The 41,016-nt window shown below is 42.0% G+C and carries 33 protein-coding genes; 23 read left to right on the forward strand and 10 right to left on the reverse strand.

The genetic code is table 11. From position 1 onward, the window contains the following. Nucleotides 1–262: 262 nt before the first annotated feature. Nucleotides 263–994, forward strand: a complete 732-nt coding sequence (locus ADF75_RS04775) for a cyclase family protein (protein ID WP_048789337.1) — start codon at nucleotides 263–265, stop codon at nucleotides 992–994. Between the two features lie 211 nt (nucleotides 995–1,205). On the opposite strand, the gene gorA is transcribed toward ADF75_RS04775, so the two are convergent. Continuing rightward, a complete protein-coding gene (gene gorA, locus ADF75_RS04780) occupies nucleotides 1,206–2,555 on the reverse strand; it encodes a glutathione-disulfide reductase (protein ID WP_048789338.1) in 1,350 nt (449 codons plus the stop codon). Nucleotides 2,556–2,755: 200 nt separating this feature from the next. On the opposite strand from gorA, the gene ADF75_RS04785 reads away from it, so the two are divergent. The 4 genes from ADF75_RS04785 to lysS all read left to right on the forward strand — a co-directional run bounded on the left by ADF75_RS04785 (nucleotide 2,756) and on the right by lysS (nucleotide 7,606). Then, nucleotides 2,756–3,913 (forward strand): efflux RND transporter periplasmic adaptor subunit, encoded by a 1,158-nt coding sequence (locus ADF75_RS04785; protein WP_048689469.1) that lies wholly within the window; start codon nucleotides 2,756–2,758, stop codon nucleotides 3,911–3,913. Next, a complete protein-coding gene (locus tag ADF75_RS04790; protein ID WP_006595919.1) occupies nucleotides 3,897–4,592 on the forward strand; it encodes an ABC transporter ATP-binding protein in 696 nt (231 codons plus the stop codon). Before ADF75_RS04785 ends, ADF75_RS04790 begins: the two co-directional genes overlap by 17 nt. Then, the gene (locus tag ADF75_RS04795; protein ID WP_048689466.1) at nucleotides 4,592–5,932 is read left to right on the forward strand and encodes an ABC transporter permease; all 1,341 of its coding nucleotides are present in this window, start codon (nucleotides 4,592–4,594) and stop codon (nucleotides 5,930–5,932) included. Before ADF75_RS04790 ends, ADF75_RS04795 begins: the two co-directional genes overlap by 1 nt. A gap of 183 nt (nucleotides 5,933–6,115) precedes the next feature. Then, the gene (gene lysS, locus ADF75_RS04800; RefSeq protein WP_048689463.1) at nucleotides 6,116–7,606 is read left to right on the forward strand and encodes a lysine--tRNA ligase; all 1,491 of its coding nucleotides are present in this window, start codon (nucleotides 6,116–6,118) and stop codon (nucleotides 7,604–7,606) included. Nucleotides 7,607–7,642: 36 nt separating this feature from the next. Here lysS and ADF75_RS04805 read toward each other — a convergent pair whose 3' ends face one another. The 3 genes from ADF75_RS04805 to ADF75_RS04815 all read right to left on the reverse strand — a co-directional run bounded on the left by ADF75_RS04805 (nucleotide 7,643) and on the right by ADF75_RS04815 (nucleotide 9,704). Beyond that, entirely contained in the window at nucleotides 7,643–8,266 is a 624-nt protein-coding gene (locus ADF75_RS04805; RefSeq protein ID WP_048789339.1) for a histidine phosphatase family protein, read from the reverse strand. 14 nt (nucleotides 8,267–8,280) lie between these two features. Then, the gene (locus ADF75_RS04810) at nucleotides 8,281–8,754 is read right to left on the reverse strand and encodes an aminoacyl-tRNA deacylase (protein WP_048789340.1); all 474 of its coding nucleotides are present in this window, start codon (nucleotides 8,752–8,754) and stop codon (nucleotides 8,281–8,283) included. Between the two features lie 86 nt (nucleotides 8,755–8,840). Beyond that, on the reverse strand, nucleotides 8,841–9,704 hold the full coding sequence (locus ADF75_RS04815) for a GH25 family lysozyme (protein WP_048789341.1): 864 nt from the start codon (nucleotides 9,702–9,704) through the stop codon (nucleotides 8,841–8,843). A gap of 256 nt (nucleotides 9,705–9,960) precedes the next feature. Between ADF75_RS04815 and ftsW the strand changes: the two genes are divergently transcribed. From ftsW to tpiA, 4 genes are all read left to right on the forward strand, one after another. Next, complete coding sequence (gene ftsW, locus ADF75_RS04820; RefSeq protein ID WP_048689453.1) at nucleotides 9,961–11,199, forward strand: cell division peptidoglycan polymerase FtsW; 1,239 nt, start codon at nucleotides 9,961–9,963, stop codon at nucleotides 11,197–11,199. Between the two features lie 28 nt (nucleotides 11,200–11,227). Beyond that, the gene (ppc, locus tag ADF75_RS04825; RefSeq protein ID WP_048789342.1) at nucleotides 11,228–14,053 is read left to right on the forward strand and encodes a phosphoenolpyruvate carboxylase; all 2,826 of its coding nucleotides are present in this window, start codon (nucleotides 11,228–11,230) and stop codon (nucleotides 14,051–14,053) included. A gap of 311 nt (nucleotides 14,054–14,364) precedes the next feature. Then, nucleotides 14,365–15,561: an elongation factor Tu gene (tuf, locus tag ADF75_RS04830; RefSeq protein ID WP_048789343.1), complete on the forward strand. Its 1,197-nt coding sequence runs from the start codon at nucleotides 14,365–14,367 to the stop codon at nucleotides 15,559–15,561. Nucleotides 15,562–15,724: 163 nt separating this feature from the next. Then, entirely contained in the window at nucleotides 15,725–16,483 is a 759-nt protein-coding gene (tpiA, locus tag ADF75_RS04835) for a triose-phosphate isomerase (RefSeq protein WP_048789344.1), read from the forward strand. A gap of 77 nt (nucleotides 16,484–16,560) precedes the next feature. Here tpiA and ADF75_RS04840 read toward each other — a convergent pair whose 3' ends face one another. Genes ADF75_RS04840 through ADF75_RS04855 form a run of 4 tightly spaced genes read right to left on the reverse strand, consistent with a single transcriptional unit; the run spans nucleotide 16,561 to nucleotide 21,068 of the window. After that, nucleotides 16,561–17,736 carry an aminoacyltransferase gene (locus tag ADF75_RS04840; protein WP_048789345.1) on the reverse strand — a complete coding sequence of 392 codons (1,176 nt, stop codon included), beginning with the start codon at nucleotides 17,734–17,736 and terminating at the stop codon, nucleotides 16,561–16,563. 8 nt (nucleotides 17,737–17,744) lie between these two features. After that, complete coding sequence (locus ADF75_RS04845) at nucleotides 17,745–18,959, reverse strand: aminoacyltransferase (protein WP_048789346.1); 1,215 nt, start codon at nucleotides 18,957–18,959, stop codon at nucleotides 17,745–17,747. Further along, the gene (gene yidA / locus ADF75_RS04850) at nucleotides 18,959–19,768 is read right to left on the reverse strand and encodes a sugar-phosphatase (RefSeq protein ID WP_048789347.1); all 810 of its coding nucleotides are present in this window, start codon (nucleotides 19,766–19,768) and stop codon (nucleotides 18,959–18,961) included. Before yidA ends, ADF75_RS04845 begins: the two co-directional genes overlap by 1 nt. Then, nucleotides 19,758–21,068 (reverse strand): HD domain-containing protein, encoded by a 1,311-nt coding sequence (locus tag ADF75_RS04855; RefSeq protein WP_048789348.1) that lies wholly within the window; start codon nucleotides 21,066–21,068, stop codon nucleotides 19,758–19,760. The genes yidA and ADF75_RS04855 overlap by 11 nt, the downstream gene beginning before the upstream one ends. Before the next feature lie 110 nt (nucleotides 21,069–21,178). Between ADF75_RS04855 and ADF75_RS04860 the strand changes: the two genes are divergently transcribed. From ADF75_RS04860 to ADF75_RS04870, 3 genes are all read left to right on the forward strand, one after another. Continuing rightward, nucleotides 21,179–21,562 (forward strand): DUF1934 domain-containing protein, encoded by a 384-nt coding sequence (locus tag ADF75_RS04860; protein ID WP_048789349.1) that lies wholly within the window; start codon nucleotides 21,179–21,181, stop codon nucleotides 21,560–21,562. Between the two features lie 193 nt (nucleotides 21,563–21,755). Next, nucleotides 21,756–24,440: a cation-translocating P-type ATPase gene (locus tag ADF75_RS04865; protein ID WP_048789350.1), complete on the forward strand. Its 2,685-nt coding sequence runs from the start codon at nucleotides 21,756–21,758 to the stop codon at nucleotides 24,438–24,440. A gap of 123 nt (nucleotides 24,441–24,563) precedes the next feature. Next, nucleotides 24,564–25,232: an MIP/aquaporin family protein gene (locus ADF75_RS04870; RefSeq protein WP_048688708.1), complete on the forward strand. Its 669-nt coding sequence runs from the start codon at nucleotides 24,564–24,566 to the stop codon at nucleotides 25,230–25,232. Between the two features lie 56 nt (nucleotides 25,233–25,288). Here the strand turns inward: ADF75_RS04870 and ADF75_RS04875 are convergent, their stop codons facing one another. Continuing rightward, nucleotides 25,289–26,146, reverse strand: coding sequence for a metallophosphoesterase (locus tag ADF75_RS04875; RefSeq protein WP_048789351.1), 858 nt, complete (start codon nucleotides 26,144–26,146; stop codon nucleotides 25,289–25,291). A gap of 197 nt (nucleotides 26,147–26,343) precedes the next feature. Here ADF75_RS04875 and prfB point away from each other — a divergent pair. The 3 genes from prfB (at nucleotide 26,344) to ftsX (ending at nucleotide 29,093) form a co-directional block, all read left to right on the forward strand. Continuing rightward, nucleotides 26,344–27,439, forward strand: a protein-coding gene (gene prfB, locus ADF75_RS04880) for a peptide chain release factor 2 (protein ID WP_125335983.1) whose coding sequence is annotated in 2 segments (ribosomal slippage) — nucleotides 26,344–26,415 and nucleotides 26,417–27,439 — 1,095 coding nt in all. Because the reading frame shifts where the segments join, the coding sequence is not laid out codon by codon here. Nucleotides 27,440–27,481: 42 nt separating this feature from the next. Continuing rightward, on the forward strand, nucleotides 27,482–28,174 hold the full coding sequence (ftsE, locus tag ADF75_RS04885; protein ID WP_006595938.1) for a cell division ATP-binding protein FtsE: 693 nt from the start codon (nucleotides 27,482–27,484) through the stop codon (nucleotides 28,172–28,174). Then, nucleotides 28,167–29,093, forward strand: coding sequence for a permease-like cell division protein FtsX (ftsX, locus tag ADF75_RS04890; protein ID WP_048789353.1), 927 nt, complete (start codon nucleotides 28,167–28,169; stop codon nucleotides 29,091–29,093). Before ftsE ends, ftsX begins: the two co-directional genes overlap by 8 nt. A gap of 38 nt (nucleotides 29,094–29,131) precedes the next feature. On the opposite strand, the gene ADF75_RS04895 is transcribed toward ftsX, so the two are convergent. Next, complete coding sequence (locus tag ADF75_RS04895; protein ID WP_048789354.1) at nucleotides 29,132–29,773, reverse strand: MBL fold metallo-hydrolase; 642 nt, start codon at nucleotides 29,771–29,773, stop codon at nucleotides 29,132–29,134. A gap of 158 nt (nucleotides 29,774–29,931) precedes the next feature. On the opposite strand from ADF75_RS04895, the gene ADF75_RS04900 reads away from it, so the two are divergent. From ADF75_RS04900 to ADF75_RS04935, 8 genes are all read left to right on the forward strand, one after another. Then, nucleotides 29,932–32,391 carry a bifunctional DnaQ family exonuclease/ATP-dependent helicase gene (locus ADF75_RS04900; protein WP_048789355.1) on the forward strand — a complete coding sequence of 820 codons (2,460 nt, stop codon included), beginning with the start codon at nucleotides 29,932–29,934 and terminating at the stop codon, nucleotides 32,389–32,391. A gap of 1 nt (nucleotide 32,392) precedes the next feature. Further along, the gene (locus tag ADF75_RS04905) at nucleotides 32,393–33,400 is read left to right on the forward strand and encodes a YeiH family protein (protein WP_048789356.1); all 1,008 of its coding nucleotides are present in this window, start codon (nucleotides 32,393–32,395) and stop codon (nucleotides 33,398–33,400) included. A 16-nt stretch (nucleotides 33,401–33,416) separates the two neighbouring features. Then, on the forward strand, nucleotides 33,417–34,661 hold the full coding sequence (locus ADF75_RS04910; protein WP_048789357.1) for an FtsW/RodA/SpoVE family cell cycle protein: 1,245 nt from the start codon (nucleotides 33,417–33,419) through the stop codon (nucleotides 34,659–34,661). Nucleotide 34,662: 1 nt separating this feature from the next. Further along, nucleotides 34,663–35,220, forward strand: coding sequence for a DJ-1 family glyoxalase III (locus ADF75_RS04915; protein ID WP_048789358.1), 558 nt, complete (start codon nucleotides 34,663–34,665; stop codon nucleotides 35,218–35,220). Between the two features lie 179 nt (nucleotides 35,221–35,399). Further along, nucleotides 35,400–35,963, forward strand: a complete 564-nt coding sequence (locus tag ADF75_RS04920) for an HAD-IA family hydrolase (RefSeq protein ID WP_006595945.1) — start codon at nucleotides 35,400–35,402, stop codon at nucleotides 35,961–35,963. 12 nt (nucleotides 35,964–35,975) lie between these two features. After that, the gene (gene gyrB, locus ADF75_RS04925) at nucleotides 35,976–37,925 is read left to right on the forward strand and encodes a DNA topoisomerase (ATP-hydrolyzing) subunit B (RefSeq protein ID WP_048789359.1); all 1,950 of its coding nucleotides are present in this window, start codon (nucleotides 35,976–35,978) and stop codon (nucleotides 37,923–37,925) included. Between the two features lie 86 nt (nucleotides 37,926–38,011). Further along, nucleotides 38,012–39,736: a septation ring formation regulator EzrA gene (gene ezrA, locus ADF75_RS04930; RefSeq protein WP_048789360.1), complete on the forward strand. Its 1,725-nt coding sequence runs from the start codon at nucleotides 38,012–38,014 to the stop codon at nucleotides 39,734–39,736. Between the two features lie 92 nt (nucleotides 39,737–39,828). After that, nucleotides 39,829–40,947, forward strand: a complete 1,119-nt coding sequence (locus tag ADF75_RS04935; RefSeq protein ID WP_048789361.1) for a glycerate kinase — start codon at nucleotides 39,829–39,831, stop codon at nucleotides 40,945–40,947. The last annotated feature ends 69 nt before the right edge of the window (nucleotides 40,948–41,016 follow it).

A 41,016-nucleotide genomic window follows, 5' to 3' on the forward strand; every position in this document is an offset into this window, starting at 1 on the left:
AGTTGAGTAGGGCTGTAAAAGCTGATGAAATCAGCGTGGTAGAGCCCCCTCAACCACTGCGTCTTGCTCGATAATCCAAAGACAATTGAGAGGCTAGGACTTTTGTCCCAGCCTCTTTTTTGCTGTTTTTAATAATTATAGCTTGAAACTATATCCCATTCAAGAAAACAAGATTAACGCAAATCATTGTGGATGATGGGATGGACTGTTATAATAACCTTATTCGTTTATCTCATGTAGCACTTATAGGAAAGGAATCCATATGTCAGATTTACTAAGTATTTATAAAGAATTGCAAGCTAAAAAATGGGTGGACTTGAGTCACCAAATCAATGCAGAAAGTCCACACTTCCCAGCCCTTCCTGCTTTGCAACAAGAAGACCTTTTCACATTAAAAGATGGTTTTCATGTTCAAAAATTTACAGTGGTTGGTCAATACGGAACGCATATTGATGCACCAATTCACTTTGTAGAAGGGGGCCGTTGGTTGGATGAGATTGACCTCAAAGATCTCCTCTTGCCACTCTATGTTATCGACAAGTCTAAAGAAGTTGCCGCGAATCCAAACTTTATCTTGAGCAAACAAGATATCATAGACTTTGAGGCAGAGCATGGACAAATTGCTGAGGGTGCTTTTGTTGCCTTCCGTAGTGATTGGTCAAAACGTTGGCCAGATCAAGATGCTATGCGTAATCTGGATGAAAATGGGGTTCAACAAAGTCCAGGATGGAGCCGTGAAGCCTTGGAATTCTTGATTCATGAACGCCATGTCAAGGCTGTGGGCCATGAAACCTTCGACACAGATGCTGGTATTCCAGCAGCAGAGCATGGCTTGGTCAATGAATACTACCTTTTGGAGCAAAATATCTACCAAGTAGAAGTCTTGAACCACTTGGATCAAGTGCCAGCCGTAGGTGCCTTGATTTCAATTGCCTTCCCTCACTGGGACAAGGCAACTGGTTCACCTGTCCGTGCCATTGCTATCTTGCCTTAAAAAAACAGAGCCTGAAGCGAATCTTCAGGCTCTTTTATATGGATGTTGAAATCTATTTTTGAATCTGATGGTTATCTTATCAAACCTTGTTATCTTACAAAAATGTAAGGAAAGAGAGTTAAAATGAAAGATTAGACTATGGTAGCTCTAATGATGATTCATTAAAATTTAAACATAAGAAAAAGGCTTGTCAAACAAACCTTTTCTGATATTAGCGCATGGTAACGAATTCTTCGGATCCAGTTGGATGAATAGCGACGGTCGCATCGAAATCGGCTTTTGTGGCTCCCATCTTGATAGCAACAGCAAATCCTTGGATCATTTCGTCCACCCCATACCCAAGACCATGGAGACCGACAACGGTTTCTTCCGGTCCTACAGTGATGAGTTTAAATTTAGCCAACTGACGATGCTGGGTCACTGCTGAATACATCGAGGCGAAACTTGAAGTATAGACCTTGATAGCGTCTTTTCCATATTGTTTTTCGGCTTCTTCTTGAGTGAGACCGACTGTACCAATCGCTGGATGAGAAAAGACAACGGTCGGAATGGTTGCGTAGTCCATTTTAGCATCGGTTTTTCCATTAAAGAGACGTTCGGATAGGGTACGCCCTGCCTTGATAGCGACAGGAGTTAATTCTTTTTCGCCCGTGACATCTCCAAGAGCATAGATGCCAGGAACAACCGTATTCTGGTATTCATCCACTGCAATGAATCCTTTTTCATTTAAGGTGACACCTGCAGCTTCTAGATGGAGGTCTTGGACGTTTGGTTTTCGGCCGGTCGCCCAGATCACATGATCAGCGACAAAAGATGTTTGATCTTCGAAATAGACTCGGATTTGACCATTTTCTTCCTTTGTGAGTCGGACAGGAACCTTGTGAGGATGGAGAGGCAATCCTTGTTTATCCATCTCCTCCATTAAGCCATCGACAATGTAAGAATCAAACTTTCTTAAAGGACGATCACCTCGAACGAAGAGGTCTGTCTTAACACCAAGGGCATGTAGCACACCGGCTAGTTCTACCGCAATGTAGCCAGCGCCAATAATGGCAACTGATTTTGGTAGTTCTTCCCAAGCAAAGACATCGTCAGAGGTTTCTCCTAGGTCTGCTCCAGGTAGATCTGGGATGTAAGCATGAGCCCCTGTAGCGATCACAATGTGTTTAGCCTTGATGGTTTCCCCGTTGACTTCGACTGTATGGGCGTCGACAAAGCGAGCGCGACCTTGGATATACTCCACACCATTTCGTTTAAAACTGCCATCATAAGAAGAACGAGCCCGATCAATATAAGCTTCGCGATTTTTTCTTAAGGTCGCAAAATCAAAATTGGTCTGTTCAGAAGTAAACCCATAATCTGGACCGTAATCACGAATGGCTTCAGCAATTTGGGCGCCATACCACATAATTTTTTTAGGGACACATCCTTTGTTGACACAGGTCCCACCTAGTTGCTTTTCTTCAATAACAGCAGCTCGGGCTCCATGTTCTCCAGCTCGGTTCATGGTAGCAATCCCTCCGCTACCTCCACCTATGGAGATAATATCAAATTCTTTCATGGTTAGTACTCCTTTGTTGATTTACACTTTCATTGTAACAACAAAGGTTACAAAAATCAAGAAATTGCCATCGTTGAATAGGAGGAGAAAACAAGATAGCAAAAAAAACGTGCAAAACAGATGATTCTGAATTGAAAAATGAGGAAATATGATATACTAAACTTATAATTTGAAACGCTTTCGAATATTGGAGGAAAGAAATGAAAAAATTTAAAAAATGGCAAATTATTACAGCGACTGGTGCTGCTATAGCAGTTGTAGGAATGGGGAGCTGGCTTGCTTTTGGAAAATCAGGTAGTGGCCCTGAAGAAATGGTCGATATGACACCTATGGTACAAACTGTGAAAGAAGGTTCGATTGCTTCCTCTGTTTTATTGACAGGTAAGGTCACAGCCAATCAAGAACAATATATTTATTTTGACGGAACCAAAGGAGATTTGCAATCCATCCTAGTGAATGTCGGGGATCAAGTAACCGCTGGCCAAGCTATTGTTCAATATAGTAGTACAGAAGCGCAAACTGCCTATGACGCGGCAGTACGTGCGGTCAATAAGGCAGATCGTCAATTGAACGATCTCATGACCAATGGAGTTACCATTGATACAACAGGGGATGAGGAAGCAGATAGCAAATCAGCCTCTCAAGCCCAACGTTCTTTGGACACACAAGTGGGTGATTTGCGCGATGCCCGTGCGGATGCTGTAGCCAATATGGAAAAAGCTAAAGCTTTGTTGGATGCTACAACCGTAAAAAGTAGTACAGATGGAACGGTTGTAGAAGTCAATAAAGATGTCTCCAAATCAACAACCGGAACCAACCAAACCCTTGTTCATATTGTCAGCAACGGTAACCTTCAAGTAAAAGGTGAGTTGTCTGAGTACAATCTAGCCAACATTTCAGTTGGTCAGGAAGTGACCTTAACCTCTAAGGTCTATCCTGGGAAAAAATGGACTGGAAAGATTAGCTACGTTGCCAATTATCCGACAGAAGCTGGTCAGGCTGGTGCAAATGCCGCAGGTTCTGGACAAGGAACAGGGGGAGCTAAATATCCGTTTACGGTAGAGATTACCAGTGAGATTGGTGATTTGAAACAAGGTTTCTCTGTCAATATTGAAGTAAAAAGTTCAACCATCCATCCTTTGGTTCCTGTGACAAGTGTCTTATCAGACGGCGATCAAAGCTATGTTTGGACGATTGAAGCTGGCAAGGCTAAAAAAGTCAATGTTACCTTAGGAAATGCAGATGCAGAAAATCAAGAAATCTTATCTGGTTTGAACAAGGATGCTCAAGTCATCACCAACCCTTCTGGTGATTTGGAAGATGGGAAAGAGGTCGGAAAATATGACAAAATTGATTGAGCTGAAAAACATCAATAAAAGTTATCAAAATGGCGATCAAACCCTACAGGTATTAAAGGATATCCATTTAGATGTGGAAGAAGGGGAATTTCTAGCTATCATGGGACCTTCCGGGTCTGGGAAATCTACCCTAATGAACATCATTGGTCTTCTGGATCGTCCGACCAGCGGTGAGTATAGGCTAGAGGGGGAAGAAGTAGGAAATCTTAGTGAGAAGAAATTAGCCCAGGTTCGCAATGAGCAAATAGGCTTTGTCTTCCAACAATTCTTTCTTCTATCGAAACTCAATGCTTTTCAAAATGTCGAGCTTCCCTTGATTTATGCAGGAGTGAATCCTTCTAAACGAAAGGAATTAGCTGAACAATTTTTAAAGAAAGTTGAGCTAGATACGCGGATGCACCACCTTCCTTCGGAACTGTCCGGAGGGCAAAAACAACGGGTGGCCATCGCGCGTGCTTTGGTCAATCATCCTTCTATTATCTTAGCGGATGAACCAACAGGAGCTCTCGACTCCAAGACCGGCGATCAGATTATGGAGCTTTTGACAGCCCTCAATCAAGAAGGCAAAACCATTATCATGGTGACCCACGAAACGGAGATTGCTGCCTATGCCAAACGACAGATTGTCATTCGAGATGGAGTGATTTCTTCGGATAGCCGCAACGAAAGGAGGGCCTGATGCAGAACTGGAAATTCGCTATTAGTTCCATTATGGGACATAAAATGAGATCGTTCTTAACCATGGTAGGGATTATCATCGGGGTTGCCTCAGTCGTTGTCATCATGGCTCTCGGAGATGGGATGAAAGCGGGAGTGACTAAGACCTTTACCAAGGATCAACAATATGTTCAGATTTCTTATTCCGCCCGAAAGAGTGGCTACATGACTGGTTTTAATCTTGGACCAGAACCTGTCTCAGAAGAAGGTGGTGGTGAAGGCGGTGTTGCTAGTGAAGGAGACCAAGGAATGTCACCGCCAGCTGGCTATGGAGAGGAAAGTAGCGAGGACGTTGACAATCCAATCCTTGAAACACCACCCGTTGTTCAAGAAGAATGGGTCAAAGAATTGACCAAGATTCCTGGTATTGATGGCTACTATGTTGGTAATACAGCTAATGCCACTATCTCCTATCAAAAGAAAAAATCTGAAGGGGTCAATATCATGGGAGTCAATGATACTTATTTCTCAGTAAGAAAATTTGAATTGGTTTCAGGAAGAAAACTAAATCCTTCAGATTATCAGAGTTTCTCACGGGTCATCATGTTGGATGAAGGCTTAGCTTCGACCTTGTTTGGAACGGAAAGTGCCCTCAACCAAGTGGTTGCTGTCGGAGACAACAACTATCGGGTGGTAGGGATCTTCAAGGATCCAAATGCTGGATCTGCATTATATGGGGTTTCTTCTGGAGGAAGTGCCTTGATGGCCAATACCCAAGTAGCTTCAGAATTTGGAACAGAAGAAATTTCTACTATTGTGGTGCATATCCCGGATGTCAAACAGATTAAACCAACTGGGATCGAAGCGGCGAAAAAGTTAACCGAGTTGTCGGGAGTTCGCCAAGGAGAGTTCCAAATCTTTAACATGGATAGTATCTTGGAGCAGACCAATCAAATGCTCAGTATTATGACAACAGTCATTGGTGCGATTGCAGGAATTTCCCTTCTCGTTGGTGGGATTGGGGTCATGAATATCATGTTGGTATCTGTGACTGAGCGGACACGTGAAATCGGTCTGAGAAAAGCTCTTGGAGCTACTCGTGGAAAAATCTTGATTCAATTCCTCATCGAATCCATGGTCTTGACCATGATGGGAGGAATTCTCGGTCTGGGATTGGCCTATGGTGTCAATGCCCTCATCGCCACAGCTGCCGCAGGTTCTCTAGAAGGACCACCAGTCGTCTCCATGTCGGTGGCTATCGGAAGTATCATCTTCTCAGCTTGCGTTGGAATTGTCTTCGGTATCCTACCAGCAAGCAAGGCATCAAAACTCGATCCGATTGAAGCTCTTCGCTATGAATAAGGATGGATGCCCTACATGCTTGACTCGGATGAAGTAGAATTTGATTATGAATGAATGGAATGTGATGGAAAAGGGAGAAGGAACCCTTTCCTTCCATTCCTTTTTTCATTTTTCCTGCTCAAGAATAGTGTATTTCCCCGTCAAATATGATAAAATAGGGGAGAATAACTTAGGAGGTTCCAAATGACTACTGAACATATGGAAGAATTAAATGACCAGCAGATTGTCCGTCGCGAAAAGATGGCGGCCCTTCGTGAACAAGGAATCGACCCATTTGGAAAGCGATTCGAACGAACTGCAGATTCTGGTCAATTGAAAGAAAAATATTCAGAATTAGATAAAGAACAACTTCATGATTTGAACGAAACGGCCATTATTGCGGGTCGTCTTGTAACCAAACGTGGGAAAGGGAAGGTTGGCTTTGCCCACCTTCAAGACCGTGAAGGTCAAATCCAAATTTACGTTCGGAAAGATGCGGTCGGTGAAGAAAATTATGAAATTTTTAAAAAGGCTGACCTTGGAGATTTCCTTGGGGTAGAAGGTGAAGTGATGCGGACAGACATGGGTGAACTTTCCATCAAAGCTACTCACATCACCCATTTGTCTAAAGCCCTTCGTCCCTTGCCTGAAAAATTCCATGGCTTGTCTGATGTGGAAACCATCTACCGCAAACGCTACTTGGATTTGATTTCGAACCGTGAAAGCTTTAACCGCTTTGTAACCCGTTCGAAAATCATCTCAGAAATCCGTCGTTACTTAGATGGTCAAGGCTTCCTTGAAGTAGAAACACCTGTTCTTCACAATGAAGCTGGTGGAGCATCTGCGCGTCCGTTTATCACTCACCACAATGCCCAAAACATTGACATGGTCCTTCGTATCGCGACCGAGCTTCACTTGAAACGTTTGATCGTTGGTGGAATGGAGCGCGTCTATGAAATCGGACGTATCTTCCGTAACGAAGGAATGGATGCTACTCATAACCCTGAATTCACCTCCATCGAAGTCTACCAAGCCTATGCTGACTACCAAGATATTATGGACTTGACGGAAGGGATTATCCAACACGCTGCGAAAGCCATTCATGGGGATGGTCCTGTTAACTACCAAGGAACTGAAATCAAGATCAATGAACCATTCAAGCGTGTCCACATGGTGGATGCAATCAAGGAAATTGCTGGTGTTGACTTCTGGCAGGAAATGAGCTTTGAAGAAGCAGTAGCCCTTGCTAAAGAAAAACATGTGCCAGTTGAAAAACACTACACTGAAGTGGGGCATATTATCAATGCCTTCTTCGAGGAATATGTAGAAGAAACCTTGACACAACCAACCTTTGTCTATGGACACCCTGTAGCTGTATCTCCATTGGCTAAGAAGAATGACGAGGATCCTCGTTTCACGGACCGTTTTGAGCTCTTCATCATGACCAAGGAATATGCTAATGCCTTTACAGAATTGAACGATCCAATCGACCAATTGGAACGTTTCGAAGCGCAGGCACGTGCCAAAGAATTGGGAGACGACGAAGCAACTGGAATTGACTACGATTATGTAGAAGCTCTTGAATATGGTATGCCACCAACAGGAGGACTTGGAATCGGTATCGACCGTCTCTGCATGCTCCTTACTGATACGACTACTATCCGTGACGTATTGCTCTTCCCAACTATGAAATAAAATAAAAGAAAACACTGATCGCAAGATCAGTGTTTTTTAGTCTTTTAAATAAGAAGTATCATTCCAAGTATCTAAGTGATAGTGCTCAAAATCATCTGTTGTTAGAATCGTCACACTAGCATTATTGAGTCCGCCATTTTTACGGAGTTCCTCTGGTTTATAGCCTAGAAGAGTCCGAATAGAAGCGGTTAAATTAGCGCCATGGCCAACGATTAGAATGGCCTCGCCAGACTTGTCTTTTAAACTTTTGATAAAATTTTCGGTCCGTTGGGTGGTTTCTTCAACGGATTCTGCTCCGAAAATATCGTGGTGAAACTCAGCTAAATTATGACGAAAGGCCTTCATTTCCTCCGGATAGAGAGCCTTCAACTCCACAATTTTTCTACCTTCTAAGCTACCAAGCCGCCATTCCCGTAGAGCAGGAGTCTCTTGGAGGGAGATAGGATGTTGATTTTGCTCGAGAATGATTTGAGCAGTATGGACAGCTCTAGGCAAGTCACTTGAATAAGCTGCATCAAAGTATGTTTGAGATAAATGCTGGCCCAAGGCTTTTAACTGTTGGATGGAAGATTCTAAAAGCGGAGAGTCACCATTTGCCCCTTGGATACGTCCCTCTTCATTCCACTCGGTACGTCCGTGACGGACAAAATATAATTTCATATTGGTTTTATCCTTTACTCGACTAAGTCTTCGAAGCTAGCCTTGACAAAATCAGCTAAATCTTGCGCCTTGATTTGAATGCTATGACCAACTTCACCTGCAGAGACAATCATCTGATCGAGTTCCAGGACAGACTGGTCAATAAAAATAGGGTAGTTGTGTTTTTGTCGGATACCAACAGGATTATTGGCCCCATGAACATAGCCCGTCGTCTTTTCCAAGTCTTTTTGCGGAATCATACTAACTTTTTTATTGCCAGATAGTTTAGCCAATTTTTTTTCGGATAAGTGGGCAGAGATGGGAACAATCCCAATGACGGGACCAGTTTTATCACCTGTTAGAGCCAGTGTCTTATAGATTTGATCAGTCGTAATTCCTTCTGGGATGATTCCCTCAAGAGCATTGATTTGCAATCCTGTATGGTCGATTTTTGCTTTCTGCAGTATTTGTTCAACCAATGTTTTTTTTACTTTTTGTTTTTTTGCCATCTCACTCTTCTCTTTCTCTTAATTTCCTAACATTATATCATACTATTTGAGTTTCCGTTCAAGAGAAAAAGAGGCAGTTGCCTCTTTTAATTCTTTTCTACAGTAAATAGTTTTCGGTAGATTTTTTCTCGATTTTGTGTAGGAGCAATCTGGTTCAAGTCCAAGTAGTGGGTGAAACCATTCAATTGTCCCTGAGAGGTGTACTGATGAAGATCATACTCGTCATCAGTAGATGGTGCTGCATTGTAGTAGCCGTCATCATGACCATAAGTTGGAATCCAGAGGGCGGTAAATTTATCAGTGGAGATACTATGTTCTTCCATGAAATAGGTCCCGATATAGATTCCGATATTTTTGGCTCCCAATGATTCTAGCTTGGCACGGAAGGCCTCCACGCCAGCGTTCATATCACCCATCGTTTTTTCTTCTACATCCAGCCAATAATAGGTTGGTTTGTATTTTTTGGATGCCTGATAGAACTCTTCTGCTTCCTTTTCCATTTCTTTTTTGTCCTTGGCAGCTACGTAAGCATATACCGCAACTGGAATATTTCGTTTTTGAAACTCTTTAATATGAGTTTCGTATGATTTGTCTATTCCATTTAAATAAGTCGCGGCATTTTCTTTTTTAGCTTGAGCTCCACTATGAACTCGAACAATGACTCCGGAAACATTTTGTGCTAAGAGATCATAATCAATCTCGCTTGGCAATTGCCAACCAGAGATATCGATAATTGGTCGATTCAAAAATTCTTGATCTAATTCTTCAACTGAGTCAGAAGAAGAGGAAGATGGGATTTTTGTTTGATTGGTGTTCTTTGCCTCTTGTAGGGTCTTGTTTTTAGCAAGTTGATTTCTTTGGATATCTGCTACTGTTTTAGAAATTACCAAAAAGGAAAAGATACTTGCGAAAAAGACAAAGAGGACAATTGGTTTAATCCTTTTTCTCATACAGAATCATTTTACCGTAAAAGACGGAAAAAGGCAAAACAAAGGACCCGGAAACAGGAAAAACAAGATGATATGATAGTGAATCAGAGGATCGATTTTCTTTGCTTCCTCACAATAGTTGGAGTAGAAATAAGAGTCAGACTGGTTTGTTTGATCATCTTTTGAAAGTGAAAACCGAATCTTATTTGGTCTTTCCTTTTTTTTACTATTGAAAGGTGATATAATGAAATTTGAAAATTAGAAGTATGGGTGTTACATGAAATTAGAAAAACGTCATTTTTTAAACTATTCGATCCTGATCCCTTACCTCCTTTTGTCAGTATTGGGATTGATAGTAGTCTACTCGACAACGAGTGCCTTAGCCATCCAAAAAGGGCTTAGTCCTTTCGGGATGATCAGAAGCCAGGGGATCTTTTTTGTTCTAAGTTTGATCACTATTCTGATTACCTATAAGGTGAAATTAAATGTCCTTAAGAAAAAGGGCTTCATCGGAATTTTCATTATAGCTGAGACGATCCTTCTTTTGCTATCGCGTTTCATCACAGATACGGTGAATGGTGCGCATGGATGGTTGAGTTTTGGAGGTTTCTCTATTCAGCCAGCTGAGTATTTGAAGATTATCATCGTCTGGTACTTGGCCTTGGTCTTCTCTAAAAAGCAAGAAGAAATTCAACGATATGATTACCAAGCGTTAACCCACAATCAATGGCTTCCTCGAGATTTGTCGGATTGGCGTTGGATGGTGCTCTTCCTGATTGCTATTGTGGTCATCATGCCAGACTTAGGAAATGCGACCATTCTTGCACTGACAACCTTAATTATGATTAGTGCAAGTGGGATAGCTTACCGCTGGTTTTCAAGCCTATTAGCCATACTAGTGGGAGGCTCAACCGTTCTTCTTTATTCCATTCAGCTAATTGGGGTAGAGCGTTTCTCTAAAATCCCTGTCTTTGGCTATGTAGCGAAACGTTTCAGTGCTTTTTACAACCCCTTTAATGATTTATCAGATTCGGGACACCAACTAGCCAATTCTTATTACGCCATGAGTAATGGGGGCTGGTTTGGCTTGGGACTTGGAAATTCGATTGAAAAGCAAGGGTATCTGCCAGAAGCTCATACAGACTTTGTCTTTTCAATCGTTATTGAAGAACTTGGTTTTGTGGGAGCTAGTCTCATCCTAGCCTTGTTGTTCTTCTTAATTTTGCGCATTATTCTTGTCGGGATTCGGGCAAGAGATCCATTTAATTCAATGATGGCGATTGGTATAGGAGGGATGCTCCTGACCCAAACCTTCATCAACATTGGTGGGATTTCTGGGCTGATTCCTTCGACAGGGGTGACCTTCCCCTTCCTTTCACAAGGAGGAAATAGTTTGTGGGTCTTATCCATTGCGATTGCCCTTGTCTTGAATATTGATGCGAGTGAAAAGCGCGCCCTAGCTACTCAAGAGGACCCTTCTTACGAGAAGCCTCAGAAAATTCAGAGCTACTACTAAATCGGAGTGAGTAAAGAAAGGAGTTATCATGACTTTACAAAAACTAGAGAGCTACACCAACAAAGAGATTATCAAAGAAGAAGCTGAGATTTTAACAACTATTTTAGAAGATATTGCTAAAAATTTGGTGAGTCCAGAAACCCTTGATAAGATTCTTGAATTGAAAAAACTATCTGTTTCAAAAGATTATTTAAAATTGGATCAAATTGTCAAAGAGCTATCAAATGAAGAGATGACTGTGATTTCTCGCTACTTTGCCATTCTTCCCTTGTTGATTAATATCTCTGAAGACGTCGATTTGGCTTTTGAAATCAATCATCAAAATAATGTGGGACAGGACTATCTTGGAAAGCTGTCGTCCACCATTCGCCAGGTGGCTGAGACTGAAAATGCTCAGGAAATCTTGGAACACCTCAATGTAGTACCGGTATTGACCGCTCATCCGACCCAAGTGCAACGGAAAACCATGTTGGACTTAACCACTCACATTCACAGTCTTTTACGCCAACACCGAGATGTAAAAGCTGGCTTGATGAACGAGACTAAATGGTACAATAATTTGCGTCGTAATATCGAAATTATGATGCAAACCGATATGATCCGTGAAAAGAAACTCAAGGTAACTAATGAGATTACCAACGTCATGGAATACTATAATAGTTCCTTCCTTCAGGCTGTTCCCAACTTAATGTTGGAATACAAACGTCTTGCCAAGGAGCAAGGGATTGAGTTGCAACAGCCCAAACCGATTACGATGGGAATGTGGATTGGTGGAGACCGGGATGGGAATCCTTTTGTAACCGCAGAGACCTTGAAGCGATCAGCTACGATTCAAAGTGAAGTCATTCTGAACTATTATATTCAGAAAATCTCTAGTCTTTATCGGAACTTCTCCCTCTCTACCAATCTTTCAAAAACCAGTCAAGCGGTTGAAGAGATGGCAGCCCGTTCCAGTGATACATCTGTCTTTAGAGAGAAGGAGCCCTACCGTCGGGCCTTCCATTATATTCAATCCAAGTTGGTCCAAACCTTGTTGAATATCAAGGGATGGTCTGTCGTTGGCTCAACAGTAGATGACCGTCATCCGGTTGAGCGTCTTCTCGGTGCTCACACCCATCAACAAGGAGTGGTTACCGATTATATCGGTACCCGAATCAGTGGTGCGATCCAAGAGTTGGCAGAAGATCGCCCTCCTTATTACGAAACAGTTGAAGAATTTAAACAGGATTTGACCCTTATTCAAGAGTCATTGATTGAAAATAAGGCAGAAGCTTTAATCTCAGGGGAGTTTGCTGAGTTATTAGAAGCAGTAGAAGTTTTTGGATTCTTCTTGGCTTCGATCGATATGCGTCAAGATTCGAGTGTCCATGAAGCTTGTGTTGCGGAACTTCTCAAAGAAGCTGGAATCAATGACCATTACAGTGATTTGTCAGAAGACGAAAAGTGCGAGTTGCTTTTACAAGAGTTGTTAGAAGATCCTCGTATTTTATCTGCTACCCATGCAGAAAAATCAGAATTGCTTGAAAAAGAATTAGATATTTTCCAAACAGCGCGTGAATTAAAAGACCGCTTAGGAGAAGATGTTATTCGCCAAACCATTATTTCTCATGCAACCAGTGTATCGGATATGCTTGAGTTGGCTATCATGTTGAAAGAAGTGGGACTGATTGACAAGGAAAGCGCACGTGTACAAATTGTTCCCCTCTTTGAGACGATCGAAGACTTGGATCAATCTGAAGATACAATGAGAAAGTATCTATCACTTCCAATTGCTAAACGCTGGATTGCTTCTAAGAATAACTACCAAGAAATTATGCTTGGTTATTCAGATAGTAACAAAGATGGTGGTTATCTATCTTCTTGTTGGACTCTTTATAAGGCCCAGCAACAATTAACAGCGATTGGTGACGAGTTTGGTGTGAAGATTACCTTCTTCCATGGCCGTGGTGGAACAGTTGGTCGTGGGGGCGGTCCAACCTATGAAGCCATCACCTCACAACCATTGAGATCCATTAATGACCGCATTCGTTTGACGGAGCAAGGTGAGGTCATTGGCAATAAATATGGGAACAAGGATGCAGCTTATTACAACTTGGAAATGTTGGTATCTGCAACGATTAACCGCATGATTGCTAAGCAGAAGAGTGAAAGGAGCATGTCCGATCAGTACAATGAGATAATGGACCAGATTGTCAATCGTAGCTACGATATTTATCGTGAACTGGTGTTTGGCAATGAGCATTTCTATGATTACTTCTTCGAATCCAGTCCGATTAAGGCAATTTCTAGTTTCAATATTGGTTCCCGTCCAGCAGCCCGTAAGACTATCAAAGAAATCGGTGGCTTGCGTGCCATTCCGTGGGTCTTCTCATGGTCACAGAGCCGGGTCATGTTCCCTGGCTGGTACGGTGTAGGGTCTAGTTTTAAAGAATTTATTGATGCAGACCCTGAAAACATTGAAACCTTGCGTTATATGTACCAAAAATGGCCTTTCTTCAAGTCTCTTCTTTCAAACGTAGACATGGTGCTCTCAAAAGCCAATATGAACATTGCTTTTGAATACGCCAAGCTGTGTGAAGAAGAGGAGGTTCGTGACATCTTCAATATTATCCTGGATGAGTGGCAATTGACTAAGGATGTTATTTTACAGATTGAAGGGCATGATGAACTCTTAGCTGAGAACCCTTATCTAAAAGATAGTTTAGATTATCGTATGCCATACTTTAATGTTCTGAACTATATTCAATTAGAATTAATTAAACGCCAAAGACGTGGTGAATTGCCTGCAGATCAGGACAAGTTGATCCATATCACGATCAATGGTGTCGCGACAGGATTGCGTAATTCAGGTTAATCGTGAACCCTAAAAACCAATCTCGATTAGAGGGATTGGTTTTTTGGTGGAAGAAATTGAAAATGCTTGTGAAATACATAGAAAATAGGCCACAAAAAATGAAATAACTAGCTGTTTGTTTCAAGAAAGTAGTGGAAGTACAAATTCACAAACTTCCATTTGGATAAATTCCTTTAAGAAAAAAGAAATAAGAAAAAAAGCTAGTAAAACACTTGCAATTTAGACGAAATTTGATAAAATAGTAAGGAAAGTTAGACTGTATTGCCTACTGTCTATCTATAAAATATATTTTATTGGAGGCTTTTACTCAAATGGCAAAAGAAAAATACGATCGTAGTAAACCACACGTTAACATTGGTACTATCGGACACGTTGACCACGGTAAAACTACCCTAACTGCAGCTATCACAACTGTTTTGGCACGTCGCTTGCCTTCATCAGTTAACCAACCAAAAGACTATGCGTCTATCGATGCTGCTCCAGAAGAACGCGAACGCGGTATCACCATCAACACTGCGCACGTTGAGTACGAAACTGAAAAACGTCACTATGCTCACATCGACGCTCCAGGACACGCGGACTACGTTAAAAACATGATCACTGGTGCCGCTCAAATGGACGGAGCTATCCTTGTAGTAGCTTCAACTGACGGACCAATGCCACAAACTCGTGAGCACATCCTTCTTTCACGTCAGGTTGGTGTTAAACACTTGATCGTCTTCATGAACAAAGTTGACTTAGTTGACGATGAAGAATTGCTTGAGTTGGTTGAAATGGAAATCCGTGACCTTCTTTCAGAATACGATTTCCCAGGTGATGACCTTCCAGTTATCCAAGGTTCAGCTCTTAAAGCTCTTGAAGGTGACTCTAAATACGAAGATATCATCATGGAATTGATGAACACTGTTGATGAGTACATCCCAGAACCAGAACGCGATACTGACAAACCATTGCTTCTTCCAGTCGAAGACGTATTCTCAATCACTGGACGTGGTACTGTAGCATCAGGACGTATCGACCGTGGTATCGTTAAAGTCAACGATGAAATCGAAATCGTTGGTATTAAAGAAGAAATCCAAAAAGCGGTTGTTACTGGTGTTGAAATGTTCCGTAAACAACTTGACGAAGGTCTTGCAGGGGATAACGTTGGTGTGCTTCTTCGTGGTATCCAACGTGATGAAATCGAACGTGGACAAGTTATTGCTAAACCAGGTTCAATCAACCCACACACTAAATTCAAAGGTGAAGTTTACATCCTTTCTAAAGAAGAAGGTGGACGTCATACTCCATTCTTCAACAACTACCGTCCACAGTTCTACTTCCGTACAACTGACGTAACTGGATCTATCGAACTTCCAGCTGGAACTGAAATGGTAATGCCTGGTGATAACGTGACTATCGACGTTGAGTTGATCCACCCAATCGCCGTAGAACAAGGTACTACATTCTCAATCCGTGAAGGTGGACGTACTGTTGGTTCAGGTATGGTTACTGAAATCGAAGCTTAATTCGATCTAGTTCCCAGATTAACAATTATATAGACAGACAGAAAACCCCGTGAAGACGGGGTTTTTATTGTTTTAAAAAGTAAAAGAGTTTGTGCAACCTTTCATTATCACGAAAATTATGGTAAAATAGTTAGTATAAAATTAGAAAAACGAGGTATGTGAAATGTCACGTAAACCATTTATTGCTGGTAACTGGAAAATGAACAAAAACCCAGAAGAAGCAAAAGCATTCGTTGAAGCAGTAGCATCAAAACTTCCTTCATCTGATCTTGTTGAAGCTGGTATTGCTGCACCTGCTCTTGACTTGACAACTGTTCTTGCTGCTGCTAAAGGTTCAAACCTTAAAGTTGCTGCTCAAAACTGCTACTTTGAAAACGCTGGTGCCTTCACTGGTGAAACTAGCCCACAAGTTTTGAAAGAAATCGGTACAGACTACGTAGTCATCGGTCACTCAGAACGTCGTGACTATTTCCACGAAACAGACGAAGATATCAACAAAAAAGCAAAAGCAATCTTTGCAAATGGTTTGCTTCCAATCATCTGTTGTGGTGAGTCACTTGAAACTTACGAAGCTGGTAAAGCTGCTGAATTCGTAGGTGCTCAAGTATCAGCTGCTTTGGCTGGCTTGACAGCTGAGCAAGTCGCTGCAACTGTTATCGCTTATGAGCCTATTTGGGCTATCGGTACAGGTAAATCAGCTTCACAAGACGACGCACAAAAAATGTGTAAAGTGGTTCGTGACGTTGTAGCTGCTGACTTCGGTCAAGAAGTTGCTGACAAAGTACGTGTTCAATACGGTGGTTCAGTGAAACCTGAAAACGTTGCAGAATACATGGCTTGTCCAGATGTTGATGGAGCTCTTGTTGGTGGTGCATCACTTGATCCAGAAAGCTTCTTGGCTTTGTTGAACTTCGTAAATTAATCGAACATAAAAAAGACGAGAGATTTCTCGTCTTTTTCTTGTCTAAAAAACCAGCTAGTAGGCTGGCTTTTATTTTCTTATGAGCGTCCTAAGAGTCGTTTAATCAAGGACAAGGCTTTAAATTTCAGAGGATTTGGATAATAGCGGAAGGTACCCATCTTACGGACGATATAGCCGTTGAAGTTTTGTTTGAAACGAAGAACACCGTCTGATCCGTCAAAGATCCCTTGAATGCCTAGGAAATTGTATAATGTGATTCCTTTTTCTAACGCTCGCTTCATTGCATGGTATTGAATCAAGAAGGCTGCAGAAAATTTCTGATATTTGGTATACGAACCACCAAATAAATAGGTCACTTCTGATGGATTATAGATGATGAGGGCGCAGGCCAAGGGCACTGTTTCAACTGTTTCGTCAGCCAAGGTTTCTCGGACAATTGTCTTTTGTTTCTCTAATTTTTGCAGCTGTTGCTCATATTGTTTGGATGAAGGATTAAGCAAGGAAATCTTCTGGTCTAAGTAAGCTAGTGCCTCTGCTGTATTGATCTCAGCAATGAGAAATTCTGCCTTGTCTCCAAAGGTATCATAGAGATCGTAGTAGTAGTTCAGGCTCTTGTCTTCAAAGCCTTGACGTTTTCCAGTTTCCTCAATAATTTGTTTAAACTGAGGGATTTCGTCTCTACTAATATTTCGGATGGAAATGTCATAGTTGAGAGCAGTCGTAATATTACGGCTACAGTTCTTGTTGAAGGATTTTAGGAGAGATTTCGCATCAAAATCGGTGAGGTCCTTCAAATAATGCCAAACAGGCTCTCCTCCAGGATAGCCCACTTGTAAGCCATCAAATTGATAGCCAAGATCCAGTAATGATTGGAGAAGCGGTTTTTGCTCTTCTTCAGTTGGATTTCCATTGCTATCGAAAACTTGATAGTGGTCATAGGGCTTTAAAATGAATTCGATACCACCATTTTCTTTTACATAAGCCTGTAATGCTTTGTAAAAATCTGGTAGGTAGCGAATATCCGTAACGATTGGTCCGCTATTGATTTCGTAATGCAGGCCTCCCGTCATAGGTAGGCTGTATAAAATGGCAGAGATAGCTAATGTTCCTTGCTCTTCCCAGCCAATATATTGAATGGTTGCGCCTCTTTTATGAAGCAAATCAGCCATTTCAATACTCTGTAAAAAAGAGTGATTGGAAGTAGTAAGAGAGTGTTGGTAAAAATCTTCCCTGCTAATAATCTTGAATGTCATAGGTCACCTTACTGTTTATTTCTTAGTTTTTTTCGTAACTGATAGGCCTTGTTAACAAGGGGATAAAGCATGCTAGTTGCGAGGTTGAATTCGCCAACAAATTCTTCGATCATTGGATTAAATTTTGACTTGAAGTGGTAGAGTCCTCCATCTAAGTGGTTCTCAACTCCTCCCATATTTTGCCAAGCAGCTCCACGGTCAAAGGCATGCTGGGCTGTTTCATACCAAGTCAAAATAGCTGGTTGATAGCGTCGGAAGTTCTCATCCATCCCCGCATAGACATTCTCTGAAGTGCCTCCAAATTCAAGAGTTAAGGTTCCAGAAAGAGAAACAATCTCTTGGCCAGCTTTTAGCTCTTGATGGAGAAATTGGATTTCTTCTTCCAAACGTTCTTTTTCTTGACGGTTGTTGTCAATCTTGCCTTGTTTTGTTTTTTCGTTAAAACGACTAGCTTCTGCTTGATTTTTTTTCAGCTGCTCTTTGAGTGAAGCAAGACGCTCAGCCAAGTTAATTCGTGATAGAGTGATGTAAGATTGTCCTGCATAGGTTGTTAGCAGTTTCTCATAATAGTCTCTTCCACGAAGATGGATGCCTTTTCGCGCTTCTGTCTTTTTCATCAGAGCTGCAAATTCATCTAAGAGTTCAGTGCCTCCAAAGATGACTTCGACTCCTTTATTTCGAGCGGTCCGAATGGCTTGCTTGGTGGATTTGGACAGTTGGTCTTCTGTGAAGTATTCCTTGTAGATATTGGCCTGGAAACGTGGTTGAATGGTTTCTCCCATGTCTTCCGTCCGACCAACCCATTCCACTCCATATTCTTTTAAGGATTGGGTAATCGCTAAAGTAGCCTCTTGATCTTTTGCCTCTTGGCCGATTAATCCTTTTCTTAGGAAAAGAGAGGGATCAAATTTGGCGAAGACAGCACGCTTGCTTTTAGCATATGTCTTGATGGATTGGAGCATAAAGGCCACTAATTGGCTATTTTTGTAATCCATTATAGGTCCACGTGGGATATAGAGCATCGTAAAACCAAGTGGGAGGGGTTGGATTAAAATACTCGCAACAGCAACCAGTTTGTCATCTTGGTAAACACCAAGGCGTTCATTACCCCAGTTATCTTTAATTTTTGCCCAATCTGAGCTTTGAAGCAAATTGGTTTGGGGACTATTTTTAACGAATTCATCATGTTCTTCGGCTGTAATACCGATGTTGTAACTATACATTAATGGAGTACCCACTTTCTAAGGGCGTAAGCAACACCCGACTCATCGTTAGATCGCGTGACAACTTTAGCAATCTTTTTAAGTTCAGGACTAGCATTGTCCATCGCGACAGGGAGACCAGCAACCTCTAGCATGGCTTGGTCGTTTTCTTGATCGCCGACCGCCATTACTTGGTCTGGACTTAAGTTTAACTTGGAGGCTAACTGTAAGAGCGCCCGGCCTTTATTTACTGTCTTAGGTAAAATCTCAAGGTAAAATGGTGAGGAACGCACAATCGTAAAACGATCGTAAAAACTATCCGGAATAGCGGAGAGGACCGTTTTTAAGATTTCCGGGTCATCGACATACATGCACTTGAGAACCGTATGGTGCTCCATTTCTTCAGGAGTCCGATAGAAAAGATCCGAATGGACCAATTTGGCTTCATGGACGGTATAGGCACCAATGTTACGATTGGCTGTATAAATGCCAGACTTGGTACTAGCATGCATGGGAATAGCTAATTTGCGAGCTAGCGCTTCAATATCCAAATAATCATTGTAGGAGAGGTGTTCTTCATAGAGAGTTTCACTGGTGTGGGCGTCTTGGATCAGAGCTCCATTAAAAGTGATGACGAGATCACCTGGTTGATCCAAATGAAGTTCCTCCAACAATCGAAGGACACCAGAACGAGGACGACCAGTTGCTAAGACAATATGGACTCCTTGAGCTTTGGCATCTTGGATGGCTTGGAAAACTTCGGGGGTTACTTGGCCGTCAGATGTTAAAAGGGTCCCATCGATATCAAGGGCAACAAGTTTAATGTTCATGTTTTTCTCCTGTGAAGGTATCGTTAACAATATAGGACTGGAATAATTGTAGTTGAGGTGTGAACAAGCTATTTTCAAGCAGCATTTCTTTTGGGAAATAGAAGCGATTATCCCCTTGTCTGCTACCGGCTAAGGAAGCAACGATAGGAGAAAGAAGGGATAGCTCAGCTAAATTTCCATCCTTTTGGATGATCTCAATTTGAGTACGAGGTTTTTCTGAATCTGGTCGGTAAACGTCGTAAGGAAGGTCAAAGTTTCGATGAATAGCCGTATAATAGGTTGGATCAAAACCGACCTCTTGAATCAATTGTTTGAGAGCAGCTAATTGTTCTTCATCCTTATCTTGAAAGAGAATGGATTTGAAAACCTTGCGATTGATAAAACGCTGGGCCAAATCAGAGAGAACGGAGTCAGGACTCTCCATCCAAGATTGAAAGTAGGTATTCATAACGCCGTCGTCCAAAGCCAAGTAATCGGCCAGGCTAACTTGGTGCTCAAAAAAAGGAATCAGTCGAGGAGAAGTCACTTGAAAGAACTCTTTATGCGCAAGGTAGAGATGACGTGCCCGCTTGAGCAGGTTCTGCAAAAGGACTTCCATTGCTCTGGTGGCTGGATGAAAGTAGACCTGCATATACATTTGGTAGCGAGAAACAACATAATCTTCAACCGCATGCATCCCATTTACCTGAAAAGCAATTCCGTTTTCTACTGGGCGAATGACACGCAATATACGAGTTAAATCAAAATTACCGTAAGAAGCCCCAGTGAAGTAGGCGTCTCTTAGAAGGTAATCCATGCGATCGACATCAATCTGACTAGAGATTAACTGCACCACCTGTTTGTTAGGGTAGGTGTGGTCGATAACACTGGCTACCTTTTGAGGGAAGTCTGGTGCTACTTGAATTAATACCTGGTAGATTTCTGTTTCAGGACAGGTAATAATTTCCTGGGTCATTTTTTCATGATCAGTATCAAATAGCCCTTCAAAGGTATGCGAATAAGCGCCGTGTCCGATATCATGGAGCAAGGCGGCAACCATGGTGAGAAGGGATTCGCTTGAGTCCCATTGGTCGGTGTATTTCTCATCAAAGATTGATAGGATGCGCCGAGCAATTTCATAGGCTCCTAGACAGTGCGAAAAACGACTATGCTCGCCCCCATGAAAGGTAAACCCAGAGGTTCCTAACTGTTTGATGCGACGTAGTCGTTGAAATTCTTTTGTATTAATGAGCTTGTAAATGACTGGGTGATCCACGTGAATATAGTTGTGCACAGGATCCCGAAATACTTTTTCATTCATGCCTCTATTATAGCAGAAAACGGCCTAAATTGGTATCGAGAGATGGTTGCAATAGGAAAAAGAAAGAAGTTTTTGGTAAAATAAAGGAAAGAGGGAAAGGATGGCAACTTTTGAAGATTAGAATACAAAATCAGATTCAATTTGATGATCAACTGGAAGTGATGGACCAATATTACGAAGGGGAATGGAAGGAAAAAGGCGGCTATTACTATCTGCTTTACGTTAACGAAGAAGGAGAAAAAGTCGCTTTGAAATTTCATGATCAAGAATTGACCATGACTCGCTTTTCAACGCCAAAATCCATCATGAAATTTATAGCTTCAGAGAAAGGTCATGCGCTCATTCCAACTCCCCTAGGCATGCAGCAGTTTGTGATTGATACTCAGGAATATAGATTGGAGCAAAATAAGCTTGGTTTGTCCTATCAGTTGTTAACGGCAGACGGAAGTCAACAGTTTGCGACCTACCGTTTAGAATTGACATGGGAAGACTAGTTTATCAGTAGTTTTTCTTGATTTTTTTACGAGTTGTGGTATAATGAAACCACTCAAGGGAGTAGCTGGCGGTTAACCGCGATAGTGTCGTCATTCCGAATTATTTCCGGCACTATATTAAACAGCGAGACTTGTTTTTTTTAAAAACAGGTCTCTTTTTTTGTAAAAAGAGGCCAAAAAGGAGGAGACTGTTTTGTCAAAAGAACAAAATAAAGATTTGTTTTACACACAATCTTCTGAGGAAGTCCTAAAGAATCTGGACTCATCTATCGAAGGTTTGTCAACTGCTCAAGCTCAAGAACGCCTAGCGACTTATGGTCGTAATGAGTTGGAAGAGGGCGAGAAACGTAGCCTACTAGCTAAATTCCTTGATCAATTTAAGGATTTGATGATTATCATCTTGCTTGCAGCAGCGGCACTTTCTGTCATTACAGAAGGAATGGATGGTTTAACAGATGCCTTGATCATCTTGGCCGTAGTTGTCTTGAATGCTGCCTTTGGGGTATACCAAGAAGGTCAAGCTGAAGCAGCTATTGAAGCGTTGAAAAATATGTCTAGCCCGATGGCCCGTGTTCGTCGTGACGGTCATGTCATTGAGATCGACTCAAAAGAATTGGTGCCTGGGGACATCGTCTTGCTAGAAGCAGGGGATGTTGTACCTGCTGATATGCGCTTGTTTGAAGCAGCTTCCCTTAAAATCGAAGAAGCAGCTCTTACAGGGGAATCTGTCCCAGTAGAAAAAGATGTGACAGGACTTGTCGAAGCAGATGCTGGTATCGGAGACCGCGTCAATATGGGTTACCAAAACTCAAACGTAACTTACGGTCGTGGTATTGGTGTCGTAACTAACACTGGTATGTATACAGAAGTCGGTAAGATTGCGGACATGTTGGCCAATGCTGATGAAACGGAAACACCGTTGAAGCAAAGCTTGACCCAATTGTCTAAGACTCTGACTTACTTAATCGTTGTGATTGCTGTTATCACTTTCTTGGTTGGTGTCTTCGTTCGTGGAGAGCATCCATTAGAAGGCTTGATGGTAGCGGTGGCTCTTGCAGTTGCGGCGATTCCAGAAGGTCTTCCTGCCATTGTAACCATCGTTCTCTCTTTGGGAACAACAACCCTTGCCAAACGTAATTCGATTGTCCGCAAATTGCCAGCGGTTGAAACGCTTGGTTCAACAGAAATCATCGCATCTGATAAAACAGGTACTTTGACCATGAACCAAATGACGGTTGAAAAAGTTTATACCAATGGTCAATTGCAAAGCTCTGCAGCTGAGATTGCTGCTAGCAACAATACTCTACGTATCATGAACTTTGCTAATGATACCAAAGTGGACCCATCTGGCAAATTGATTGGGGACCCAACTGAGACTGCTCTTGTACAGTTTGGTTTGGACCACAATTTTGATGTTCGTGAAGTCTTGAAGGATGAGCCACGTGTGGCTGAATTGCCATTTGACTCAGACCGTAAACTCATGTCGACCATTCATAAGGAAGCTGACGGTTCATACTTTATCGCTGTTAAAGGTGCCCCTGACCAATTGCTCAAACGTGTGACGCGTATTGAAGTCAATGGAGAAGTTCGTCCCATCACAGAAGAAGACAAGAAAGCTATCCTTGCAATCAACAAAGCCTTGGCCAAACAAGCCCTTCGTGTCTTGATGATGGCTTATAAGACAAGCAAGGAAATCCCAACCTTGGAATCTGAAATTGTTGAATCTGACCTCATCTTCTCTGGTTTGGTCGGTATGATTGACCCTGAGCGTCCAGAAGCTGCAGAAGCTGTACGTGTCGCTAAAGAAGCAGGTATCCGTCCGATTATGATCACTGGTGACCACCAAGATACAGCTGAAGCCATTGCCAAACGTCTTGGAATCATCGATCCAAATGATACAGAAGACCACGTCTTTACAGGAGCTGAGTTGAATGAACTCTCTGATGAAGAATTCCAAAAGGTCTTCAAGCAATACTCTGTTTACGCTCGTGTATCACCTGAGCACAAGGTTCGTATCGTGAAAGCATGGCAAAAAGAAGGTAAGGTTGTTGCTATGACAGGTGACGGGGTTAACGATGCGCCTTCACTTAAGACAGCTGACATCGGTATCGGTATGGGGATTACAGGTACAGAAGTTTCTAAGGGAGCTTCTGATATGGTCCTTGCTGATGATAACTTTGCAACCATTATCGTAGCGGTAGAAGAAGGACGTAAGGTCTTCTCAAATATCCAAAAATCAATCCAATACCTCTTGTCTGCCAATATGGCTGAAGTTTTCACCATCTTCTTTGCAACATTGTTAGGTTGGGATGTGCTTCAACCAGTGCATTTGCTATGGATTAACCTGGTAACAGATACGCTACCAGCCATCGCCCTTGGTGTGGAACCAGCTGAACCAGGTGTCATGACCCACAAGCCTCGTGGCCGTAAGTCTAACTTCTTTGATGGCGGTGTCTTCGGAGCTATCATTTATCAAGGGATCTTCCAAACGATGCTAGTTTTAGGTGTTTATGGTTGGGCTCTTCTCTTCCCAGAGCACCAAAGTCATACTGAAATCCATGCGGATGCCCTTACCATGGCTTTTGCAACTCTCGGTTTGATCCAATTGCTCCATGCCTTTAACGTTAAGTCGGTTTACCAATCGATCTTTAAAGTGGGACTCTTTACCAACAAGACCTTTAACTGGTCTATCCCAGTTGCCTTTGTTCTCTTTGTGGTGACAATTTTGGTTCCTGGATTTAATAATCTCTTTCACGTGTCACATTTGAGTTTGACTCAATGGATGGTGGTCGCTGTAGGAGCGCTTATGATTGTAGTCCTTGTTGAGATTGTCAAAGCAATCCAACGAGCACTTGGAAAAGATAAAAACGCTATTTAAACGCATATCAAAAGTCATCTTCGGATGGCTTTTTTGTGTGCAGAGATGTCTGGGCATATTTCTTGAGCCCAGACTGGATTTTTGATAAACTAGACAACAGTTTGAAGAAAGGAAATTTATATTATGAAAAAGTTTTTTGCTGAAGTAATCGGCACATTTATGCTTGTCTTTATCGGGACTGGCGCGGTTGTTTTTGGAAATGGGACTGAAGGTCTTGGGCATTTAGGAATTGCCTTGGCATTTGGTTTGTCAATTGTCGCAGCTGCATACTCTATTGGGACTGTTTCTGGTGCTCACTTGAATCCTGCTGTTTCTATTGCTATGTTTGTCAACAAACGCTTGTCTTCAAAAGACTTAGTCAACTACATTGTAGCGCAAGTAGTAGGAGCTTTCCTTGCAACTGCTTCTGTCTTCTTCCTTTTGTCCAATTCCGGTATGGCAACCGCTAGTCTTGGTGAAAATGCCTTGGCTAAAGGAGTGACTCCATTTGGCGGTTTCTTGTTTGAAGTGATTGCGTCCTTTATCTTTATCTTGGTCATCATGACAGTGACATCAGCTTCTAAAGGAAACGGGAAAATCGCTGGTCTTGTGATCGGTTTGAGCTTGACCTTGATCATTCTTGTTGGTTTGAACATTACAGGTCTTTCTGTTAACCCAGCTCGTAGCTTGGCTCCTGCACTCTTTGTAGGTGGTGCAGCCCTCCAACAAATTTGGATCTTTATCCTTGCTCCAATCGTTGGTGGTGTCTTGGCAGCGCTTGTTGCAAAGAATCTCCTTGAAACTGAAGCTTAAGCTATTTTAACGAAAAAAAGATTTCGATTCCCTATGGGGTCGAAATCTTTTTCTTTTTAGCAGTCAAGGATGGTTAAAGCCTGACGAAATTCGCTTGCTAACTGCTGTCTTTTGTATTGATGAAATTCAGGTAAATTTTTCACAGCGTTGTAGCGTTTATGAAGACGATACATGTGAGGGATCTTGTACTGTGGATAGGCCTTGAAAAACTCTTCTGTCAGTTGCCATTCGCGAATATAGCCAAGAGGTCGCATGTGATAATGGATGTTATCGATGGCTCTGGAAGGATGGCGATGATGCAAGTGTCCGAAGACGACATCCGCTACCTCGTGCTTTACAAAGTGATCGTGAAAAGCTTGACTACCTAAGAAGGCATTAAATTTCTGAAAGTAGGGGTGGCTAACGAGAAAGTCCTTGTGGGGGACAAAGTGAAGAGCGACGATGATTCTACCATCTAAAGAAGCGAGGAGCTGATCTAATCGGAAGAGAACTTCTTGCGTGATCCTTGGATCATCTAAAGGACGTTCCAATCTTCGATCAAACCAGAAAGTATTCTTGGTACGCAAGTGGGCTTCCTTACTCTTTTCAGGGACAAAGCTATAATCGTACCATCCAGCAAGAGATACTAAATGGCTGTCCCCAAAGGTCTGGACCTGAAAATCATACTGCTTGATTTCTTCTTCTGAAAGAAATAGCATATCGTGATTGCCCAGGTTAAAGGAGACAGGAAGCTGTCTTTGGAGGTCCTGAATGAAGGGAAGGCTTATCTGTTTAAAGTCATTGGAAATGTCACCAGCTAGATGAAGGTGATCAATCTGTTCTTCTTGTAGGACTTGCAGGAGTTGCATGCGTTCGGCCTCGCCAAACTGATTGGAATCCAGGTGCAGGTCACTCATAAAACCAATACGTGTCATATCACTAGTGTATCATAAGTTGATGAGAAAGAGAAAGGTAACCAACATGTAACAAATCTAACAATTATGTAACAAGGGAGGTGACAACGGTCTGGTTCTATGCGATTTTTGTAAGGTAAACCATTCTTACTATCTCTTACTATGTGCAAATGACGGGGTTTGTGGTATAATAGACTGATACTTAGAAAGAGGTACTTATGGATATTTCAGAAATCCGTCAGAAAATTGACGCGAATCGTGAAAAATTAGCTTCTTTCAGGGGGTCTCTTTGACTTAGAGGGTCTGGAAGAAGAAATTGCCATTTTGGAAAACAAAATGACAGAACCTGATTTTTGGGATGATAATATTGCGGCGCAAAAAACATCCCAGGAATTAAATGAGTTGAAACAAACCTATGAGAATTTCCATCAAATGACAGACTTGTTTGATGAATCCGAAATCCTTCTTGAGTTTCTCTCAGAAGATGAATCCGTTCACGAAGAGCTAGAAGATAAGTTGACAGAGTTGGATAAGATGATGACCAGTTATGAAATGACGCTTCTCTTATCAGAACCCTATGATAATAATAATGCAATCTTGGAAATCCATCCGGGATCTGGTGGTACTGAGGCTCAGGACTGGGGAGATATGCTTCTTCGGATGTATACCCGCTTCGGAAATGCTCATGGCTTCAAGGTGGAAGTCTTGGACTACCAGGCAGGAGACGAGGCTGGGATTAAATCCGTTACCTTGTCTTTCGAAGGACCACATGCCTATGGCTTGTTGAAATCTGAAATGGGCGTTCACCGTTTGGTACGGATCTCGCCATTCGACTCAGCTAAACGTCGCCATACATCCTTCACGTCAGTTGAAGTGATGCCAGAATTGGATGATACCATTGAAGTGGAAGTCCGAGATGATGATATCAAGATGGATACCTTCCGTTCGGGTGGAGCTGGTGGACAAAACGTCAACAAGGTTTCTACAGGTGTTCGTTTGACTCACATCCCAACAGGGATTGTAGTTGCTTCGACGGTTGACCGGACTCAGTACGGAAACCGTGATCGTGCAATGAAAATGTTGCAGGCGAAACTTTATCAATTGGAGCAAGAAAAGAAGGCAGCTGAAGTGGATTCCTTAAAAGGTGATAAAAAAGAAATCACCTGGGGAAGTCAGATTCGCTCCTACGTCTTTACACCATATACCATGGTGAAGGATCACCGTACAAGCTATGAAGTAGCCCAAGTTGATAAAGTAATGGACGGAGATATTGATGGCTTTATTGATGCCTATTTAAAATGGCGTCTCAATTAAAGTCCTCCTTCTATATAAAATGTGGAAAGGAATTTTCAATACATGTCAATGATTGAAATGAAAGATGTTGTCAAAAAGTATGACAACGGAACGACAGCTCTTCGAGGAGTAACCGTTCATATTGAACCAGGAGAATTTGCCTATATTGTAGGGCCTTCTGGTGCAGGTAAATCAACCTTTATTCGCTTGCTTTACCGTGAGGTGAAGCATGATAAAGGTAGCTTGAAAGTTGCTGGTTTTGATTTAGATAAAATCAAAAAACGCGATATTCCGATGTTGCGTCGGAACGTTGGGGTAGTCTTCCAAGACTACAAACTGCTTCCTAAAAAGACCGTTTATGAAAATATTGCCTACGCAATGGAAGTAATCGGAGAGCGTCGTCGCAACATTAAAAAACGCGTAATGGAAGTTTTAGACCTTGTTGGTTTGAAACACAAGGTTCGTTCATTCCCAAATGAGCTTTCAGGTGGTGAGCAACAACGGATCGCTATCGCGCGTGCCATCGTCAACAATCCTAAAGTATTGATTGCGGACGAACCAACAGGGAACTTGGACCCAGATAACTCTTGGGAAATTATGAACCTCTTAGAGCGAATTAATTTGCAAGGTACCACTGTTTTGATGGCGACTCATAATAGCCAAATTGTAAATACACTTCGTCACCGTGTTATCGCCATTGAAAATGGCCGTGTTGTACGGGATGAAGCGGAAGGAGAGTACGGATACGATGATTAGAAGATTTTTCCGCCATCTCATTGAATCATTTAAAAGTTTAAAACGGAATGGCTGGATGACCATTGCTGCGGTTAGTTCGGTGATGATTACACTTGGACTTGTAGCGATTTTTGCCTCAGTTATTGCGAATACGATCAAGCTATCAGATGATATTCAAAATAGTGTACGGATTGTTGTCTATATGCGCAAGGATATCCAAGATCAAAGCCAGCAGATCGAAAAAGAAGGCCAGATGGTTGATAATGAGGACTACAAGAAAGTCTATAATGCGTTGACAGCCATGAAGAATGTTGATAAAGTTGAGTTCTCTAGCAAGGAAGAACAATATGAAAACTTGATCAAGACTGCTGGTAACAACTGGAAAATTTTTGACGGGGATGCCAATCCACTCTATGATGCCTATTTTGTAGAGACAACTGCTCCTAAGTACGTAAAAGAAGTTTCTAAAGCCGCTAAGAAGATCGAAGGGGTATCTGAAGTAAAAGATGGGGGAGTTGATACTCAACGCCTCTTTGCTCTCGGAAACTTCATCCGTATTTGGGGCTTGATTGGTGCTGGTTTACTAATCTTTATCGCGGTCTTCTTGATTTCTAATACGATTCGGATTACCATTATTTCACGAAGTCGAGAAATCAAGATTATGCGTCTGGTTGGTGCTAAGAGTGGCTATATTCGTGCGCCATTCCTTTTGGAAGGTGCCTGGATTGGCTTGATTGGTGCAATTCCACCAGCTCTCTTGCTTTATTATGTCTATAATATTGTCTACAAGTCTATGTACAATACTCTACAAGATCAGAAATTGTTCTTATATAGTCCAAACCTTCTTGTTCCGATTATGGTCGGAGGACTGTTTGGTCTCGGTATTTTAATTGGAGCGATTGGCTCTTCTATTTCAATGAGACGTTTCTTGAAGATTTAAGAATATACAAAAAAGGAAGTTCATCTGAACTTCCTTTTTTATCGATTTCGAAAGAAGGGATTAAACATTTTTTCATGACCTATAGTGGTATCATTCCCATGTCCTGGGTATACTGCATAAGAGGATGGAAGAGTGAGCAATTGTGTCTCAATACTTTCAAGGAGTTGGGGTCCACTTCCTGTCGGCAAATCAGTCCGTCCAATAGTTTCTCGGAAAAGGGCATCTCCTGTCAAGACAAGGTGGTCATCAGGAAAGACCAAGGAGACCCCTCCGATGGAATGTCCAGGTGTGTGAAGGACATAAAAATGGAAGTTTTTTAATTGATAATCTGTTCGGTAGTCAAAATGCTCTTCGGCTGGCTGGCAGACTACATCCATTAAATCAGAATGGCGGTCTAAACCAGAAAGATTGTCCACAGGACTTTGAAGCCAAGCTGCTTCATGAGCATCTACATAAACAGGTGGATGGCCATAAGTTTCCCGCACCTTCTCTAAACTCATGATATGGTCGTAGTGGGTATGGGTGAGGAGAATAGCAGCAATTGGTTTTGCGAGTTGATCGATGCGGCTGCGAATTTGATCCCAAGCACTCCCGGGATCAACGACCAGAAGATAGTCCTCGTTTTCAAGCAAGTAGGTGTTTTCATAAGCGATGGGATTGACAATGCGGTGGATTTTCATAAGAGCTCCTTTCTCTATTAGTCTATCAAAAATATTGTAAAATAGCTGACTAAAACGCCTCTAGAAACCGAAGAATCGTCCCTTGGCTGGATTTGGCCCTTTCAATGTCATAAAATACCAAGCAAAGCGAGTCGGAAAATGATATAATTTTAAGTGCTATGACAACGAATGTTAAAAGAAAATATGCTGTCGTGGACCTGGAAGCGACCAGTGCAAGCAGCAATGCAAAAATTATTCAAATCGGGATTGTCATCATTCAAGATGGGCAGATTGTAGAGACCTATGAGACTTATGTCAACCCCCATGAGGAACTAGACGAACATATTCGCCAACTGACTGGGATTACCAATCAGCAACTCAGGAAGGCCCCTGACTTTTCACAGGTGGCCAGACAAGCATACGAACTGATTGAAGATGCTGTCTTTGTGGCTCATAATGTCAAATTTGATGCCAATCTCTTGGCAGAATCATTGTTTTGGGAAGGCTTTGAGCTCATAACCCCCCGGATCGATACGGTTGAATTGGCCCAAGTCTTTTTCCCAACCCTAGAAAGATATAATTTAAGTAGCCTGTGTGAAGAATTTGCGATTACTCTAGACCATGCTCACTCAGCTATTTCTGATGCGCAAGCAACCGCCCAGCTATTTCTTAAGCTTCGTGAAACGATTGCTTCCTTACCGAGGGAATTGGTGGAAACCTTGCTATCATTTTCTGATAATCTGATTTACGAGTCGAGACTCTTGATAGAGGATGCATTCGAGGATGCGGGAGCTTTTCATAAAGAGGACTTGACATCTCACCATGGGATTTTTCTTCGTAAGCCTCTGATCAAAAGAGATGCCAAGAATTTTTCTGATCAGTTTGATATTAATATCCAGTTAATGGGCATGGAACCCCGTCCCTTGCAGCAAGAGTTTGCCCAGTCAATTGAAGAAAGTCTTCAGTCTTCAAGAGAAGTAGCAACCTTTATCGAGGGACCTACTGGGATTGGAAAAACCTATGGCTACCTCCTTCCCTTACTAGCGCATACAAGGGACCAGATTGTTGTCAGTGTTCCAACCAAGGTCTTACAAGACCAAATCATGCAACAGGAAGCTAAGACGATTGAGGACGTTTTTCAGACATCTTTTCATAGCCTAAAGAGTCCTCAAAATTATCTAAAACTGGATGAGTTCTTTCGAATCTTGCATGAACCAGAGGAAAATCGCCTCTGGAATCGGTTCAAAATGCAATTGCTAGTCTGGCTGACCCAAACAAGGACGGGTGATCTAAACGAAGTAGGGCAGCTCCATCGTTACGGGAATTTTGTTCAACGAATCCGTCATGATGGGAAGCTATCAAAAAAATCTTTATTTTACACAGAAGATTTTTGGCGTCTCGGTCAAGAAAAAGCCAAAATGAGTCGAGTCTTGCTCACCAATCATGCCTATTTATTGACTCGATTAGAGGATGATCCTTCTCTAGTAGAAAATCGGACTCTAGTGGTGGATGAAGCACAAAAACTTTATTTTTCATTGGAGCAGTTTTCAAGGGCTTCCTTATCCTTATCGGATTTCATGCTAGATCTGCAACGGGAGATTGAAATAGAAAAATCCTTGTTGAAACGACGGATCCTTGAAAGTCTCCAATTTGAATTGAATGCTCTACTCAAACATCTTGAATCGGGTAGCAGAAAGGTCGAACTAACACCGGAACAGGTGAAAAAAATTCGCCAGGATTTATCTGAACTAGATAGTCCAGTCTTGGCTGCATTAAAAACGGTCTTTGATCCTCGTTTTCAAATTTTTTGGATTGATCGTACACAAGAGAATCAGCATCCGATAATTCGCTTGCAGTCTGGAAGAGAGGGCTTGGTTTCCCTTCAAGACTTTATTCCAACAACTACCAGACTTCTCTTGGTCTCAGCTACCTTATCCATTAGTAAAAAGGTCAATCTAGCCTCGATTTTAGGAATTGAGAATTACCAATTCATTGGGAAAGAACTGTCCTATCATCAAGGGCAAACCATCTTCATCGATCGAGAATTTCCTGATTTGACCAATTTGACGCAAGAGGAATTAGCTGGCTCTTTAGCAAGTTATTTGGATGATCTAGCAGGTACTGGCTTGCCTCTCTTTGCCTTGTTCACTTCCAAGGACTTGCTTTTAGCAACTTCTCAGCTGATGACAGTGGGTCATCTGGCTCAGTATAAGAATGGTGAAGCAGCAACTATTAAACGCCGATTTGATAGAGGGGAAGCTTCCGTCCTTTTAGGATCCGGTAGTTTTTGGGAAGGGGTCGATTTTGCCCAGCAAGCAAAAATCATTCAAGTCATTCCTCGCATTCCTTTTGATAATCCAAGTGATTTCTTCGTGCAAAAACTGCACGAAACCTTGCGTCTAGAAGGGAAAAATCCTTTCTATGATTATAGTTTGCCACTAGCTATCTTACGCTTGAAGCAGGCTCTTGGACGCTCGAGTCGTTCGAGCGAGCAAGAATCTCTGGTCATTTTATTAGATCAACGCTTATTAAATCGTCAATATGGTTCGCAGATTCAAGCTAGTTTAGAGAAAATAGCTCCTCTTGTCATTGCTAAGACAGGAGAAGTAAAAGAAGTTGTTGAACAATTTAGGAGTTAACATGAATCAAAAACCCAATGGAACTCAGTATGTTCCCGGTGTCTTGCTAGCCGCTCTCACAGCAGGACTATCTATGGTGTTAGGAAAAGCAGTACCTATCCTTGGCTCTAGTCTCTTTGCTATCCTATGTGGGATTCTCTTGAATGCTAGTCAACTCTTGCCTCAAAATAGCAGGCCGGGACTAGCCTATTCAGGGAAAAAACTCTTGCAATATTCCATTATCTTGATGGGCTTTACCATGTCTTTTCAAAAGGTGACCCAATTGGGACTATCTTCTTTGGTCATTAGTCTACCGACCATCAGTATTGCCTTTTTCTCTGCTTTTGCAATGGGCTACCTCTTAAAAGCTCCGAAGATCTTAACAGCCTTGGTTGGAATGGGGACAGCTATTTGTGGAGGTTCTGCAATCGCGGCAGCCTCTCCTGTTCTAGAAGCTGATGAAAATGACATTGCTCTGTCCATGTCGACCATCTTTTTCTTTAATATCCTAGCGGTTTTCCTTTTTCCTTTCTTTGGTCACCTCCTTGCTATGACGGATCGGCAATTTGGTTTTTGGGCAGGAACGGCCATTAATGATACCTCATCTGTTGTAGCGGCCGCATTTTCCTATAGTAAAGCAGCGGGTGAAGTGGCTACGGTTGTGAAGTTGACCCGAGCTTTGATGATAATTCCAATCTGTTTTGGGATGTTGGGACTAAAACTTCTAGGACGGTCGAAACAGGATCGAGAAGGGAAGCAAGTGAAATTGAGTAAAATTGTTCCTTGGTTTATTTTTTACTTCCTTTTGGCTTCTTTAGTGACGTCCTTTGGCTGGTTTCCAAGTTCTTGGATTCCCTTCTGTAAATGGTTGTCACAATATTTGATGGCCATGGCCTTGGTTGGCATTGGAAGTCAAGTATCTATTCAGGCCTTCCGTAAGCAGGGGGTGGCTCCTCTCCTCATCGGCCTTGTGGCCTGGCTAGCTGTATCCATTTCTAGTTTGCTACTTCAACATGTTTTAGAAATTTAAATGAAAGGGAGATGAAATGAAGAGACGTCAGTCTTTCAAACTTAGAGGAGATTTCTCCTTGATCACCACTGTTTTGTTATTATTAGCATTTGGTGTGGTGGCAGTCTACATTGCAGTTTCGAATGATTATCCTGACTTGGTTTGGTCTATTTTAGGCCAACAGGTTGCCTGGATTGTTTTAGGATGTATGATTAGTTTTGTCGTTATGCTCTTTAATACAGAATTTTTATGGAAAGTAACGCCCTATTTGTATGTCTTTGGCTTGGTCTTAATGGTCTTGCCCCTTTATTTTTACAACCCAAACCTGGTTGCTTCGACCGGTTCTAAAAACTGGGTGGCCTACAAGGGGATCAGCCTCTTTCAGCCATCAGAATTTATGAAAATTTCTTATATTTTGATGGTCTCTCGTGCGATTGTTCATTTTTTACGAAACAATAGGGAAGAAAATCGGACGCTAAAAAAAGACTTTTTTCTCATTCTCCAAATTGCTGCCTATACCATACCGGTCCTAGGGCTTCTAGCCTTTCAACATGATTTTGGAACCTCCTTGGTATTTATGGCTATCTTCTCAGGAGTAGTCCTTATTTCAGGGGTCTCTTGGAAAATCATATTACCAGTCTTTTTGACCCTCGCAGGTGGAATTGCTCTCTTTTTGGCCGTCTTTCTATCCGACGGTGGGCGGGCCTTTCTCCATCAAACTCTGGGGATGCCCACCTATCAGATGAACCGCATTTTAGCCTGGTTGAATCCTTTTGATTATGCACAAACCATGACCTTCCAACAGGCTCAGGGACAGCTGGCCATTGCAAGCGGTGGTCTATTGGGGCAAGGTTTTAATGTATCCAATCTGTTAATCCCGGTCAGGGAGAGTGATATGATTTTTACGGTCATCGCGGAAGATTTTGGATTTGTAGGAGGACTGTGCCTCCTTCTCTTATACATGTTTCTAGTTTATAAGATGTTGCGAATTACCCTGAAATCCAATAATCAATTTTACACCTATATCTCAACTGGTTTCATCATGATGTTGGTCTTCCACATATTTGAGAATATTGGGGCTGTAACTGGGATCTTGCCTCTCACTGGAATTCCCTTGCCTTTTATCTCACAAGGAGGATCAGCTATTGTGAGTAACCTTATTGGGATTGGCTTATTGTTATCCATGAGCCATCAAAATAGGGTGAGTGAAGAACGGAAAAAAGAAAGTCGACTCTTGAGACAGAAACAATTGAGTCGACTACATGAGAAAGGAATAATTTGATATGACAAAAGTAGCAGTGATGTTAGCAAGTGGTTTCGAGGAAATCGAAGCTTTGACCGTTGTCGATGTCTTGCGAAGAGCAGCAATCGAGTGTCAGATGGTTGGATTTGATCAAGTAGTTACAGGGTCCCATGGTATCACAGTGAAGGTAGATGAGGTCTGGTCCGGTTCGTTGGATCATTTTGATGGCATTGTCCTTCCAGGAGGGATGCCGGGAGCAGCAAATCTACGCGACCATGAAGGCTTGATCCTGTCTTTAAAAGAAGCCCATGAACAAGGAAAAAGTCTAGCAGCTATTTGTGCAGCTCCGATTGTGTTGGATCGAGCTGGACTACTTGATGAAAAACGCTATACCTGCTATGATGGCTTCGAAAAAGAAATTGGAACAGAGCATTATGTGAAGGAAGCAGTGGTTCAGGATGGTCACATCTTGACCAGTCGGGGTCCTGCAACAGCACTTGCTTTTTCCTATGCCCTGGTCAACCATTTTGGTGGAGATGCCACGGCATTGAGAGAAGGGATGCTCTATCAAGATGTTTTTGGAACATCGGCCCCATAGTTGTTGAGAAGAAAAATGAAGGTAGGAAAATTCCTGTCTTCATTTTTTTATAGGCTAGTTTTATCAAAATATAAATGCTTTTTGAATGAAAGTAAAACAGGTGGGAGATGACTGTAAAAAAACCTTTAAAACATTGACTTTACAAGCAATTTTTTGAAAAATATGGTATAATTGAAGCTATGGATTATCATGATTTTATATGGGATCTTGGTGGGACTTTATTGGACAATTATGAGACCTCTACAAAAGCTTTTGTAGCGACCTTACAGTATTTCCAAAGGGAGGCTGATCATGATTCCGTTTATGCAGCTTTAAAGGTTTCCACGGATTATGCTGTTCAGCAGTTTGCCTCAGACCTTCCAGACTTTTTGGGAGAGTATAAACAGCGAGAGAAAGAAGCTCTTGAAATCCCCTGCTTATTCGAGGGGACTGAGGAGTTATTGCATCGTCTGACAGCAGTCGGAGCCCGTCATTTTTTGGTTTCTCACCGTGACCATCATGTAGAGACCATCTTAGAAAAAACAGGGATTCGTCATTACTTTACAGAAGTTGTGACAGCTGATGATGGTTTTCCACGTAAACCAGATCCTACGTCCATGTTGTATCTAAAAGACAAGTATGCGATTGAGTCTGGCTTGGTGATTGGAGATCGCCCAATCGATATCGAAGCTGGTCAGAGAGCTGGCATGGCGACCTATTTGTTCGACTCAATGGATCAATTAAGTGCCTATATTTTTAATTAGAAAAGGGAAAGAATGACAGAAGAATTGAAGCAAGAAACGACTGGTCAAGAATATGATGCCAGTCAGATTCAGGTTTTAGAAGGTTTAGAAGCAGTTCGGATGCGTCCGGGGATGTATATCGGATCCACTTCTAAAGAAGGTCTTCACCATTTGGTCTGGGAAATCGTCGATAACTCAATCGATGAGGCCCTTGCAGGATTTGCTAGCCATATCGAAGTCTTTATCGAAGCGGACAATTCGATTACAGTCGTCGATGATGGACGGGGAATTCCGGTTGACATTCAAGAAAAAACGGGTCGTCCAGCGGTTGAGACTGTCTTTACCGTTCTCCATGCGGGAGGAAAATTTGGCGGTGGTGGTTACAAGGTGTCTGGTGGACTCCATGGAGTTGGATCATCTGTCGTAAATGCCTTGTCGACTCAGTTAGATGTTCACGTCCATAAGAATGGCCAAATTCATTACCAAGAATACAAACGCGGACAAGTCGTTGCAGATCTTGAAGTGATTGGTGAAACAGATCGAACTGGTACAACCGTTCATTTTACTCCAGACCCAGAGATTTTCACAGAAACCACTGAATTTGACTTTGACAAGTTGAATAAACGGATTCAAGAATTAGCCTTTTTGAACCGTGGTTTACGGATCTCGATCACGGACAAGCGTGAAGGGCAGGAGCAAACGAAAGATTACCACTATGAGGGTGGGATTGCTAGTTATGTAGAATACATCAACGAAAACAAGGATGTCATCTTTGAAACTCCGATTTATACCGATGGAGAATTGGATGATATCACGGTTGAAGTAGCCATGCAGTACACGACTGGTTATCACGAAACCGTCATGAGTTTTGCCAATAACATCCATACCCATGAAGGGGGAACTCATGAACAAGGTTTCCGTACAGCTTTGACCCGTGTTATCAACGACTATGCGCGTAAGAATAAACTTCTCAAAGACAATGAAGAAAATCTAACAGGGGAAGATGTCCGGGAAGGGTTGACGGCAGTGATTTCTGTCAAACACCCAAATCCACAGTTTGAAGGACAAACCAAGACCAAACTTGGAAACTCTGAAGTGGTGAAGATTACCAACCGCTTGTTCAGCGATGCCTTCTCTGATTTCTTGTTGGAAAATCCGCAGATTGCTAAGAAAATTGTCGAAAAGGGAATTTTGGCTGCCAAAGCGCGTGTTGCTGCTAAGCGCGCCCGTGAAGTCACCCGTAAGAAATCTGGTTTAGAAATCTCAAACCTTCCTGGTAAATTAGCAGACTGTTCATCTAACAATCCAGCTGAGACAGAACTCTTCATCGTCGAAGGAGACTCTGCCGGAGGATCTGCTAAATCAGGTAGAAACCGCGAGTTCCAGGCGATTCTCCCTATTCGGGGGAAAATCCTCAACGTGGAAAAAGCCAGCATGGATAAGATTTTAGCCAACGAAGAAATTCGTAGCCTTTTCACAGCTATGGGAACTGGTTTTGGTGCAGAATTTGACGTATCGAAAGCCCGTTATCAAAAATTAGTCATCATGACAGATGCCGATGTCGATGGAGCTCATATTCGAACCCTCCTCTTAACCTTGATCTATCGCTATATGAAACCAGTTTTGGAGGCAGGCTATGTTTACATCGCCCAACCACCAATCTATGGTGTAAAAGTCGGTAGTGAAATCAAAGAATACATCCAACCAGGAGCCAACCAAGAAGCAGAATTGGCTGAAGCCTTGGAGCGCTATTCTGAAGGTCGTTCCAAACCAACGATTCAACGATACAAAGGTTTGGGTGAGATGGATGATCATCAGCTCTGGGAAACAACGATGAACCCAGAACATCGCCTCATGGCGCGTGTGACAGTTGATGATGCAGCAGAAGCAGATAAAATCTTTGATATGCTCATGGGGGATCGAGTAGAACCTCGTCGTGAATTTATCGAAGAAAATGCCGAATATAGTACACTTGATGTATAAAATTCTGCGATATTTGCCAATTATTCGAATATTTATGATATAATAACTACGATTACTTTCAAGTAATTTAATGAAGGAGTTTTTATATGTCTAGTGGACTAATTATTCTCATTATTGTCATTGGGGTCCTCTTGGTTTTAGGATATGTAGTGGCAGTCTTATTGAGAAAGCGTAACGAAGCCTTACTGGCATCTCTGGAAGAACGAAAAGAACAGTTGTATAACCTTCCGGTAAATGATGAAGTAGAAGAAGTGAAGAATATGCATTTGATTGGTCAAAGTCAAGTTGCATTTCGTGAATGGAATCAAAAATGGGTGGACCTATCCCTCAATTCTTTTGCTGATATCGAGAACAACCTCTTTGAAGCAGAAGGCTACAACAATTCTTTCCGCTTTTTAAAAGCCAAGCAAGCAATTGGAAATATTGAGAGTCAGGTTCAATTGATTGATGAAGATATCAAGGCCATCCGTCAAGCTTTATCTGAATTAAAAGAAAAAGAAGAAAAGAATAGCGGTCGGGTTGTTCATGCCTTGGATATGTTTGAAAACTTGCAAAAACAAGTAGCTTCTGATCCGGACGCATACGGCCCAGCACTTCCCGAAATCGAGAAGCAAGCTGAAAATATTCAAGTTGAGTTTTCAAAATTTGTAACCTTGAATTCATCAGGTGACCCTGTTGAAGCTGCAGAAATTTTGGATACAGCTGAAAACCACATTGTAGCCTTGACGCATATTGTTGAAAAAGTTCCTGCAATTGTGAAGGATGTCCAAACAACTCTTCCTGATCAATTGGAAGATTTGGAAGCTGGTCATCGCAAACTTTTGGAATCTGGTTATCATTTTACAGAGACTGATTTGGAAGCACGTTTCCAACAATTGCATGCAGCTTTGAAAGCCAATCTACAAAATGTTGCTGCTCTTGAATTAGATAATGCGCTCTATGAAAATGAGCAGATTCAAGAAGAAATTAACGCCTTGTATGATATTTTCACTCGTGAAATTGAATCACACAAAGTTGTTGAAAAATTGGTCAAAGCCTTACCAGGTTACCTTGCCCATGCGAAGGAAAATAACAAGCGTTTAGCAGAAGAAGTTGAACGTCTCAGCAAAACATTTGAAAGCAAAGAACTCAAGGAAAATCATTTGAAGGAGTTAGAAGCTGAATTAACAGCTCAAGAGCTCGTTGTAGAAGATGCCTTGAAGGATACATCTGAAACTCAAAAACCCTACTCTATCCTACAAGAAGAGTTAGAAGCGATTGAAGAACGTTTGAAAGAGATTGAAGATGATCAAATTGCATTGAGCGAAACCTTATCTAAGATTGAAAAAGACGACACCAATGCTCGTCAAAAGGTAAATATCTACGCCAACCGTTTACATGCCATCAAGCGCTATATGGACAAGCGGAATTTACCTGGAATTCCTCAATCTTTCCTTACTATCTTCTTCACTGCAAGTGATAACACAGAAGCTCTCTTGGCTGAGTTAGAAGGTCGTCGTGTCAATATTGAAAACGCCAACCGTCTCCTGGATATTTTGACCAACGATATGACAGAGTTAGAGGAAGAAACCTACAAATTAGTACAATATGCTACTCTAACAGAGCAGTTGCTTCAATACTCAAATCGCTATCGTTCATTCGACGATCATGTCCAAGCAGCGTTTGATGAAGCCTTGTACATCTTTGAAAAAGAGTATGACTATCCTGCTTCATTCAAAGTCATTTCAGAAGCATTGGAAACAGTTGAACCAGGAGTAACAGAGAGATTTGTTACCTCGTTTGAAAAAACAAGAGAATCCATTCGATTCTAATCCAAAACATCCAGGAGAATATTCCTGGATGTTTTTTTATGGAGATGAAGTTGTGGTGGGAAAGGGAAGGATAGAAAAAAGGAGATGAGTCCATGAAAGTTTTAATTGCTCCAGATTCATTCAAAGAAAGCTTACCTGCGAAAGATGTAGCGGAAATTATTGCAGAAGGCTTGCGTCAGTCTCTCCTCGATGTAGAACCGCTCACCTGTCCTGTTGGAGATGGTGGGGAAGGGACAGTGGATGCCATCAGCTACTCATTGGGATTGAAGGAAACTTTTACCCTTGTCACAGGTCCATTTGGAGAGCCGGTAGAAATGCGGTATATGGAGAAGGATTCTTTGGCTCTCTTTGAAGTAGCCGACTTGATCGGTTTAGGAAAAATTCCAATTGATCAACGCCGTCCACTTGACCTAGAAACCCGAGGAATTGGTGAACTGATTTGTTATTTAATCAAACAGGGGAAAAAGGAGATTTATATCGGGGTTGGAGGAACCGCGACCAATGATGGGGGGCTAGGTCTTGCAGCAGGTCTAGGCTACCAATTCTATGATAGAGAAGGAAGAGAATTAAAGGCCTGTGGACAAAGTCTTTTAGAATGGGATTCCATCCGTAAAGAGGAAGCGTTCAAGATCCCAGATGATGTCCAGATACAGATCTTAGCAGATGTTTCCAATCCCTTATGTGGACTAGATGGTGCGACCTATATTTTTGGAAAACAAAAGGGGCTCAGTCCCAATATGTTTGAGCAAGTGGATCAAGCTATTTACAGCTTTTACGAAAAGCACTGTCCAAGTATTTTGACTCAAGCAGGGATGGGAGCTGGTGGAGGTCTTGCTGCGGGTCTTTGTGCCTTTGCGCAAGCGAGACTGGTATCAGGGATTGATATCTGTTTAGATTTGATCGACTTTGACTCCAAAGTAGCCAACTCAGACTTGGTCATTGTCGGAGAAGGACGACTGGACCATCAGAGTCTATCCGGGAAAGCTCCGATAGGGGTTGCGAGACGAACCCAAAAAGGGATCCCAGTAATAGCTATTTGTGGCAGTCTTGCAGATGATTTACCAAGTCTCCCATTTGAAAATATAGTTGGTGCCTTTTCTATTACGAAACATCCCGATAGTTTAGAGCAACTTCTGAAGGATGCGAGGGAAAATCTTCTCTTTACAGCTAGAAATATCGGAAATCTATTAAGCATAGAAAAAAGCGGTTAAACCGCTTCAAATTGAAGATAAAGTCTTCAGAAAAACTTTCCTTAGGTGAGTACGGACGTCAGCGAACTT

Origin of the sequence: Streptococcus sp. 1171_SSPC, from assembly GCF_001069335.1 — a bacterium.
GTDB lineage: Bacteria > Bacillota > Bacilli > Lactobacillales > Streptococcaceae > Streptococcus > Streptococcus xiaochunlingii.

Coding starts and splice junctions, on each gene's coding strand:
- ADF75_RS04775 (WP_048789337.1), top strand. CDS start 263: ATGTCAGATTTACTAAGTATTTATAAAGAATTGCAAGCTAAAAAATGG.
- gorA (WP_048789338.1), bottom strand. CDS start 2,555: ATGAAAGAATTTGATATTATCTCCATAGGTGGAGGTAGCGGAGGGATT.
- ADF75_RS04785 (WP_048689469.1), top strand. CDS start 2,756: ATGAAAAAATTTAAAAAATGGCAAATTATTACAGCGACTGGTGCTGCT.
- ADF75_RS04790 (WP_006595919.1), top strand. CDS start 3,897: ATGACAAAATTGATTGAGCTGAAAAACATCAATAAAAGTTATCAAAAT.
- ADF75_RS04795 (WP_048689466.1), top strand. CDS start 4,592: ATGCAGAACTGGAAATTCGCTATTAGTTCCATTATGGGACATAAAATG.
- lysS (WP_048689463.1), top strand. CDS start 6,116: ATGACTACTGAACATATGGAAGAATTAAATGACCAGCAGATTGTCCGT.
- ADF75_RS04805 (WP_048789339.1), bottom strand. CDS start 8,266: ATGAAATTATATTTTGTCCGTCACGGACGTACCGAGTGGAATGAAGAG.
- ADF75_RS04810 (WP_048789340.1), bottom strand. CDS start 8,754: ATGGCAAAAAAACAAAAAGTAAAAAAAACATTGGTTGAACAAATACTG.
- ADF75_RS04815 (WP_048789341.1), bottom strand. CDS start 9,704: ATGAGAAAAAGGATTAAACCAATTGTCCTCTTTGTCTTTTTCGCAAGT.
- ftsW (WP_048689453.1), top strand. CDS start 9,961: ATGAAATTAGAAAAACGTCATTTTTTAAACTATTCGATCCTGATCCCT.
- ppc (WP_048789342.1), top strand. CDS start 11,228: ATGACTTTACAAAAACTAGAGAGCTACACCAACAAAGAGATTATCAAA.
- tuf (WP_048789343.1), top strand. CDS start 14,365: ATGGCAAAAGAAAAATACGATCGTAGTAAACCACACGTTAACATTGGT.
- tpiA (WP_048789344.1), top strand. CDS start 15,725: ATGTCACGTAAACCATTTATTGCTGGTAACTGGAAAATGAACAAAAAC.
- ADF75_RS04840 (WP_048789345.1), bottom strand. CDS start 17,736: ATGACATTCAAGATTATTAGCAGGGAAGATTTTTACCAACACTCTCTT.
- ADF75_RS04845 (WP_048789346.1), bottom strand. CDS start 18,959: ATGTATAGTTACAACATCGGTATTACAGCCGAAGAACATGATGAATTC.
- yidA (WP_048789347.1), bottom strand. CDS start 19,768: ATGAACATTAAACTTGTTGCCCTTGATATCGATGGGACCCTTTTAACA.
- ADF75_RS04855 (WP_048789348.1), bottom strand. CDS start 21,068: ATGAATGAAAAAGTATTTCGGGATCCTGTGCACAACTATATTCACGTG.
- ADF75_RS04870 (WP_048688708.1), top strand. CDS start 24,564: ATGAAAAAGTTTTTTGCTGAAGTAATCGGCACATTTATGCTTGTCTTT.
- ADF75_RS04875 (WP_048789351.1), bottom strand. CDS start 26,146: ATGACACGTATTGGTTTTATGAGTGACCTGCACCTGGATTCCAATCAG.
- ftsE (WP_006595938.1), top strand. CDS start 27,482: ATGTCAATGATTGAAATGAAAGATGTTGTCAAAAAGTATGACAACGGA.
- ftsX (WP_048789353.1), top strand. CDS start 28,167: ATGATTAGAAGATTTTTCCGCCATCTCATTGAATCATTTAAAAGTTTA.
- ADF75_RS04895 (WP_048789354.1), bottom strand. CDS start 29,773: ATGAAAATCCACCGCATTGTCAATCCCATCGCTTATGAAAACACCTAC.
- ADF75_RS04900 (WP_048789355.1), top strand. CDS start 29,932: ATGACAACGAATGTTAAAAGAAAATATGCTGTCGTGGACCTGGAAGCG.
- ADF75_RS04905 (WP_048789356.1), top strand. CDS start 32,393: ATGAATCAAAAACCCAATGGAACTCAGTATGTTCCCGGTGTCTTGCTA.
- ADF75_RS04910 (WP_048789357.1), top strand. CDS start 33,417: ATGAAGAGACGTCAGTCTTTCAAACTTAGAGGAGATTTCTCCTTGATC.
- ADF75_RS04915 (WP_048789358.1), top strand. CDS start 34,663: ATGACAAAAGTAGCAGTGATGTTAGCAAGTGGTTTCGAGGAAATCGAA.
- ADF75_RS04920 (WP_006595945.1), top strand. CDS start 35,400: ATGGATTATCATGATTTTATATGGGATCTTGGTGGGACTTTATTGGAC.
- gyrB (WP_048789359.1), top strand. CDS start 35,976: ATGACAGAAGAATTGAAGCAAGAAACGACTGGTCAAGAATATGATGCC.
- ezrA (WP_048789360.1), top strand. CDS start 38,012: ATGTCTAGTGGACTAATTATTCTCATTATTGTCATTGGGGTCCTCTTG.
- ADF75_RS04935 (WP_048789361.1), top strand. CDS start 39,829: ATGAAAGTTTTAATTGCTCCAGATTCATTCAAAGAAAGCTTACCTGCG.